The 41,697-nt window shown below is 52.8% G+C and carries 39 protein-coding genes (1 of these 39 running past the window's edge); 17 read left to right on the top strand and 22 right to left on the bottom strand.

Annotation, left to right across the window (positions count from 1 at the left end; all coding sequences use genetic code 11):
- Positions 1-2,093: the 5' portion of a replication endonuclease gene (locus ACLBVC_RS09570; protein ID WP_410149404.1), read on the bottom strand. Its footprint begins 64 nt before the window's first position; 2,093 of the gene's 2,157 nt are visible here — the first part of the coding sequence; the start codon lies at positions 2,091-2,093; its stop codon lies off the left edge, out of view.
- On the opposite strand from ACLBVC_RS09570, the gene ACLBVC_RS09575 reads away from it, so the two are divergent.
- Complete coding sequence (locus ACLBVC_RS09575) at positions 2,036-2,722, top strand: hypothetical protein (protein WP_410149443.1); 687 nt, start codon at positions 2,036-2,038, stop codon at positions 2,720-2,722. The genes ACLBVC_RS09570 and ACLBVC_RS09575 overlap by 58 nt on opposite strands.
- Positions 2,723-2,840: 118 nt before the next feature.
- On the opposite strand, the gene ACLBVC_RS09580 is transcribed toward ACLBVC_RS09575, so the two are convergent.
- The 5 genes from ACLBVC_RS09580 to ACLBVC_RS09600 form a co-directional block, all read right to left on the bottom strand.
- Positions 2,841-3,062: a TraR/DksA C4-type zinc finger protein gene (locus tag ACLBVC_RS09580; protein ID WP_354566953.1), complete on the bottom strand. Its 222-nt coding sequence runs from the start codon at positions 3,060-3,062 to the stop codon at positions 2,841-2,843.
- Positions 3,062-3,244: a DUF2732 family protein gene (locus ACLBVC_RS09585; protein ID WP_410149405.1), complete on the bottom strand. Its 183-nt coding sequence runs from the start codon at positions 3,242-3,244 to the stop codon at positions 3,062-3,064. The genes ACLBVC_RS09580 and ACLBVC_RS09585 overlap by 1 nt, the downstream gene beginning before the upstream one ends.
- A 66-nt stretch (positions 3,245-3,310) precedes the next feature.
- Positions 3,311-3,637 (bottom strand): hypothetical protein, encoded by a 327-nt coding sequence (locus ACLBVC_RS09590; protein ID WP_354566956.1) that lies wholly within the window; start codon positions 3,635-3,637, stop codon positions 3,311-3,313.
- Positions 3,638-3,644: 7 nt separating this feature from the next.
- The gene (locus ACLBVC_RS09595; RefSeq protein ID WP_354566958.1) at positions 3,645-3,809 is read right to left on the bottom strand and encodes a phage filamentation protein Fil family protein; all 165 of its coding nucleotides are present in this window, start codon (positions 3,807-3,809) and stop codon (positions 3,645-3,647) included.
- A gap of 11 nt (positions 3,810-3,820) precedes the next feature.
- A complete protein-coding gene (locus ACLBVC_RS09600; protein ID WP_410149406.1) occupies positions 3,821-4,093 on the bottom strand; it encodes a Cox family DNA-binding protein in 273 nt (90 codons plus the stop codon).
- Positions 4,094-4,207: 114 nt separating this feature from the next.
- Between ACLBVC_RS09600 and ACLBVC_RS09605 the strand changes: the two genes are divergently transcribed.
- Both ACLBVC_RS09605 and ACLBVC_RS09610 read left to right on the top strand, forming a co-directional pair.
- Positions 4,208-4,507: a helix-turn-helix domain-containing protein gene (locus ACLBVC_RS09605; RefSeq protein ID WP_354566961.1), complete on the top strand. Its 300-nt coding sequence runs from the start codon at positions 4,208-4,210 to the stop codon at positions 4,505-4,507.
- 75 nt (positions 4,508-4,582) lie between these two features.
- On the top strand, positions 4,583-5,590 hold the full coding sequence (locus tag ACLBVC_RS09610; protein ID WP_015690409.1) for a phage integrase: 1,008 nt from the start codon (positions 4,583-4,585) through the stop codon (positions 5,588-5,590).
- A 148-nt stretch (positions 5,591-5,738) separates the two neighbouring features.
- Here the strand turns inward: ACLBVC_RS09610 and can are convergent, their stop codons facing one another.
- The gene (gene can / locus ACLBVC_RS09615) at positions 5,739-6,395 is read right to left on the bottom strand and encodes a carbonate dehydratase (RefSeq protein WP_152327650.1); all 657 of its coding nucleotides are present in this window, start codon (positions 6,393-6,395) and stop codon (positions 5,739-5,741) included.
- Positions 6,396-6,528: 133 nt separating this feature from the next.
- Here can and ACLBVC_RS09620 point away from each other — a divergent pair, with 133 nt between their 5' ends.
- Positions 6,529-7,452 (top strand): ABC transporter ATP-binding protein, encoded by a 924-nt coding sequence (locus tag ACLBVC_RS09620; protein WP_410149407.1) that lies wholly within the window; start codon positions 6,529-6,531, stop codon positions 7,450-7,452.
- Complete coding sequence (locus tag ACLBVC_RS09625; RefSeq protein WP_101075220.1) at positions 7,452-8,222, top strand: ABC transporter permease; 771 nt, start codon at positions 7,452-7,454, stop codon at positions 8,220-8,222. Before ACLBVC_RS09620 ends, ACLBVC_RS09625 begins: the two co-directional genes overlap by 1 nt.
- Before the next feature lie 129 nt (positions 8,223-8,351).
- On the opposite strand, the gene panD is transcribed toward ACLBVC_RS09625, so the two are convergent.
- The 3 genes from panD to panB form a co-directional block, all read right to left on the bottom strand.
- Complete coding sequence (gene panD / locus ACLBVC_RS09630; protein ID WP_101075221.1) at positions 8,352-8,732, bottom strand: aspartate 1-decarboxylase; 381 nt, start codon at positions 8,730-8,732, stop codon at positions 8,352-8,354.
- A gap of 106 nt (positions 8,733-8,838) precedes the next feature.
- Entirely contained in the window at positions 8,839-9,693 is an 855-nt protein-coding gene (gene panC / locus ACLBVC_RS09635; RefSeq protein ID WP_410149408.1) for a pantoate--beta-alanine ligase, read from the bottom strand.
- A 14-nt stretch (positions 9,694-9,707) separates the two neighbouring features.
- The gene (gene panB, locus ACLBVC_RS09640; RefSeq protein ID WP_410149409.1) at positions 9,708-10,502 is read right to left on the bottom strand and encodes a 3-methyl-2-oxobutanoate hydroxymethyltransferase; all 795 of its coding nucleotides are present in this window, start codon (positions 10,500-10,502) and stop codon (positions 9,708-9,710) included.
- Positions 10,503-10,660: 158 nt separating this feature from the next.
- On the opposite strand from panB, the gene qseB reads away from it, so the two are divergent.
- Together qseB and qseC are read left to right on the top strand one after the other, a co-directional pair.
- Positions 10,661-11,338 carry a quorum sensing response regulator transcription factor QseB gene (gene qseB / locus ACLBVC_RS09645; RefSeq protein WP_410149410.1) on the top strand — a complete coding sequence of 226 codons (678 nt, stop codon included), beginning with the start codon at positions 10,661-10,663 and terminating at the stop codon, positions 11,336-11,338.
- A gap of 5 nt (positions 11,339-11,343) precedes the next feature.
- Positions 11,344-12,702 (top strand): quorum sensing histidine kinase QseC, encoded by a 1,359-nt coding sequence (qseC, locus tag ACLBVC_RS09650; protein ID WP_410149439.1) that lies wholly within the window; start codon positions 11,344-11,346, stop codon positions 12,700-12,702.
- Between the two features lie 5 nt (positions 12,703-12,707).
- Here qseC and folK read toward each other — a convergent pair whose 3' ends face one another.
- The 6 genes from folK to thpR form a co-directional block, all read right to left on the bottom strand.
- Complete coding sequence (gene folK, locus ACLBVC_RS09655; RefSeq protein WP_410149411.1) at positions 12,708-13,187, bottom strand: 2-amino-4-hydroxy-6-hydroxymethyldihydropteridine diphosphokinase; 480 nt, start codon at positions 13,185-13,187, stop codon at positions 12,708-12,710.
- A complete protein-coding gene (gene pcnB / locus ACLBVC_RS09660) occupies positions 13,184-14,509 on the bottom strand; it encodes a polynucleotide adenylyltransferase PcnB (protein WP_410149440.1) in 1,326 nt (441 codons plus the stop codon). Before pcnB ends, folK begins: the two co-directional genes overlap by 4 nt.
- A 516-nt stretch (positions 14,510-15,025) precedes the next feature.
- Positions 15,026-15,892, bottom strand: a complete 867-nt coding sequence (gene gluQRS, locus ACLBVC_RS09665) for a tRNA glutamyl-Q(34) synthetase GluQRS (protein WP_410149412.1) — start codon at positions 15,890-15,892, stop codon at positions 15,026-15,028.
- A gap of 62 nt (positions 15,893-15,954) precedes the next feature.
- Positions 15,955-16,410 carry an RNA polymerase-binding protein DksA gene (dksA, locus tag ACLBVC_RS09670; RefSeq protein ID WP_095924702.1) on the bottom strand — a complete coding sequence of 152 codons (456 nt, stop codon included), beginning with the start codon at positions 16,408-16,410 and terminating at the stop codon, positions 15,955-15,957.
- 244 nt (positions 16,411-16,654) lie between these two features.
- Complete coding sequence (gene sfsA / locus ACLBVC_RS09675) at positions 16,655-17,374, bottom strand: DNA/RNA nuclease SfsA (RefSeq protein ID WP_410149413.1); 720 nt, start codon at positions 17,372-17,374, stop codon at positions 16,655-16,657.
- 23 nt (positions 17,375-17,397) lie between these two features.
- Complete coding sequence (gene thpR, locus ACLBVC_RS09680) at positions 17,398-17,940, bottom strand: RNA 2',3'-cyclic phosphodiesterase (protein ID WP_410149414.1); 543 nt, start codon at positions 17,938-17,940, stop codon at positions 17,398-17,400.
- A 93-nt stretch (positions 17,941-18,033) separates the two neighbouring features.
- On the opposite strand from thpR, the gene hrpB reads away from it, so the two are divergent.
- The 6 genes from hrpB to fhuB all read left to right on the top strand — a co-directional run bounded on the left by hrpB (position 18,034) and on the right by fhuB (position 29,626).
- Positions 18,034-20,478, top strand: coding sequence for an ATP-dependent helicase HrpB (gene hrpB, locus ACLBVC_RS09685; protein WP_410149441.1), 2,445 nt, complete (start codon positions 18,034-18,036; stop codon positions 20,476-20,478).
- Positions 20,479-20,692: 214 nt separating this feature from the next.
- Complete coding sequence (mrcB, locus tag ACLBVC_RS09690) at positions 20,693-23,323, top strand: bifunctional glycosyl transferase/transpeptidase (RefSeq protein WP_410149415.1); 2,631 nt, start codon at positions 20,693-20,695, stop codon at positions 23,321-23,323.
- A gap of 294 nt (positions 23,324-23,617) precedes the next feature.
- Positions 23,618-25,846 carry a ferrichrome porin FhuA gene (gene fhuA / locus ACLBVC_RS09695; protein WP_410149416.1) on the top strand — a complete coding sequence of 743 codons (2,229 nt, stop codon included), beginning with the start codon at positions 23,618-23,620 and terminating at the stop codon, positions 25,844-25,846.
- Positions 25,847-25,924: 78 nt separating this feature from the next.
- Positions 25,925-26,737 (top strand): Fe3+-hydroxamate ABC transporter ATP-binding protein FhuC, encoded by an 813-nt coding sequence (fhuC, locus tag ACLBVC_RS09700; protein WP_410149417.1) that lies wholly within the window; start codon positions 25,925-25,927, stop codon positions 26,735-26,737.
- Between the two features lies 1 nt (position 26,738).
- Positions 26,739-27,641 (top strand): Fe(3+)-hydroxamate ABC transporter substrate-binding protein FhuD, encoded by a 903-nt coding sequence (gene fhuD, locus ACLBVC_RS09705; protein WP_410149418.1) that lies wholly within the window; start codon positions 26,739-26,741, stop codon positions 27,639-27,641.
- Positions 27,638-29,626, top strand: a complete 1,989-nt coding sequence (gene fhuB, locus ACLBVC_RS09710; protein WP_410149419.1) for a Fe(3+)-hydroxamate ABC transporter permease FhuB — start codon at positions 27,638-27,640, stop codon at positions 29,624-29,626. Before fhuD ends, fhuB begins: the two co-directional genes overlap by 4 nt.
- 84 nt (positions 29,627-29,710) lie before the next feature.
- On the opposite strand, the gene ACLBVC_RS09715 is transcribed toward fhuB, so the two are convergent.
- The 3 genes from ACLBVC_RS09715 to hemL form a co-directional block, all read right to left on the bottom strand.
- Positions 29,711-30,724, bottom strand: coding sequence for a hypothetical protein (locus ACLBVC_RS09715; protein ID WP_410149420.1), 1,014 nt, complete (start codon positions 30,722-30,724; stop codon positions 29,711-29,713).
- Between the two features lie 643 nt (positions 30,725-31,367).
- Positions 31,368-32,354: a hypothetical protein gene (locus ACLBVC_RS09720; protein WP_410149421.1), complete on the bottom strand. Its 987-nt coding sequence runs from the start codon at positions 32,352-32,354 to the stop codon at positions 31,368-31,370.
- A 248-nt stretch (positions 32,355-32,602) separates the two neighbouring features.
- Positions 32,603-33,883: a glutamate-1-semialdehyde 2,1-aminomutase gene (hemL, locus tag ACLBVC_RS09725; protein ID WP_410149422.1), complete on the bottom strand. Its 1,281-nt coding sequence runs from the start codon at positions 33,881-33,883 to the stop codon at positions 32,603-32,605.
- 186 nt (positions 33,884-34,069) lie between these two features.
- On the opposite strand from hemL, the gene clcA reads away from it, so the two are divergent.
- Together clcA and erpA are read left to right on the top strand one after the other, a co-directional pair.
- On the top strand, positions 34,070-35,533 hold the full coding sequence (gene clcA, locus ACLBVC_RS09730) for a H(+)/Cl(-) exchange transporter ClcA (RefSeq protein WP_410149423.1): 1,464 nt from the start codon (positions 34,070-34,072) through the stop codon (positions 35,531-35,533).
- 88 nt (positions 35,534-35,621) lie between these two features.
- Positions 35,622-35,981, top strand: a complete 360-nt coding sequence (gene erpA, locus ACLBVC_RS09735; protein ID WP_369825840.1) for an iron-sulfur cluster insertion protein ErpA — start codon at positions 35,622-35,624, stop codon at positions 35,979-35,981.
- 100 nt (positions 35,982-36,081) lie between these two features.
- On the opposite strand, the gene ACLBVC_RS09740 is transcribed toward erpA, so the two are convergent.
- The 3 genes from ACLBVC_RS09740 to mtnN form a co-directional block, all read right to left on the bottom strand.
- On the bottom strand, positions 36,082-36,327 hold the full coding sequence (locus ACLBVC_RS09740) for a hypothetical protein (RefSeq protein WP_152327667.1): 246 nt from the start codon (positions 36,325-36,327) through the stop codon (positions 36,082-36,084).
- A 348-nt stretch (positions 36,328-36,675) separates the two neighbouring features.
- Positions 36,676-37,482 (bottom strand): vitamin B12 ABC transporter substrate-binding protein BtuF, encoded by an 807-nt coding sequence (gene btuF, locus ACLBVC_RS09745; RefSeq protein ID WP_410149424.1) that lies wholly within the window; start codon positions 37,480-37,482, stop codon positions 36,676-36,678.
- Entirely contained in the window at positions 37,482-38,186 is a 705-nt protein-coding gene (gene mtnN / locus ACLBVC_RS09750; protein ID WP_152327669.1) for a 5'-methylthioadenosine/S-adenosylhomocysteine nucleosidase, read from the bottom strand. Before mtnN ends, btuF begins: the two co-directional genes overlap by 1 nt.
- A 184-nt stretch (positions 38,187-38,370) precedes the next feature.
- On the opposite strand from mtnN, the gene dgt reads away from it, so the two are divergent.
- Both dgt and degP read left to right on the top strand, forming a co-directional pair.
- Positions 38,371-39,885: a dGTPase gene (dgt, locus tag ACLBVC_RS09755; protein ID WP_410149425.1), complete on the top strand. Its 1,515-nt coding sequence runs from the start codon at positions 38,371-38,373 to the stop codon at positions 39,883-39,885.
- A 329-nt stretch (positions 39,886-40,214) separates the two neighbouring features.
- Entirely contained in the window at positions 40,215-41,654 is a 1,440-nt protein-coding gene (degP, locus tag ACLBVC_RS09760; RefSeq protein WP_410149426.1) for a serine endoprotease DegP, read from the top strand.
- The last annotated feature ends 43 nt before the right edge of the window (positions 41,655-41,697 follow it).

Here is a 41,697-nt window from a genome sequence, read left to right on the forward strand (position 1 = left end):
TCTTCTCCCGTCAATCTTGCCGACGGGTCAATATCACGGCCTTTTGTTGGGTCAAAACTTCGCTGTGCTTTGCTGACTCTCGGCGTTTCCTCCCTTATACGCGCCACCATCGCCCTCACGGCGGCTGTGTCTGTCCAGTCAATAACTCGCAGGTTGCCAGAATTAGACGATGTAGGCGAGCTCCCAGCCTGCCTATCACGCAAATTTGTAGCCTGTTTCTTTCCACCTAACCCACAGTTATTGACAGGACTCCGAGGCGCGCCGTGGGCGCTTTTTGAGGTCAAAACCTCAACGTCAACGGCAGAAGAAACGATGCGCCATTGAGTTGTACGGGTTTCATAAACATGGGAGTCGCCAAGGTGAGGCGCAAAAATACCCACAACCTTTTTCACTTCCTCATCGTATGCGTTCAGATCGTTAGCAACGCGGCGGGCTACACGCACAGTCTGATCGTCGCGAGGCACATTAGCGCCTCCCTGGGCTGACATGTACGCCATAAAATCACCGGCATCAGCAGCAGCGCGGACGGCTTCAACTTCTTCGTCAAAGGTTTCAGTCAGACTAATGGATCGGATGCGGCGGCACTCACGGTATGAACCCATGGTAGGCAGGCCGATAGGATGAAATTGAGGGATCCGCCAGGTAGCAGCCCAGGCCGTAACAGCGGCAGCGGAATCTGTCAGCAGCTCGCCGGTTTCGTGGTCGCGCTCGCCTTCCAGTGCGTAACCGTCGATGTTCTTCGCGATGTATTTAGCGATGTAGCCAGCAGCACCTCCTCTGTTCAGGTGCTTACAGTCAAAGCGGTTTTTAGCTGCACCGCGTTCGTCACCGTCTTCTTTCATGGCGTATTTTCGCATGATATCGATCACCCGCTGACGCATGGCAGGCTTGGTGAATAACATCATGTGCCAGTGAGGGGTCGCGTCGTGGTGAGGCTCGACAACGCGCATCCCGTAAACGGACAGGCCGCTATCTTTGAAAGCAGTGCGCATTTTTCTCCAGATCCCGCACAGATAACGCTGCGCATCTTTCGGGGTATAGGCTTCTTTGTCCCAGGCGTGATTGCGCTGAACGCGCTTTTTATCGCCCTTGCCAACCATGCGGGTCGGGTGATATTTGGAAGGCGTTGTGATGGTCAGAAACATCCCGACGTCACCATTTGCGGCAGCATATTTTTCGGTGCCGGCGATAGTGCTCATTAATTCCATGCGGCGGATTTCAGGGTTGGAAATACTCGCCATCACTTTGTCGATCAGACTGAAACGCTCGCCGGTTTCGATGTTCTCCAGATCGCAGCTTTTCAGGTAGTCGAGATTCGACAGGCGTCGCGCACGTACTTCACGGATGGCCTGCTTACTGGCATAGGGGGAAGCGTCGCGGTTAACCTTGCCGATGGCGATCAGCAGAGATTCACGCCAGCGGGTGCGCTGACCTTTGAACTGGCGTAACCACCAGTCCGGATTTACCAGGCGCGACATGGCAGCGATAGCGGAAACGGCATCCAGTTTGTCTTTGCAAAATCTTGTCCAGTACATCGGCGTGACATTAAAAGCCTGTGCCATACCGGCGATTTCGCTGTACAGCTCGCACTGGGTATCACTCTCAAAAAGAATCGAATTATCCCCGTTGTATTGTGCAAGCAGCTGATCACAACGGTCTTCATAGATTTCTTTGAGTTGTCCGGCAATGCCCTGCGCGAACCGCCGCAGCGGTTTATCGCTCATGCTCGGCAGGCTGTGATAAGTGTCTGCCTCAGACATGAATTTCATGGAAGCTTTAACATTCATCGCATGAGCGGCATTGACCGCTTCGACGCGGGGAAGGATGCTGCGACCAAGGGTATACACCAGATATTTATTGGCAGCGTGGATACCCTGGGTTTTCAGCAGATACGCATGACGACCTGTGAAAATTTCCCGCAGGTCGGTAGAGAGGTTTTTTACTCTGATTAAAACAGCTTGCCCCTGATCGTATTCATCACGGGTAAGCGGTTTCGGCCTCAAGTGTGGTTCAACTGGAGGGCGCGGAGCATTCCATGGGTAAGCCCATTCAAAGCTTGGTCTGGTTTCGCAATGATCAGGTGAAAAGCGCATGGTATATTAATGCTCTCGCTGCAAGGATTAGGGAGGTATTGATGTCTCAAAAGGAAATAGCGGTAGTTAACAAAAAACGCTATATCGAAAATGTCACAGCCCAGAGTGGATATGACATTACTGCCAACAGATTTTGTCTCGCATCAGCTCAAGAGTTACTTATTGCTTGCGACGTGATTTTGGCTTGTACAGAAAATCAGATAACAGAGCGCTGGCCTCGACTAAAAGAGCATCGAGACGTTCTTGCAAAGTTTCTGATCCCGCACCTGCCGTCGGAGTGGAAAGATTACGGAGAATGGAAAGTACTAATTCAGAACGCATTAGAAAGCGTGCGCCAACAACGTCTGATGAACCAAAGATTTGAATTTGATGAATGGGCGAGCTGGGAAGAGCAAGAGACAGATATTCATATTTCGGTTCAGTGTTCTCGTCAAACGATTGCGATGTTTTGTTATGACAATCCTCATGTGCTGCATAAGACTTCAATTTTTGCGGTGCCTCAGAAATGGAATGAGTTTGTCGCTTCATTGATTTCGGGCGAAATCCGTCCAGCAAATGTAGATTTGGTAGACTCAACGAAAGCACCTGCGTGTTTAAACGGAGTTCATCCCCGATATGTTCTCCCTTAAATGATATTTTCATATTGTGATTATTAGATTTCATATATTCATATTCCTTTAATATCGTTATAAATGAAGGCGACATTGATTGCGCCAAGTACGAAAAACACGCATATAAATGAGGTCATCACTGACCTCTGTAATTTCTTGCCTTTAGTTCAGCGATAGATTTACACGTTAGGCAAAGTTCCACGCCTGGAAGGGCTGCGCGCCGTACTTCAGGAATAGGGTGATTACAGTCAATGCAAAATAATGTTGATACGCCGCCAACAGGTTGGCGTGCCGCTTTGATCTGTGACTCTAAAATCTGTTCAGCACGTTCCTGCGCCGTATCGATAAGATCAGCCATCAGTGAAGGTCTCCTGCTTCATTTTGAATACGGGATGCCTCGGCACGCAGTGCTTCGGCGGCTTCTTTCCCGCTCAGATCATGCTTATTGATAAAGCAGGCGAGGGCTTCAAGACGTGCAGCGAATACGGCTGCACGATTTAAACGTTCGTCAGAACGTGCTTCGTTGATCATTTCTTCCATTATCCAATCCTGTTTTTGGGCAAAAGAATGCCCGGCGGGTTGAACGTCAATTAAATTTCAGATGTATTAATGTTCTATGTTGAGAACTGAGTCGGTTTCACTAATAAAGGCCGGAAGCGCATTACCAAACTCAATGAGTGAATTAAGTGCTTCAATGACCTTTATTCTTTCACTGTGTGCCAATTCAAAGAAACGCATATTGATATGACGACTTTTCAATCCCGCATGGAAGCAGATCAATTTGCGCATGGTCGGCGTACTTTCATCAAACGTTTCCTGCGCAATATTTTTCTGGCTGGTCAGCATTTTTCGGATCCCGATAATATGCTGATAACAGGCCTCTCTTTTTTCCTTCGGGATACTTTCCGAATAGCTCAATGTTTGCGATTGCATAGACACCTCAACCAAAGAAGCGTTTGTAGAAGGGCTTCCGGCTCGAAACGGTTGAACACATTTGCGGTTTAGCTGGATTCCAGCGTTTGCCACCTGGTAGCTCAATCCAGCCGTGTCCAAAACTGCGGGAAGGGCTTTGTCTTTTCAGCAGTGGTGCAACTGAGATAACCATTTACTCCCTCCTTAACGCGGTACACCCAAGCCTAACCACATCAGCCAACCATCTCGGATCTCTTTAGGACGTTTTTCAAACGCCAATTTCATCCCTGCATTCCAGGCGGGAAGGTAAATCCAGTTTTCAGAGCGTGCTGTAGGATTTTGGGGATTGCGCATTTCTACAACTGGCAATTTTCCCGCCTCAATCATTCCTTTGACTGCTGCGGGCGTTTTGCCGATTACCTTGGCAAATTCCGCATATGGCAGGACATCCGACACACTTACGATTTGTTTACTCATCTGCTAATCTCCTGTTTGGATCTAATCAATTGCTACGTATTGCTTGTAATTGTTTATATCAATATAGGTGATCTTTATTAAGATCTAAACAAATATTATGGAGATCTAAACGAAGTGTCAAGTTCACTCGCAGATAAGCTTATTGTTATGAGAGAGTCCGAGAGACTTAATAGAAGGGAACTGTCTGATTTAATTGATATTCCTTATGGTTCACTTACCTACTATGAAACCGGCAGATCGACACCGCCGACAGATGTTGCCATGAAAATTTTGGCGCATCCAAAGTTCACAAAATACACAATGTGGTTTATGACTGATCAAATTGCACCAGAAGCCGGACAGATCGCGCCGGTTCTCGCACACTTTGGGCAGGGCGAAACAACGTCGTCCCACTCCGACAAAAAGACTGGTTAACGCTACATTTCGATTTTTTACGTTTTATAGAATCACAGAGTCTTTGCAGTACCCACGATTTCGGAGGGCTTCAATATGTCGATTAAGAAGCTCGATGATGGTCGTTATGAAGTGGACATCAGACCGCAGGGGCGCAACGGAAAGCGCTTCCGGCGTAGGTTCGACAAGAAACATGAAGCAGCCGCCTACGAAAAATATGTAGCGGTGAATTATCACGACAAAGAATGGCTATCTAAACCGGCAGACAAGCGGCCGTTATCCGAGTTGATAGAACTGTGGTGGCTCTATCACGGGCAGAACGTGAAACACGGCAAGCTCGACAAAGCCAAACTGGAATTCATCTGCAACCTGATGGATGACCCGTGTTCTTTCCAAATTGATAGCCTGGCTATTACAAAATTTAAGTCTTTGAGATTGGCGAAGGGCGTTAAGGCAACGACGGTAAACCGCAATTTGATGTTGCTGAGTGGTCTGTTTACTTACCTGAACGAAGCAGGTTTATTCCACGCTGAAAATCCGTTGCATGGCGTAACGTTGCTAAAAGGGCAGCTATCATCCATGACTTTTATGTCTGCTGATGAAATTGAGAAGTTGCTGTCTGTTTTGGAAGGGGACAATAAGAGGATTGCGATCCTGAGCCTGAGTACAGGAGGCCGCTGGGGAGAAATAAGCAGTTTGAAGGTTGAGAACGTCATTAATAACCGAGTGACTTTTCTCAATACCAAAAACGGCAAACCCAGAACAGTCCCGATCTCAGACGAGGTATGTAAGGCAGTCAAAAATCAGAAGTCCGGATTACTTTTTCCTGATGCCGATTATTTGACCTTCCGGCTGCTATTGAAATCGGTGAAGCCAGACTTACCGAAAGGGCAATCATTGCATGTGTTGCGACATACGTTTGCGACACATTTCATGATGAACGGCGGGAACATAATCACCCTGCAAAGAATTCTCGGACACGCGAATATCAACCAGACAATGGTCTATGCTCACTTCGCTCCGGACTTCCTGCAGGACGCAATTTCCTTTAATCCACTGAGGGGAAAAGCGGGGCTGGAGTGTCCACATAGTGTCCACACCTAAGCATCTTTATAGGGCTTACAGCTGCTTACAGCATTTATAACTCATTGATTTATAGTGATCGCGTTGTAAGTGCAGGAAAAAAAAATGGTAAAAAAGGCACATTTTTGTGCCTTTTGTTTTTTGATTTTCTGTAGAGTGGGGCGGCTTGTTATTGCGGGTTGCCGTTCAGTAAGGCGGAGACGCCCTGACGGTAGCGCTGTTCCAGTGTTTCGCGGCTGGTGGCGTCGACTTCGAGATTGCGCAGTCGTCCGTCCTGAATGCCATACACCCAGCCGTGCAGGGTGACTTTCTGGCCGCGTTTCCAGGCTGATTGCATCACGGTGGAGTGGCCGAGGTTGTACACTTGTTCCACGACGTTCAGCTCACACAATTTATCGAGACGCTGATTCGGTGACAGTTCGCCCAGCAGGGAGCTGTGTTTGTACCAGATATCCCGGATATGCAATAACCAGTTATTAATCAAACCCAGTTCAGGGTTTTCAACCGCTGCCTGTACGCCACCGCAACCGTAGTGACCGCAAATGATGACGTGTTCCACTTCCAGTACGTCGATAGCATATTGCACAACGGACAGACAGTTGAGATCAGTATGGATAACCAGATTGGCGACGTTACGGTGAACAAACAGTTCGCCCGGTTCAAGCCCGGTCAATTGCTCAGCGGGAACGCGACTGTCGGAGCAACCGATCCACAGAAAACGGGGTTTTTGAGATTGGGAAAGTCGTTCAAAGAAGCCAGGATCCTCGTCGATCATGGTCTTGGACCAGTTGGCATTATTACTGATGAGCTTTTCTATATCATTCATTGAGGTTAATAGCCTGTAACGAGCCAACAGCGATGGAGTAATATAGGGCAATGCTCCGTCTTTTAAAACCGATTCAACATCTCCTTTTACGCATTCCTACAACAGGGTTTTCACAACAAGGTACGCTTCCTTTATGAATTATGCATTGGAACTGGAAAAGTTAACCAAAACTTACGCCGGTGGTGTACAGGCTTTGCGCGGTATCGATCTGCGCGTCGAAGTCGGCGATTTTTATGCCCTGCTGGGGCCAAACGGTGCGGGTAAATCGACGACCATCGGCATCATCAGCTCACTGGTGAACAAAACAGCCGGTAAGGTTCAGGTGTTCGGTTACGACATCGACAAAGACATCGTCAACGCCAAGCGTCAGCTCGGGCTGGTGCCACAGGAATTTAACTTCAACCCGTTTGAAACCGTGATGCAGGTTGTCGTCAACCAGGCCGGTTACTACGGCGTGCCACGTCCGCTGGCGCTTCAGCGTGCCGAAAAATATCTGACCCAGCTGGATCTGTGGGGCAAGCGCAATGAGCGCTCCCGCATGCTTTCCGGCGGCATGAAGCGTCGTCTGATGATTGCCCGTGCGCTGATGCACGAACCGAAACTGCTGATCCTCGACGAACCGACAGCCGGTGTGGATATCGAACTGCGTCGCTCTATGTGGGGTTTCCTGAAAGAGCTGAACGCGCAGGGCACGACCATCATTCTGACCACGCACTATCTGGAAGAAGCCGAAATGCTGTGCCGCAATATCGGCATTATTCAGGGCGGCGAACTGGTGGAAAATACCAGCATGAAAGCGCTGTTATCCAAGCTGAAATCCGAAACCTTTATTCTGGATCTCGGGACGAAAAGCCCGCTGCCGGTGCTGGAAGGCTATCGCAGCCAGCTTACGGATACGTCAACGCTGGAAGTGGAAGTCATGCGCGAACAGGGCCTGAACTCGCTGTTCAGCCAGCTGAGCAAGCAGGGCGTGCAGGTATTGAGTATGCGTAACAAAGCTAACCGTCTGGAAGAGCTGTTTGTCACGCTGGTGAACGGCAGCGGAGAAAAGAAATAATGTCGCAACTGTATTGGATCGCACTTAAAAGTATCTGGATGAAAGAGATCAACCGGTTTGGCCGGATCTGGATCCAAACGCTGGTTCCGCCGGTGATCACCATGACGCTTTATTTCATCATCTTCGGCAACCTGATCGGCTCACAAATCGGCAGCATGCATGGGTTTACTTACATGCAGTTTATCGTGCCGGGCCTGATCATGATGGCGGTGATCACCAACTCCTACGCTAACGTGGCGTCGTCATTTTTCAGCGCCAAGTTCCAGCGCAACATTGAAGAGCTGCTGGTCGCCCCCGTGCCAACGCACGTCGTGATCGCCGGTTATGTCGGCGGTGGCGTGGCGCGCGGTATCTGCGTGGGGATTTTGGTCACCGCGATTTCGCTTTTCTTTGTGCCGCTGGTGATCCATTCCTGGTGGGTTATCGCGCTGACGCTGCTGCTGACCGCGATCCTGTTCTCGCTGGGCGGCCTGTTGAATGCGGTTTTTGCGACCACGTTCGATGACATCAGCCTGATCCCGACTTTTGTGCTGACTCCGCTGACCTATTTGGGCGGCGTGTTCTATTCACTGTCGCTGCTGCCGCCGATCTGGCAGGCGATCTCCAAGCTGAACCCGATCGTCTACATGATCAGCGGTTTCCGCTACGGATTCTTGGGGATCAGTGATGTTCCGCTGATCTTCACGATGAGCGTGCTGGTAGCGTTTATCGCGGTGTTTTATCTGCTGGCTTGGTATCTGATTGAGCGCGGACGCGGTCTGAGAAGTTAATTTTATTGCTCCTTCCCCTCTCACGAGGGGAAGGCTGGGATGGGATGTTGGTTTAACCAGATCAGCATAAACGACTGAGTTAGCCGCTAAACCCCCTCCCATCCTCCCCCTTCGCAGGGGGGCGTTTTATCAAGCCACCTGAACCGGCACGGCTTTCGCGGTGCGTTTCAGCTGGTTTTCACCTTCAAAATAAGCCACTTTCGGTTTGTGCTGGCGGGCATCAGCGTCAGACATCTGCACGTAAGAGCAGATGATCAGCAGATCGCCGACACAGGCGCAACGCGCCGCAGCGCCGTTAACCGAGATAATACGCGAACCACGTTCTGCCGCGATGGCGTAAGTTGAGAAACGCTGACCGTTATCAACGTTATAAATATCAATCGCTTCGTACTCTAAAATGCCTGAAGCATCGAGAAAGTCCTGGTCGATGGCGCAGGAACCTTCATAGTGCAAATCTGCCTGAGTCACGTGAACCCGGTGCAGTTTGCCTTGCAGCATAGTGCGGATCATCACATATACCTTTCTTGCGTAAAAAATCAGGGAACCCGCCGGGCGGAGATAATAAAATTCCGATATTTCCGGCGGCCAACATAGTTGCCGATTTGAGCTGCGCTGTCTACTGCGTCAGATCAACCTCTTGATTATCAATCAGCCGGGCTTTCCCTAACCATGCCGCCATCAGGATCACCGCGGAAGTGCTGTCGACGGACAATTCCTGCAAGGTTTTGGCATCACGAATAAACAACTCATCTGGCGTAAATCCGGCTTCCCGCAGTTGTTGCGCGGTTTCCTGCAACATCTCTTCAACGTGACGCTCGCCCTGGCTCAGACGCTCAGCCAGCGCGTTCATGATTTTGTTGAGCTGTGGGGCGAGTTTACGCTCTTCGGAGGTCAGATAACCATTGCGCGAACTCAGCGCCAGACCGTCTTTGGCGCGCACAATCGGTACGCCAATAATTTCAATGTCATAGCCCATGTCTTCCACCATCGTGCGCAGCAGCGCCAGTTGCTGGAAGTCTTTCTGGCCGAAACAGGCCACCTGAGGCTGCACCAGATTGAACAATTTGCTGACAATCGTCGATACACCACGGAAATGCCCCGGACGGCTCGCGCCTTCCAGAATGGTGGAAATCACCGGTACATCGACCTGCGTCTGCGTTGTCAGGCCTTTCGGATAAACCTCCGCCGGAGACGGGGCAAACACCAGATCCACGCCGCGCTTATTCAGCTTTTCGCAGTCTTCCTGCAAGGTGCGCGGATAACGCTCGAGATCGTCCGGGCGTTCGAACTGCATCGGGTTCACGAAAATACTCACCACCACCACATCGCCGCGGGCTTTCGCTTCTTCCACCAGCGTCATATGGCCTTCGTGCAAATTTCCCATGGTCGGCACCAGGGCAATACGTTTGTTATTCTTACGGAAATCGCGGATCTCGCGACGCAGCAGCGCCACGCTGTCAGTTATCAGCACACTTCTTCTCCCGATTATTTAAAGGAATGCTCTTCGCCCGGATACACGCCCTGCGCGACCTGATCGACATACAAACGCACCGCGCTGCGGATATCGCCCGCTTCTGCGAGGAAGTCTTTGGCAAATTTTGGCGTATGGCCGCCGGTAATGCCGAACGCGTCGTGCATTACCAGAATCTGTCCGTCGGTCACGTTACCGGCGCCGATGCCGATGACCGGGATGCTCAGTTCTTCGGTCACGCGGCGCGCCAGTTCAACGGGCACACATTCCAGTACCAGCAGCTGCGCGCCAGATTCTTCAAGCATCAGCGCATCTTTGATGAGCTGGTTCGCCGCCACTTCGTCGCGGCCCTGCACTTTGTAGCCACCAAAAATGTTCACCGATTGCGGCGTCAGGCCGAGATGACCGCACACCGGCACGGCGCGCTCGGTCAGCATTTTAACCGTATCGCACAGCCAGCTGCCGCCTTCGAGTTTCACCATATTGCCGCCGGCCCGCATCAGGATTGCCGCGCTTGCGAACGCCTGTTCAGGCGTGGCATAACTCATGAACGGAAGGTCTGCCAGCAATAAGGCGTGAGGTGCACCACGGCGCACGCAGCGAGTATGGTAAGCAATTTCCTCAACCGTCACCGGCAGCGTGGAATCCTGCCCCTGAACGACCATCCCGAGAGAGTCACCAATCAGCATGACGTTGATGCCCTGCTCAGCAAACAGCTGTGCAAAACTGGCGTCATACGCGGTAATGGTCGCAAATTTATGTTTTTCCTGCTTCCATTGGCGAAGCTGGCTGAGCGTTGTTGGTTTCATGAACACTTTCCTTTGAATAATTCATCGGATGAATATGATGCCAGTATTCTACTGTATGAGCCGAAATGCAGACAGCAAGATCAGCAACGGACTCGATGATCCAGGTCTTAAGAAGTGATTAAGAAGCTTCGCCTATAATGAAAAAAACGGAGGGAACCATGCGAATTCTATTGGTTGAAGACGACAAAATGATTGGCGACGGCATCAAAGCCGGGCTGACAAAATTGGGGTTTACGCTCGACTGGTTTACCGACGGGCTGACCGGCAAAGCCGCACTCGACAGCGCGCCGTACGATGCGGTGATCCTCGATTTAAGCCTGCCGGGAATCGACGGCATGGAGTTGCTGCGTGAATGGCGCAAGTCCGGTCGCGACACGCCGGTGCTGATCCTCACGGCGCGCGATGCGCTTGAACAGCGCGTCGGCGGGTTGCAGGCCGGGGCGGATGATTATCTGTGTAAGCCGTTTGCGCTGGTGGAAGTGGCTGCGCGTTTGCAGGCGCTGATCCGCCGCCGTCATGGCGTGGTTACGCCAAAAGTGACGCACGGCGCAGTGGAATTTGATCCGGCTGCCCGCAGCGTAATGCTTAATGGCGAAACCGTGACGCTCACGCCGCGTGAAGTCGCGGTGCTGGAGCTGTTTCTCAATAACAAAGGCCGCGTTCTAGCGCGCACCCTGATTCAGGAAAAACTGTACAACTGGGACGATGAGGTCAGCAGCAACGCGGTTGAAGTGCATATTCACCATCTTCGCAGCAAACTCGGCAAAAGCTTCATCCGTACCGTTCACGGCGTGGGTTATACGCTCGGCGATGCGCTGTCCGGGGAGAGTGCGTGAAGGAGCTGAAAAACCTGAGTCTGCGCCTCCGTCTGATCCTGCTATTTACTGTGCTGGCGCTGCTGACGTGGCTGATTGCCAGCGGCGTGGCGTGGCACCAGACCCGCAAACACATCAACGAGGTGTTTGATACCCAACAGATGTTATTCGCTAAACGTCTGGCCGCCACCGGTCTGGGCGACCGCCTGAATATGCAAAAAGACGCTGAGCTGCCCGATACCAAAAAGATGGTGCGCAAAGGTTCACGCGGCCATACCGATGACGATGCGCTGACGTTTGCCATTTTCAATCAGCAGGGCGACATGCTGCTCAACGACGGCGAAAACGGCAAACGTATCCGCTTCGACGGCAATACGCAGGGCTTTAAAGATGACGAGCTTAAAGGCGACCACGACGACTGGCGTATGGTGTGGCTGACGTCGCCGGACGGTCAATACCGCGTAGCCGTCGGGCAGGAAAACGATTACCGCAATGATATGGCCTGGAGTTTAGTCAGCGGCCAACTGACGCCGTGGCTGGCTTCGCTGCCGGTATTGCTGCTGGCGCTGATTGTGATGGTGACGCTTGAGCTTCGCCCGCTGCGCCGCGTGGCAGAAGGGTTGCGCCAGCGATCGCCGGAAGATGCGACGCCGATTGTCACGGATCGTTTACCCGGCGAAGTGTTGCCGCTGGCGAACGCGTTGAATTCTCTGTTTGACCGCACCAGTGAAATGCTGGTTCGCGAACGGCGGTTTACCTCCGATGCCGCGCACGAATTACGCAGCCCGCTGGCGGCATTGCGCGTGCAAACCGAAGTGGTGCAGCTGTCCGGTGACGACACCGAAATGCGCGAACATGCGCTGGAAAACCTGACCACCAGTATCGATCGCGCCACGCGGCTGGTGGATCAGTTGCTGACGCTGTCGAGGCTGGAAAGTTTTTCAGAACCTGAAGAACTGGAGATTATCGACTGGCCTTCGCTGCTGGCACAAAATCTGGCCGAGCAGGATTACCGTGCGCACAGCAAAGGCATCGAATTACGTTTTGAAGAGCAGGGCACACCACCACAAATGCGCGGGCAATCGCTTTTGCTTTCGCTGATGGTGCGTAATCTGCTGGATAACGCTATTCGTTATTCTCCGGCGGGGACCACAGTCTCGGTCACCCTGAATGCGCAGGGATTAAAAGTAGAGGATCAGGGACAGGGGATCACTGAAGATCATCTGGCGCGGCTGGGCGAGCGTTTTTACCGGCCACCAGGCCAGGAGCAAACCGGCAGCGGCCTGGGGATTTCGATCGTACAGAGGATCGCACAGTTGCATCACTTACGTGTGGTTTACAGGAACAAAGCAGAAAGTGGATTAGAAGTGCGGGTAAGTCGCTGAGCGGCTTACCATTTTGTCAGGCCATTTAGCTGAACGCGGGCCAGTATGCTTTGCAGCGTTTCGCCATCCGGGAACATCAGATCCGGAGCCAGATCCGCCAGCGGATACAGCATAAACTCGCGGTTCTTCATGTCGTAATGCGGCACAGTTAAACGCTCCGTATCGATCACCCGATCGCCATACATCAGCATATCCAGATCCAATGTCCGCGGGCCCCAACGTTCGGCTTTACGGACACGTCCCTGATTTTGCTCGATGGCTTGTGTGCAATCGAGCAGTTCTTCCGGCGGCAACAGCGTATCGAGCGACACGACGGCGTTCAGATAATCAGGCTGATCCTGCGGCCCCAGCGGTTTACTGCGGTAAAACGGAGAGACAGCTACAAAGCGGGTGCGCGGCAAATGCGCCAGCGCCTCCAGCGCGCAATTTACCTGGTCGAGAGGCCGTGAGAGATTGCTTCCCAGAGCCAGGTAAACGCGGATCATTGACCGCCGTCCTTGCGGGGAGCGCGTTTGCGCGGACGACGTGTACGCGTGCGGCGCGCAGGCGTTGCGTCGTCACCGAGCGTGCCGAGCATCGATTTCTGCGAGGCCGGTGTGGCTTCCTGGAATTCACCCCACCACTGCGCCAGACTTTGCAGTTCGCGATGCTGTTCAACTTCAGCGCGCAGAACCAGTAAATCGTAAGCGGCGCGGAACTTAGGATGTTCCATCAGCTTATGCGCACGCTTGCCCTGACGGCGGGACAGACGCAACTGCAATGCCCAGATGTCACGCACCAGCGTGGTAATACGTTTAGGAATGGCCAGCGTGCGACATTGTTCGTCAAGCACGTCGTTCATGGCCAGTGCGAAGGCGTCGTAATACGTCAGACCGCCTTCCTGCGCCAGTTTCTGAGCATGTTCAATCACCGGATACCACAACATTGCCGCGAACAAGAACGCCGGATTGACGCGCTGATCGTTCCGCAAACGGTAGTCGGTATTTTTCAGAACCTGCAACAGAATATGTTCCATCGGGCTGTCGCCATGCTCAGTAAACTGGCGGGCAATCAGCGGGAACAACGGCTGGAACAGCTGGTATTCACACAGCTTTTTGTACGTGGCATATCCGTAGCCGGCCTGCAACAATTTCAGCGATTCTTCGAACAGACGCGCAGGTGGAATTTCCTGTAGCAGGGTCGCCAGACGTGGGATCGGCTCGGCGGTTTCCGGGCTGATTTTCATGTCAAGTTTTGCAGCGAAACGCACCGCACGCAACATACGCACCGGGTCTTCGCGGTAGCGGGTTTCCGGATCACCAATCAGGCGAATGATGCCGTTTTCCAGGTCACGCAGGCCGCCGGTGTAATCGCGGACGGTGAAATCAGCCACGCCGTAATACAGGCTATTGATAGTGAAGTCGCGGCGTTGGGCATCGTCTTCAATCGTGCCAAAGATGTTGTCGCGCAGCAGCATGCCATTCTGGGCTTGCTGGGAAACGTTTTTATCGTCGGTTTCTTCGTACTGTTCGTGGTGACCACGGAATGTGGCGACCTCGATGATTTCCGGGCCAAACATTACGTGGGCCAAACGGAAACGGCGGCCAACCAGACGGCAGTTACGGAAAAGTTTGCGCACCTGATCCGGCGTTGCATTGGTCGTGATATCGAAATCTTTTGGCTTTTTATCCAGGAGTAAATCACGCACGCCACCGCCCACCAGGAAGGCTTCATAGCCAGACTTATTCAGGCGGTACAGGACTTTCAGGGCGTTTTCGCTGATGTCGCGACGGGAAATATTGTGATCATCACGGGGAATGATGGTCATCGCACGGGTTTCGCCCGCGTAATCAAATGACGGGCGTGGCTTCTGGACGTGCTCGGTACGAGGAGCGCGCTGTTCGCTGCGGTTGTCGGTACGTTCACCGCGATTGTCGTTACGTTCGCCACGCGGCTGATAAGGCGCAGAGCGACGGTTGTTGTTATTACGACGGTCGCCCCGGTTTGCGTTGTCATCCCGACGGCCACGGTTTTCGCGGCGTTGCTCGTTGTCACGACGTTCAGGATGGTTTGCCTTCACAGTGTTTTCAGCCACAGGAGACGGATCGCGACGGGAATTGTCCTCACGATTAACTTCTCCATGAAGTGCGGCTTCGTCATGAACAGCCTTTTCTTCACGAATGACTTTATCTTCACGGACCAGCACCTTACGGCAAAAATTGGCTACTCGGGTAAAAATGGTACACCTCGATAGTGACTGAAAAAATTGGCGTGACGCAAAAACAGCGGCTAATCATAGCTCACGATAGCCTCTTTGAGAATGCCGATGTCAGTTCAGCGGTGATTAAGCGCCCTGACGCGGTATCTCAGAGGGCGTCCAGTGCGTTGTCGCCCAGCGTAATAATAAAGGCAAAGTGTAATCCTGCCAGTTTTCCGGCAGCGTTTGGCCTAAAAATTTCAGTGCGTTAATGATAACTGGTCGCGGATCGCCTTCAGGCAGCGCCGGTGCATGATTTTGTTTGGAAAGCTTGTCGCCATTTTCATTCAATGCCAGTGGCAAATGCAGATATCCCGGTTGCGGATACCCCAGATGCCGGTAGAGCGAAATCTGGCGCACGGTCGGCTCGATAAGATCGGCTCCGCGCACAATATGATTTATGCCTTGAAAATGGTCATCGACGACCACCGCCAGATTGTAGGCAAACAGCCCGTCGCGACGGCGGATAATAAAATCTTCTTCGGCCAGCTGACAATCAGCCTGCAAATGCCCCTGAAAATCATCATCAAAACCATAAACCGGTAAGGTCTGATGCAGACGAATTGCCGCGTTTTCTGCGCCTAAATTCAGGTCACGACAGTGACCGTCGTAGATGCCGCCGGTTTGCGCTATGCGCTGGCGGGTACAGGTGCAGTAATAGCTTTTACGTTCCTGAAACAGCCTGTCCAGCACTTCGCGGTAGGCATCATGACGTTTGGATTGCCAGACGACGTCGCGGTCCCATTCCAGACCATAGCGTTCGAGCGTGGCCAGAATGCGGTCTGCGGAACCGGGAATTTCACGTGGCGGATCGATATCATCAATGCGAACCAGCCACTGGCCCTTTTGGGCGCGGGCATGCAGATAACTGCCGAGTGCGGCAATCAGCGAACCAAAATGGAGTTCACCGGAAGGTGAAGGCGCGAAACGGCCCGTGTATTGATTTTCTGGCATAAGAATGGGGTCGTGCTTTTAAAGGGAACGCGGTGCATGACGCACCGCGTGGAACCCGGGACTTAGCCAGCCATCTGCTTTTCGCGGATTTCTGCCAGAGTCTTACAGTCGATACACAAGTCAGCAGTCGGACGTGCTTCAAGACGGCGGATGCCAATCTCAACGCCACAGGAATCGCAATAACCGAAATCCTCGTCTTCCACTTTTTTCAGTGTTTTTTCAATCTTTTTGATCAGCTTACGTTCACGGTCACGGTTACGCAGTTCGAGGCTGAATTCTTCTTCCTGAGCGGCACGGTCGACCGGATCAGGGAAGTTTGCAGCTTCATCCTGCATGTGTGTAACGGTACGATCTACTTCATCCCTGAGCTGATTGCGCCATGCTTCAAGAATCTTTTTGAAGTGAGCCAGCTGAGCGTCGTTCATGTACTCTTCGCCCGGCTTCTCTTGATACGGCTGCACCCCAGCGATAGCGAGAATGCTCAAGGACGACGTCTTACGGGTTTGGCCTTCTTGCATGATGCTTCTCCTACATAACACGCACTATGTTCATCCACCTTAACGTTTACAGATTTTCTGCAAATGAACGGCTTCGAACATTTCGATCCCCAACGGGGGAAAAAATCAGGCCGCTATAAATAACAGAAGGCAACGAGGTTGGCAATTATTCCTGACAGGTGCTTGACAAGCCTGTGAGGAAAAGCGTATTCGCGACCTGTATTTATGCCGCCGACGGCTAATAACAGGGTTATCCGAACTGGGTTTATCCGTTTAATGATTTCGTGACCAGCGGTAATCGTTCTGTGAGGCGGATACCCTCAGCAGAAAGTGCGGCACCGTAGCACATCACTTCTACACCTTTTTTCTGAACCTGCGTCAGTAATTCTGTGTAACGGGGATCAATATGGTGTGCAGCAGACACGCTTTCAATGCCTGAATGTAAAACAGCGAAGAAAAGTACCGCTCGCTGCCCCTGTTCTGCCATCGACTGTAACTCGCGCAAATGCTTCTGGCCGCGCAGCGTGACTGCATCCGGGAAGAATCCCTGACCTTCGTGCAGCAGCGTGACAGATTTCACTTCAATATAGCAGTCAGGTTGATTTTCTGCCTGTAACATCAAGTCTATACGGCTATTTTCGGTGCCGTATTTTACTTCTGCCGATAAATTACTGTAACCGGATAATTCCGGTATGCGACCGGCTTCTATTGCCTCGCGCGCCAGCTGATTTGCCCGCAGTGTATTCACGCAAATCCAGTGATGTTGCTGCGTTTCGGTCAGTTCCCAGCTGTGGGCATATTTACGTTTGGCGTTATCAGACGTGGAATACCAGACGGTATCCCCCGGCGTGGCGCAGCCGGTCATTGCGCCGGTGTTAGCGCAGTGCAGCGTGAGTTCACGGCCATCGGGGGTGATCACGTCAGCGAGAAAACGTTTGTAACGTTTGATCAGGGTCGCGGGTTGAAGCGCTGGCTCGAAATGCATGAGAGTTTCCGTATAAAAGAGGTTCAGGTGGCCGGAGTTTCAGCCAGAGGCCAGCTTTGCAGACAGCGGTAACGGGTACGCCCGCGTTCGTAAGTCGATTCGTACAGACTGAATGCTTCGGCGTCCAGCCGCCAGTTGGGCGTGGCGGGCGGAATGGCTACCGGCCGCGTGGCGCTGCGGTACAACGACACGTGCGGATGAAACGGCAGCGCACTTTGGTGGCAGCCGTTGCGCGCGGCGTGAGAACGCAGCACCGAAGCCAGTTGCAGCAGCGCGTTGGGCGCGCGTTTCGTGCCAATCCAGACTACGCCGGAACCCGGCCAGTGACCGATATCGTCCAGGCACAGGCTGAATTTCTGTGCCTGAATACGTCCGGCAATGCGGGTCAGCGCGTCGGCTTTGAGTTCACTGATTTCACCCAGAAACGCCAGAGTAATGTGCAGGTTTGCCGCCGTGACGGGGCGGCCGGTGTCTTGCGGAAAATGATCGGCACGCCATTTAATGACCTGCTTTTGTAACTTTGCAGGTAACGCTAAGGCGAAAAACAGGCGGCGCTCGACAGACATATTCATTCCTGGTTGAAAAAATCACGACATACCGGATCTGGCGCTAAATGCTACAATGCCCGCCGTTTAAAGTTAACTCTCATGGAGCATTCATTGTCTTCTTTGCCGGTCAGCGCCGTACTTGAACCGCTTTTAATCGCACTTAAGCAGGCACCGCAAGTGTTACTGCTCGCGCCGACCGGTGCCGGTAAATCGACCTGGCTGCCGTTGCAGTTACTCAAACAGGGTAATCTGCCGGGGAAAATCCTGTTGCTGGAACCGCGTCGTCTGGCGGCAAAAAATGTCGCTTTCCGTCTGGCGCAGCAGCTGGGCGAAACGCCGGGGCAAACCGTCGGTTACCGTATGCGCGCCGAAAGCAAAACCAGCGCGGCGACGCGGCTTGAAGTCGTGACCGAAGGCATTCTCACCCGCATGGTGCAGGCAGATCCTGAACTGACCGGCGTTTCGCTGGTGATCCTCGATGAATTCCATGAGCGCAGTTTGCAGGCTGATCTGGCTCTGGCGCTGTTGCTCGACGTACAAAATGCGCTGCGCGATGATCTGAAACTGCTGATTATGTCCGCGACGCTCGATAATCTACGTTTATCGCCGCTGCTGCCCGACGCACCGGTGATCGTCTCCGAAGGCCGCAGTTTTCCGGTTGACCGGCAGTATCTTTCCCTCGCCACCCACGAAAGGCTGGACGAAGGCGTAGCCCGCGTGGTCAGCCGCCTGATGAGTGAAAATCACGGCTCGATGCTGCTGTTTTTACCCGGCGTTACTGAAATTACCCGCGTGCAAAATCTGCTTTCGGGCAAGGTGGCAGAAGAGGTCGATCTCTGTCCGTTGTACGGTGCGCTGTCTTTAGAACAGCAGCAAAAAGCCATTCAGCCTTCACCCGCCGGGCGTCGCAAAATCGTGCTGGCGACCAATATTGCGGAAACCAGCCTGACCATTGAAGGCATCCGGCTGGTGGTCGACAGCGGTCTGGAACGCAGCGCACAGTTTGACCCGCGCAGCGGCCTGACGCGGCTGATCACTCAGCGTATCAGTCAGGCGTCCATGACCCAGCGCGCAGGCCGCGCAGGGCGTCTGGAGCCTGGATTGTGCTGGCATCTGTTCAGCAAAGAGCAGGCGGAACGCGCAAGTGCGCAGGCCGAAGCGGAAATTCTGCAAAGCGATCTGAGCAGTTTCTGGCTGGAGTTGTTGCAGTGGGGTTGTCAGGATCCGGCGCAGCTTCAGTGGCTCGACGCACCACCCGCGGCGGCGTTGTCGGCGGCAAAACACCTTTTATATCAGCTTGGTGCGACCGACGTGCAGGGCAAACTTACCGCTACCGGGCAGCGTATGGCGCAACTCGGCTGTGAGCCCCGGCTGGCGGCGATGTTGATTTCTGCGGCGCAGCAAAGCCCGGATGCGCTGGCGACGGCAACGCTGCTGGCGGCCATGCTCGAAGAACCGCCGCGCGGCGGACTGCCGGATATTGATTACTGGTTCAGCCGTCCACAGGGCAATTGGCAGCGCCGCGCAAAACAGCTGGTGCAGCGCACCGGGGGGAAAAGCGGCGATGCCGATGCGTCTCTCGCGCCGTGGCTACTGGCGCGCGCATTCAGCGACCGTATCGCCCAGCGACGCGGCGAAGATGGCCGTTATCTGCTGGCGAACGGGCTGGGTGCGTCTTTGCCGCAGGACGACGGGTTAACCCGCGCGCCGTGGCTGGTCGCGCCGCAATTATTACAGGGCAACAACAGCCCGGATGCCCGAATATTGCTGGCGATTTCGCTGGATATCACACAACTGCCTGCGCGGCTGCCGGACGTCGTAAAAGAGCAGACAGCGGTTGAATGGGATGAAGAGAAGGGCACGCTGCGCGCGTGGCGGCGCTGGCAAGTCGGGCGTCTGGTGCTGAAGGCGAATCCTTTGGCGAAACCGGAAGATGCCGAGCTGCAACAGGCGTTGATCGACTGGATCCGCACACAAGGTTTGCAGGCGCTGACCTGGTCGGTGGCCGCCGAACAATTGCGGTTGCGCCTCACCTGTGCGGCCAAATGGCTGCCGGAAGCTGACTGGCCAGCAATGGATGACGACTCCCTGCTCGGCGGGCTGGAAAGCTGGTTACAGCCTTCTTTACAGGGTGTGCGTTCCTTAAAATCGCTGCAACAGGTTGATCTGCATGATGCCTTATTAAGGCTTTGTGACTGGCAACAGCGTCAGCGTCTTGACGCCGCTTTACCGACGCATTACACCGTCCCGACTGGCAGTCGCCTGCCGATCCGCTATCATGCAGACCAGCCACCGGCGCTTTCGGTGCGGATGCAGGAAATGTTTGGCGAGGAACGCAGCCCGGTAGTGGCTGAAGGGCGTGTAAACGTGGTGCTGGAATTACTGTCTCCGGCGCAGCGACCCTTGCAAATCACCGCCGATCTCGCGGCGTTCTGGCAGGGTTCGTACCGCGAAGTGCAGAAAGAAATGAAAGGGCGTTACCCGAAACACCCGTGGCCGGATAACCCGGCGGAGGCCGCGCCAACACGGCGAACCAAGAAGTATTCCGCGCAATAAGCGTGGCGACGAAATTGTTCAGGAAAGGTCGTTTTTTTTCAGACCTTTCTTCTGGAAGTTAACCAAAGCCGGGCACAGAGTAAGCGCCTTGCAGCCCGCGTTGCGGGTTAAAAAAGTATCCGTTTGAATCAACTATGAAAATGACTCCGCTAAACAGAATCATTATGCAGAATAACTTTATGACGAACACAGCAGTACGTGGGGAGAATGACTGATGTCTGGCGATGATCGCGAGCCTATTGGCCGTAAAGGTAAACCCGCGCGGCGTAAGCCTGCGCGGACTCGTCCGGTTCGCCGCAGCCGTCGGGATGACGACTACGACGAATATGAAGAAGAGGAACTCGATGACGAGTATGAGGATGAAGATGATTACGAAGAAGAACGGGGATCGCGCATGAGCCGCAAATCACCGCCGCGCAAAGCGAAAAAAGGCGGCAAGAAGAGCCTGAAACGCCGTATTTTCTGGCTGCTGGTCAAGCTGTTCATCGTCTTTGCCATTCTGCTGGGCATTTACGCGGTCTATCTGAACCGTGAAATCCACAGCCGCATCGACGGCGGTAAAGTCTGGCAATTGCCGGCGGCCGTCTATGGTCGTCAGGTGAACCTTGAGCCTGATATGTCTATCAGTAAAGCTGAAATGGTCGGTCTGCTGGAAGGCACGCAATATCGCGAAGTGACGCGCATCACCCGTCCGGGCGAATTTACCGTTCACGCGAATTACATTGATCTACTGCGCCGTCCGTTTGATTTCCCGGAAGGCAAAGAAGGGCAGGTTAACGCGCGTCTGATGTTTGATGGCAACAGCCTGTCAGAAATTAAAAATCTGGATAATCAGCGTGATTTCGGGCTGTTCCGTCTGGATCCGCGTCTGATCACCATGTTGCAGGCGTCCAATGCTAACGGCGAACAGCGTCTGTTCGTGCCGCGTTCTGGCTTCCCGGACTTGCTGGTTGATACCTTGCTGGCAACGGAAGACCGCCATTTCTACGAGCACGACGGGATTAACTTCTATTCCATCGGTCGTGCGGTGGTGGCAAACCTGACAGCCGGTCATGCGGTGCAGGGCGGTTCTACGCTGACCCAGCAGTTGGTCAAAAACCTGTTCCTGACCAACGAACGCTCGCTGAGCCGTAAGGCGCGTGAAGCCGTGATGGCGGTCTTGCTCGACGCCGATTACAGCAAAGATCGCATACTTGAGCTGTATCTGAACGAAGTGTATCTCGGCCAGAGTGGTTCCGATCAGATCCGCGGTTTCCCGCTGGCGAGCCTGTACTACTTTGGACGTCCGGTGAACGAACTGAGCCTCGATCAGCAGGCATTACTGGTCGGTATGGTGAAAGGCGCATCGCTGTACAACCCGTGGCGTAACCCGGCGATGGCGTTGCAACGTCGCAATCTGGTGCTGCGTTTGCTGGTCGATCAGAAAGTTATCGATCAGGAATTGTATGACATGCTGAGCGCGCGTCCGCTAGGCGTACAGCCAAAAGGCGGGGTGATTTCACCGCAGCCTGCGTTCATGCAGATGGTGCGTCAGGAATTGCAGGCCAAGCTGGGCGATAAAGTTCAGGACATGTCCGGGGTGAAAATTTTCACCACGCTGGATCCGATTTCTCAGGATGCGGCGGAAAAAGCGGTTGAGGAAGGCATTCCGTTACTTCGCAAGAAAAGCGGCCTGAACGACATTGAAACCGCGATGGTGATTGTTGACCGTTATACCGGTGAAGTGCGTGCGATGGTCGGCGGGGCGGAAACGCAGTTTGCCGGTTTCAACCGCGCCATGCAGGCGCGCCGCCAGGTCGGTTCTCTGGCTAAACCGGCGACCTATCTGACTGCGCTGTCGCAGCCGGATAAATACCGCCTGAACACCATTCTTGCCGACCAGCCGCTGAACCTGAAACTGGCGAACGGCCAGATCTGGTCACCGAAAAACGATGACCATCAGTTCCGTGGTCAGGTTCTGCTGGTGGATGCGCTGGCGCGTTCCATGAACGTTCCGACGGTTAACCTCGGGATGGCGGTCGGCCTCGACAACATCACCAAAACGCTGATTGATTTGGGGATCCCGAAAGAATCCCTGAACCAGACGCCGTCGATGCTGCTGGGTGCGATTGCACTGACGCCGATGGAAGTGGCGCAGGAATACCAGACCATTGCCAGCGGCGGTAACAAAGCGCCGTTGTCGGCAGTGCGTTCGGTGATTGCGGAAGATGGCACAGTCTTGTACCAGAGCTTCCCGCAGGCGGTGCGTGTGATCCCTTCTCAGGCCGCTTATCTGACATTGTACGCCATGCAGCAGGTGGTGCAGGAAGGGACATCGCGCGCGCTGGCGAACAAATTCCCGAAACTGCATCTGGCCGCGAAAACCGGGACATCGAACGAACTGCGTGACAGCTGGTTTGCCGGTATCGACGGCAATCAGGTGGCGATCACCTGGGTTGGCCGCGATAACAACGGCCCGTCTAAGCTGTGGGGTTCTACCGGTGCGCTGGTTCTGTATGGCCGCTATCTGGAAAATGGCACGCCTCAGCCTCTGGATCTGCAAATGCCTGAAGGCATCAGCCCGATGAATATCGACAGCGCGGGTAACTTTGTGTGTGGCGGCGGGGGCGGCATGCTGGGCGGTGGCACCGTGCGTTCCATTCCGGTGTGGACGGATTCACCGGATGCTATGTGCCAGGCTTCTGTTTCTGCCGTTCAGCAGCAGCAACAACAACAGCAGATCCAGCAGCAACAGCAGCAACAACAACAACAGCCTCAGGGACAGCAACCTCAGGCGCAGGACGAGAAGAAAGACAGCAACGGTGTTGCAGGTTGGATCAAGGACATGTTCGGTTCCGGCCAGTAACAAATTGTTGATTTCAGAAACATTAAAGGGCGCGATGAGAATCGCGCCCTTTTTAATTGTTATTCTTAACTCAAATTCACCTGTCGTGTTTTACATTCCCGCCAGGTCTTTCACAACTCATTCCGTATAATTCATAGGCGTTTTTACCCATGTTTAACATGGGGATACTTTTTATTCATTCAGCCAATCTATGAGTCAAATAGGCTTGCAGAGCCCCGCGCAATGCGCATATTATGCGACGGTCATAATAATAATTATCGTTTACATTCCCATTACCACTCCAGAGATAATGCAATGGCTTCTCAATGCTCGCTTTTAAACCCAGTCCAAAAAGGCGTATTTAAGCGTCGGACGCTCGCGTTAACCATTACCGCCGTTCTGGGCTCCACCGCGTTTTACGCAGGTGCGGCAACCACAGCAACCGCAAAAGAAGACACGATTAATGTTACCAGTTCGGCGTCTGCGCAAGCCGGGCAGGAATCAGCATGGGGCCCTGCGGCGACCATCGCGGCAAAACACAGTGCGACCGGGACTAAAACCGATACGCCATTGGTGAAAACCCCGCAGTCCATTTCCGTGGTGACTCGTGAAGAAATGGACATGAAACAGCCTGTGACGGTGAAAGAAGCGCTGGGTTATACGCCGGGTGTCTTCGCCAGCCGTGGCAGCTCTAACACTATCGATGCGATGGCAATCCGTGGCTTCACCTCTGTGAATACCAACCAGTATCTCGACGGTATCAAACTTCAGGGTGATAACTATTCTGAAGTGTCGATGGATCCGTACATGCTTGAGCGTGTTGAACTGCTGCGCGGGCCGTCTTCCGTTTTGTACGGTAAAAGCAACCCGGGCGGCGTGGTCAGCATGGTCAGCAAGCGCCCGACCACTGAACCGCTGAAAGAAGTGCAGTTCAAAATGGGTACAGACAATCTGTACCAGACCGGGTTTGATTTCAGCGATGCCATCGACGATGCGGGCGTGTATTCCTACCGTCTGACCGGCGTCGCGCGCAGTCAGGATGCGCAGCAGGAAATGGCAAAAGAGAAACGCTATTCGATTGCGCCGTCTTTCTCATGGCGTCCTGATGATAAAACTGATTTCACCTTCCTGAGCAATTTCCAGAACGATCCGGATGCGGGTTACTACGGATGGTTGCCACGTGAAGGCACCGTTGTGCCGTATTACGACGCCAACGGTAAAGCGCATAAATTGCCGACAGATTTCAACGAAGGTGAAGCGGGTAACCGCATGTCCCGCAACCAGAAAATGGTCGGTTACAGCTTCGCACATCAGTTTGATGATACCTGGACGGTGCGCCAGAACTTGCGTTACACCAAACTCGATACCGAATATAAATCTGTTTACGGCTTTGGTTATCTTGGTAACGGCAATATCACGCGCAGCTACGTTCAGTCCAAAGAGAAGCTGGCAAACTTTGATGTTGATACGCAGGCTCAGGCCAAATTCGGTACTGGTGATGTTGATCACACCCTGTTGGCAGGCGTCGATTACATGCGTATGCGTAACGATATTGACGCGGATTACGGCAGCGCAAGTAATCTGAATCTGGCGAATCCGCAATATGGTAACGGCAACGTTTCACTGTACTTCCCGTATATACTCCTCAATCGTCAGGAACAAACGGGTCTGTACGTGCAGGATCAGGCGGAATGGAATAAGTGGATCCTGACCCTTGGCGGTCGTTACGACTTTGCGAAAAGCTCAACCTTTACCCGTACTACTAACAGCGCGTCGCAGATCAACGATGAGCAGTTCACCTGGCGTGGCGGTCTGAACTACCTGTTCGACAACGGTATTTCTCCGTACTTCAGCTACAGCGAATCCTTTGAACCGACTGCCGGAGCGACCAAAGAAGGGAAACCGTTCGATCCTTCAATGGGCAAACAGTACGAAGCCGGGATCAAATACATTCCGAACGATCGTCCGATCAGCCTGACCGCAGCGGTATACCAGCTGACAAAAGACAAAAACCTGACGGCCAATCCTGCTGATGGCGCCTTTAGCGTTCAGTCTGGTGAAATACGTTCGCGTGGTGTGGAACTCGAAGCCAAAGCCGCGATTAACGCCAACATCAACGTGACGGCGTCCTACACCTACACAGATGCAAAATACACGCATGACACCAATTTCGAAGGCAAGCGTCCTGTTGAAGTGCCGGCCAATATGGCCTCACTCTGGGCAGATTACACCTTCCATGAAACGGCGCTTAGCGGCCTGACTGTCGGCTCCGGTGTGCGTTATGTTGGTGCCAGCTCCAGCTTTTACACAACGAACGGTGTGAATAAGGACAAAGCGAATGAAGCATTCAATGTCTCTTCTTACACACTGGTGGACGCCACAGTGAAATACGATCTGGGCCGTTTTGGCCTGCCGGGTTCTTCCGTGGGCGTGAACATCAACAACTTGCTGGATCGTGAGTACGTTGCCAGTTGCTACCGCGATTACGCCTGTTACTGGGGTTCAGATCGCCAGGTTGTGGCAACAGCAACCTTCCGTTTCTAAAAGTTTTAAGCCATTAAATCCGGGCACGCTGGTCGTGCCCGTTTCCTGTTTACTTCCAGACGTCACGTAGAAAATCTTATGCCTGATAACAACGTACACCCGTCTTCATCGCTGCCTGACAGCGTCTTTCGCCTGCAAGAAGTCAGCTTTTCAGTGCCGGGGCGAACGTTGCTCGCACCGCTGTCGCTGACCTTCCCGCTGGGGAAAGTGTGCGGGCTGATTGGCCATAACGGCTCCGGGAAATCAACGTTGTTAAAAATGCTGGGGCGGCATCAACCGGCGACGTCCGGAACGATTTACCTGAACGAAACGCAGCTGGCCCGGTGGGACAGCAAAGCGTTTGCGCGTCAGGTGGCGTATCTGCCGCAGCAACTTCCGGCCGCAGAAGGCATGACGGTGCAGGAACTGGTGGCGATCGGCCGCTATCCGTGGCACGGCGCGCTGGGGCGTTTTAAACATCAGGACAAAGAAAAAGTCGAAGAAGCGATTGCGCTGGTGGGCCTGAAACCCTTCGCCCAGCGTCTGGTTGACAGCCTCTCCGGCGGCGAGCGTCAGCGCGCATGGCTGGCGATGATGGTCGCACAGGACAGCCGTTGCCTGTTGCTCGACGAACCGACTTCCGCGCTGGATATCGCGCATCAGAAAGATGTGCTGGCGCTGATCCAGCGCCTGAGCCGTGAGAAAGGCTTAACCGTGATCGCTGTATTGCATGACCTGAATATGGCAGCGCGCTATTGCGATGAGCTCATGGCATTGCGCGGCGGCGAGATGATCGCGCAGGGCGCGCCGGAAGACATGATGCGCGGTGATGTTCTCGAACAAATTTATGGTATTCCGATGGGCATTCTTCCGCATCCTGCGGGCGGTGCGCCGGTGAGCTTCGTTTACTGATATGTCTGATATTCAACGTTATTCAGGGCTGACGCGTCGCCGGGTTTTACAGATGATGGCGCTGTCCCCGTTACTGACTTCCCTGCCAGCGCTGTCTGCCTCGCGCCCTGATCTGAGCCGCATTGTTACCCTCGAATGGTTACCTACCGAGCTGCTGATTGCGCTCGGCGTGATGCCGCTGGCGATTGCTGATATTCCCAATTACAACCTGTGGGTGGCGGAACCGCCGCTGGCGCCCGGTGTAATCGATGTCGGCCAGCGCACCGAGCCCAACATGGAGCTTATCCAGCAACTGAAACCTTCTTTGTTACTGATAACACAAGGTTATGGCCCGGACACCCAACAGCTGGAAACCATCGCGCCAGTGCTGGGTGTGAAAGCCAATGACGGCAGCGCAAAGCCGATGCAGCTGGCGATCAAATCGCTGCATAAACTGGCGGATACGCTCGGGTTGCAGGATCGCGCCGAACAGCATTTGCAGGTTTATAACGACGCCATTGCGAAAACGCGTGAGCTGATGAAACCGGTCGCGCAGCAACCGGTTCTGCTGATGACCTTTATCGATCCGCGCCACGTTCTGGTGTTTGGTCAGGGCAGCATGTTCCATGAAATCATGGGCGATGTCGGGCTGACCAACGCGTGGGGCGGCGAAGGCAGTTTCTGGGGCAGCGTGTCGGTAGGCGTTGAGCGCCTGACCCGCATTAAAAATGCCCGCGTGCTGTGCTTTGATCACGGCAGCGCTGACATCATGGACGCGGTTGCCAAAACGCCGCTGTGGAAATCGATGCCTTTCGTCCGTTCAAATCAGTTCAGCGTTGTCCCCGCCGTCTGGTTCTACGGCGCAACGTTCAGCGCCATGCATTTCTGTAAAATCCTGAACAGTACACTGGGGAAACCGGTATGAACCGCCGCTCACTCAGCGTTTCGCTGATCCTTCTTTTGATACTGGCGCTGGCGGCCGGTGCGCTCAGTATTTACAACCTGCACCAGCAATTGCCTTATCATTTATGGCGCGGCGCGCTCTGGCAGCCGGACATCGACGATGTTCAGCAGATGCTTTTCCATTACAGCTCACTGCCGCGTATCGCCGTCGCGCTGCTGGCCGGTGCCGGTCTGGGGCTGGCCGGTTTGTTGTTCCAGCAGGTATTACGTAATCCGCTGGCCGAACCCGCGACGCTGGGGGTTTCGGCGGGCGCGCAGCTCGGTCTGACGATCGCCACACTCTGGGCGCTGCCGGGCGGCATGATCACGCAGCAGTTTGCCGCGATGATTGGCGCTGTCGTCATCGGCGGGCTGGTGTTCGGGATCGCCTGGGGAAAACGCATGTCGCCGGTGACGCTGATCCTCGCCGGTCTGGTACTCGGCCTTTACTGCGGCGCGGTGAATGGCCTGCTCGGGATCTTCAACTATCAGAGCCTGCAAAGCCTGTATATGTGGAGCAGCGGTTCGCTGACGCAGCAGGACTGGGACGTCGCAACGTTTTTACTTCCGCGTGTGATTATCGTCTGGCTGCTGGCGTTCCTGTTACAGCGCCCGATGACGCTGCTCGGGCTGGATGACGGCGTCGCGAAAAACCTCGGTCTGGGGCTGTCGGCGGCGCGTCTGGCGGTGCTGGCGCTGGCGATCCTGATGAGTGCGCAGCTGGTCAACGCCGTCGGGATTATCGGTTTTATCGGCCTGTTTGCGCCGCTTCTGGCGAAAATGCTCGGCGCACGTCGCCTGACTGCCCGTCTGGTGATGGCTCCGCTGATTGGCGCATTGCTGCTGTGGTTCACCGATCAGGTGATGCAGTACGTGACGCAAATCTGGATGGAAATCCCGACCGGTGCCGCGACCGCGTTAGTCGGTGCGCCGCTGCTGCTTTGGCTGCTGCCGCGTCTGCGAAACAGCATGACGCCGCCGCCGATGAATCAGGGCGACAATGTGTCCAACGAACGTCACCATCTGGTGCGTTGGATTGCGCTGGCTTTACTGGTGCTTCTCGCCGGTCTGGTGGTAACGCTGATGGTCGGTCGCAATGCGACAGGCTGGAACTGGGCAACGGGCGGTGATCTACAGGCGTTATTGCCGTGGCGGTTACCGCGCGTGCTGGCAGCGCTGGCGGCGGGAGTTATGCTGGCGTCTTCCGGCGTACTGATCCAGAAACTGACCGGTAACGCGATGGCGAGCCCGGAAGTGCTGGGGATCAGCTCCGGTGCGGCGACCGGCGTCGTGGTGATGATGTTTATCGTTCCCGGTGATGCGTTTGTGTGGCTGCTGCCTGCGGGCAGTGCCGGTGCGGCGTTAACGTTACTGGTGATTATGGCCGCCTCCGGCCTGCGCAGTTTCTCGGCGGAACGGATGTTGCTGACCGGCATTGCGCTGAGTACCGCTTTCACTACGCTGATGACGCTGCTGCTGGCCAGCGGCGATCCGCGTATGGGCGGTTTGCTGACCTGGCTTTCCGGTTCGACCTATTCAGTGACTGCGCCGATGGCGTGGCGAACGCTGGCGCTGGCCGCCGTGCTGATGGTCATCGTGCCGTTCTGCCGCCGCTGGATAAACATCTTGCCGCTCGGCAGCGTGACCGCGAAATCTGTCGGGCTGGCGCTGACGCCAACGCGTGTGGCGATCCTGCTGCTGGCCGCCGTGATGACGGCTGCCGCAACGCTGACCGTCGGGCCGCTGAGTTTTGTCGGGCTGATGGCACCGCATATGGCGCGCATGATGGGATTCCGCCGCGCCGTTCCGCAGTGGATGGTGGCGAGTATTCTCGGCGGTCTGCTTATGGTCTTCGCCGACTGGTGTGGTCGTATGGTGATCTTTCCGAACCAGATCCCTGCAGGTTTGCTCGCGACCTTTATCGGCGCGCCGTACTTTATCTATCTGCTGAGAAAGCAGGCGAGTTAAGGTGTTTTGCCAATAGAAAAGGGGCCAGATTGCCCCTTTTTGCTGTGGGGATAAAGAATTCAATTTTCACTTATCAGTGAACGTTTAAATTACTACGACGAATTTTCCATCAATCAGAGAAAATATCGGCGCGAAGCTTATTGAATATGCCTCACCATCTTCGTTATAAAAATACGTTAACGGGGAGTACGTGGGGATAGATTTATTATACAATTGAACCATTCTGCCTTTATTCATGACCCGGACAGCATAGTCCTCCCAGTTTATTTTTCCAATTTTGGCCTTGCCATTTTCAATCTCATCTTTCGTGAATTGTGATTCCAAAATATCATCTTCGTTATCCCCCATTGTCCTTGACCATGCATCAAGTGAAATTTTGTATAATTTTTTAATTTTAGATCTGTCCTGGTCATTTATTGCCTCAGCAAATTCTGAATAGGCCATTTGTAATTTCTGAATCTGTTCCTCTGATCCTGTGAATGGAGTAGCATTGACCCAAGCCCATGTTGGGAGTCCATGAACCTTAATTTTTCTTGTGAACTGGAATATCTCCATTCCTTTCGGGAATCTATAAGTCTTATAAGATTTGGCCCTGATATGTCCGATTTCTGATTGTTCTGCCAGAATTTTATTGTAGTTTAAATATTTTTTATCGTCTTCATTTTCATTGGTAATGAGTGACTGAGGGATTCCCTCTTTATCTATTGAGATGTTTATTGAAGTGATTATTGTTTCTTTTTGGTTTTCGAATTTTATGACATCCAATTTACAACTTGCTTCCGGTTTGAATGTTGCACGTGTCTTATTGTCGATGTCTTCTTGAGAAAACCAGGCCAGAGCACCGATTTCAAGAGTAACATCATTCTCGCCATTTTCTAACATAAGCAATGAGTTTGTACTGGATGAACCCATACCTCTACCCTGCATTGAAGATGTACGATTATCTGAGCTGACGACGTCGTTGGTCTTAATGGTGCAAAATGCATACTTAATATCGAACACGCTACGAATTTTAAAAGGGATTTCATTAGCAAGAACATTTGTCATTGTAATACTTCCTGTTAATATGGTTAACGCTATTTTGTAGAATAATCTCATGTCATCCTCAGTGATTTTTACAGTTGGTGGATTCCGTTGTAACCGTAAGGCTTATCATCTTTTTTATTGTTATTTGGATTAGATCCCATTGCCCAGGGTTCTGCGTGAACAGGTACTGTTATCGTGGGTTGTGGAACAGAATGAACCTTCCCGTATAAGTTTATTCTTAAAGGCGAGTCACTTGCTTTTAGCGGAGCCGCTAATAGCCATTCTTTTTTTATTTTTTCTCCTGCCTGTTGTTCTTCTTTATCACCTCTTTAAGCCCTAAAATCTGCTACAAACTCGAAATAGCCCTTTATTCCATCATGATATCCAGCCAAATCAAGCCCGTCATCATGTTGATCCAGTTCGAACCCTGCCGCGGTAGCAAGTTTTCCGGACGTATTAAGTGCTATGTCAGCCCAAAACACTTCCATCTTAAATGCGGCACTGATGACGCCTTCCAGGCCTAATTTAAGCTGATTACCTTTGAGAATATTAAAAGACCACTCATTTTCTTTTTTACTGTAAGCTGCACCAATATTGATATTTACGCCTGGTGAAAATTGAAGGTAACAATCTACACTGGCTCCTCTTTTTTTAAGGTAATCCCGACACTTTCCAACCAGTGTTTCAATCTTACAGTACGCACAAATAAATTGAATTATATCAAATTTAATGAGCCGGATAAAAATGGGCTGCCGTATAACCCCATGTAATGATAAGGGCCTTGTTGAGTGTCTATATATTGATAGGCATAGGAAACACCTAATTTCACAGGTTCTATTTTCATACTGAATAGACTATACCCCCTCGTATTTCCCGGGTTGTCAGGATCAGGGGTGAAAAATTTATTAATATTATCAACCAACGTATCGACTCTCTTTAACTGTTCGAGTGATTTAACTGTTTTGATTTTTTTAACTGATTGGGCATATTTTTCTGAGTATTCAGTGTCGGCAATTTTGACTCCGAAATCGACGGTAATTGCTGTTTTTCGTGTTAACTCAAACTGATCGGTATGATACTTCCACCCATCCCTTAGTTTATTGCTATTTTTAGGTTTGGTATCATCCATCGCCATTCGGGATTTGATTTGTTCATCGCGGCGCTCTTTGGTCGTTCTTTCCCTAATTGACGATACGATTTCATAACTCAAACCTACGGTGAAGCGCATTTCAACAGTAGGGTAAACATCAATGTTTATGTGGTTGGCCGTCTCCCAGCATCCCTTCGTCTTAACTATATAATGTGCCGGTTTATCGTATAAATCAGCGGGTGATGTTATAGTGCTTAAGTAATCCCACGGTGAATGTAGAATATCTATTATATCTTCATCATTGTCTTTATTTTTGTAATGTAAAACGACAGTGTTGGGACTGCTGTCTGATTTCAACGGCGTCGACGTGTTCTCATCAACATTGTTCAGCGTCGATTCCGGACAACCATTTTTTTGGCATTTGCTAATAATGGTGAGGGTTCCTTCGCATCCTGTTCCTTTATCCAACAGGTCAAATTTAACCGGTGATTCTACTGGCCAGATGTGATTTTCTTTGGCCTTAGGAAAATCTGCTTCAATCTTATGCAGGCAGGGATCTGGCATTCCGCATTCTGCGCAGGCCTTACCGGCTGTGGATGAGGGAGCTGACATAGTGTTATTCCTTTAACTAACGATGAAATGATTTATTTGAAAGTGATATCCACTCGAGATCATATTAAACATTTATTAATGATTTTTTTTGAAGTATCAGCGGAATGTAATGCTATATCAGAGAATTGAGTGGGATGTACGTCGCAAATAATTAATGATGAAGCAGGCGTTAAATAAGATTATATAAAATTCGATATTGCAGAGAAAAGGGGCCAGTCGGCCCCTTTGTGATTTGTAGCAGACACGGCTTAAAGCTTCGCGAAACAGCGGCGCGCGGCATTGATGGTGCGCTGAATGTCTTCCTGCGTATGCGCCAGAGACATAAAGCCGGCTTCGAACGCGGAAGGTGCCAGATAAATGCCTTCTTCGAGCATCATGTGGAAGAATTTCTTAAAACGTTCAACGTCGCATTTCATCACGTCCTGATAGCCGGTGACGGTTTTTGCATCGGTAAAGAACAGGCCAAACATGCCACCGACGTGGTTCACCACGAACGGAATGTTCTCCTCTGCTGCGGCTTCACGTAAACCTTCCGCCAGCTGCGTGGTGCGTTCGGTCAGAGTCTGATGAACGCCCGGTTGCGCCACCTGCGTCAGGCAGGCAATACCGGCGGCCATCGCAATCGGGTTACCGGAAAGCGTACCCGCCTGATACACCGGGCCGGTTGGCGCCAGCGCTTCCATCACGTCACGGCGTCCGCCAAATGCGCCCACCGGCATACCGCCGCCGATGATTTTGCCCAGACAGGTCAGGTCAGGCGTCACGTCGTAATAATCCTGAGCACCGCCCAGCGCGACGCGGAAACCCGTCATCACTTCGTCGATAATCAGCAGTGCGCCGAACTCATCGCAAATCGCACGCAGACCCGGCAGGAATTCCGGCAGTGGCGGCACGCAGTTCATGTTGCCCGCGACCGGCTCAACGATGATACAGGCGATATCGTCCGGGAACTGTTCAAACGCCGCGCGGACAGAATCCAGATCGTTATAGGTACAGGTCAGGGTATGTTTGGCGAAATCAGCGGGCACGCCCGGCGAGTTTGGCTGGCCGAGAGTCAGCGCGCCGGAACCGGCTTTCACCAGCAGGCAGTCGGCGTGGCCGTGGTAGCAACCTTCGAATTTGACGATTTTATCGCGATGCGTGAAGCCGCGCGCCAGACGGATGGCGCTCATGGTCGCTTCCGTACCGGAGTTCACCATGCGAACCATGTCCATGCTTGGCACCAGTTCGGTGACCAGCTCAGCCATTTTCACTTCCATTTCAGTCGGTGCGCCAAAGCTCAGACCGCGTTGTGCCGCTTCGATGACCGCGTTGCGGATTTCCGGATTGTTGTGACCGAGGACCATCGGGCCCCACGAGCCGACATAGTCGATATAGGCTTTGCCATCGGCATCAAACAGGAACGCGCCGTCTGCGCGTGCAATGAATAAGGGGACGCCGCCGACGCCGGAGAAGGCACGTACCGGCGAGTTAACACCGCCCGGGATTAGCGCTTGCGCCTGCGTGAACAGACTTTCTGACTTACTCATTATTCGGCTCCTGAATTGCTGGGTTCTGTATGTAATAAGAATGTTGATGCGTCCATTCTAGAGAAGTGAGCGGCGTTATCAAACCGTAAACCGTGCGGCATATTGTTGCAGATCCTGTCAGGCGGGCATTTTGTATGATTAAATCCATCAATATTTCCTAACTCTTTCCGAATCACCTTTCCTGCCATGAATGAATCAGAGACTGAAATGTTAGAACGACCGCCCTTGCGCGGGCCACGTAAACGCAGCGAGATCCTGCGTATCTTTCTGCGCCGCGATAAAACGCCGGTGACGATTTTGATGGTCGCGGCGGTGGTTGGCACTGTCGCCGGGCTGCTCGGCGTGGCGTTTGAAAAAGCGGTGAACTGGGTGATGCATCTGCGCCTAACCGGTCTGGGCATTTTCAGCGATTACTGGATCCTGCTGTGGCCGCTGACCTTTGTGGTTTCCGCCGCGTTGGCGATGTTTGGCTATTACCTGGTACGGCGTTTTGCCCCGGAAGCGGGCGGCTCCGGCATTCCTGAAATTGAAGGTGCGCTGGAAGAATTACGGCCCGTTCGCTGGTGGCGCGTTATCCCGGTGAAGTTTTTTGGCGGGATGGGCACACTCGGCGCGGGTATGGTGTTGGGCAGGGAAGGGCCGACCGTGCAGATGGGCGCGAACGTCGGGAAAATGATGGTGGATATCTTCCGGCTGCGCAGCGCCGAAGCGCGCCATTCTTTACTGGCAACCGGCGCGGCGGCGGGGCTTTCGGCCGCTTTCAACGCACCGCTGGCGGGGATCCTGTTCATTCTCGAAGAGATGCGCCTGCAATTTCGCTACAGCCTGATTTCCATCAAAGCCGTGTTTATCGGCGTGATTATGTCGAGCATTGTCTTTCGCATTTTCAACGGTGATGGTGCGGTAATTGAAGTCGGGAAGCTGGCGAACGCACCGCTCAATACATTGTGGCTGTATCTGGTGTTAGGGATGGTTTTTGGCGTAGTAGGCGTCAGCTTTAACGCGCTGATTTTCCGTACACAGGATATGTTCGCGCGCATTCACGGCGGCAGTCTGAAGAAAATCCTGATTATCGGCGGCGTTCTGGGGGGCTTCTGTGGATTGATCGGGTTGGTTCAGCCAGAAGCGGCAGGCGGCGGTTTTGCGCTGATCCCGCTGGCGGCAGCAGGGAAATACAGCCTGCTGATGCTGCTGTTTATCTTTGTCATTCGCGTCGCGACCACGTTACTGTGCTTCGCCTCCGGTGCGCCGGGTGGGATTTTCGCGCCGATGTTAGCACTGGGTACTCTGCTGGGCACCGCATTCGGCACCGCGGCGATGTACTTTTTCCCGCAATACGGTATTGAGCCGGCGACCTTTGCGATTGCCGGAATGGGCGCATTATTTGCGGGCAGCGTACGTGCGCCGCTCACCGGGATTGTGCTGGTACTGGAAATGACCGATAACTATCAGCTCATTTTGCCGATGATTATCACCTGCCTCGGCGCAACGCTGCTGGCGCAGTTTTTGGGTGGTAAGCCCTTGTATTCCGCCATTCTGACCCGCACCCTGCAACGACAGGAACGAGAGAGTGCCGAAAAAGCGGAAGCAGTATCTGAGACTAAAGGCACCATTAGTCAGGACAGCGCGACCAAAACACCCCATACTTGAAGCATTAACTCAGGTATAAGATAATGAGTACATTATTCAGACAGTCAATCCGGCGGCCTGAACAAATGCGGATTGGGAGCGAGAGATTATGAGCGAAGCATTGTTGAATGAAACTGCTGCGTTGCCGTTACAGTTTACTGAAAACGCAGCGAAGAAGGTAAAGAACCTGATTTCTGATGAAGAAAACCCGAATCTGAAACTGCGTGTTTATATCACCGGTGGTGGTTGCAGCGGTTTCCAGTACGGTTTTACCTTTGATGATAAAATCAACGACGGCGACATGACCATTGAGAAATCAGGCGTGGCGCTGGTGGTCGATCCAATGAGTCTGCAATATCTGGTTGGCGGCTCCGTGGATTACACCGAAGGTCTGGAAGGTTCACGTTTCGTGGTGACGAACCCAAACGCCAAGACGACATGTGGTTGCGGCTCATCATTTAGTATTTAACTGATTTGCTCAATCCCAAAAAAAGCCCGTTTGCTGATGCAGACGGGCTTTTTTAATGGTTGATGGCGGACGCTGAGGTAAGTAAGCATTCACATGCAACTTACCATTCCACGGTTACTAGTTTGGAATCAGTGCTGATGCCCGGAACGGAAGCGAGCATCATTTCGCTGATGTGCGGCTGCATCATCGTGCGGCTGGCGCACGTAACGGACGTGCCGGAGTGCGCCACATCAACTTTGCAGGTCGGTAAAATGGTCAGGCTGATGTGGATCTCGCCACTTGTCATGCCCGCGACCGCGACCAACGGGCTCAAAGCCAGCAGCACGCTGAGTAGGAGTACTTTCATTAATATTTTTTCCTGCTGGTGTAATCACAATAAAAACAGCCGGGGGCTGAGAAGGTTATCGGTAATGTTTTCGCGGCCTTTAATCCAAAATTCTTATGATTTGGATGCCAGCCATGCCTTTTAGTGACGTTATTTTTAACGTTCTGGCGTGACTTGTATTATTTCGTTTGTACAACAAAGAGATAATGTTCAAGCGGGGAAAGTGCACGAACCGGATAATTCTACGACAGGCATATTACCAGATGACAGGGCTGCATTGTTGATTTTGGTTAATAAAGGAACAATTCGGAAAAGTGCGACAGCGTACAGATTTTGGCAGGAAGACGCTTTGTTAGTAAGCATTCACCTTTAAGGCAAGCCAGAAAGCTGAGGGCAGAGCTGCTGTGCGGCCAGCAAAATACGTGGCCCCGCGCGGCTGAACCAGTCCGGTTCGAGTGCGATAACCTGCGTATTGAGCAGGGAATGCCAGTAGCTTTCAATGATCGCTTTTTGCGATTTTCCTCCCGATATAACAATAACCTGTGGCTGACGGCTTAAAACCTGCTCCCGGCTGACCTGTGGCCACGGAACACGGCTGTTGGCGAAAACGTTTTTTGCGCCACAGACTTCCAGCACTTCACTTTGCATTGTTGCTGATGAGGCGGTAAACAGCGGCTGAGTGCCGAACTGGATAAATGCCGGGACCGGCTTTTCGCGGTGATACTTCTGCTTCAGCGCCTGCCATTGCTGGCGAAAATCACGGGCTGCCTGCTGAGCTTTTTCGGGGGCCGGGCTGAAGCCTGCCAGTTGTTCCAGCGCCTTTGCCACATCTTGTGCATTCTGCGGATCGAGATAAATGACCCTGATGCCCAGAGACGTGAGCTGATCAAGCGGACGCTGCGGATTACCGCCTCGCCAGGCGAGCACCAGATCCGGTTTCAGCGTCACAATGCGCTCGACATTGATTCCCTGCCAGTTCGCAACCTGCTCAAGCTTGCTGGCCTGCGGCGGGAAGTCGGAGTAAGCACTAACTCCGACCAGCTGATCGCCCATGCCCGCAGCAAATGCCAGTTCTGTCAGATTAGGCGCGAGACTGATCACCCGCTGCGCCGGTGCCGCCGTCGCTATCAGAGGCAGCGACAGGCAAATCAGCATAAGACAGAACCGGCGCATCATCACTCTTCGGAAGCAGCCAGTGCTTTCAGCATGGCATCAACCATCAGCGTGGATTGCTGTGCAGCAACCACCAGGAACTCTTCAAAGCTCAGGTGAGATTCGGTGTCTGCAACGTCAGAAATGGCACGCACAACCACGAAAGGAGTGTCGAAAAGATGGCAAACATGGCCGACTGCGGCAGCTTCCATTTCCACGGCAGCGACGTTCGGGAAGGTGGCACGAATGCGGGCCAGAGGCGCTGCACCGTTGATGAATGCGTCACCGCTGCACACCAGACCGCGCACGGCGTTCAGGTCCAACTCGCGGATACACGTTTCAGCCAGTTCGATCAGGAAAGGTGCTGCCACGAAAGCCGCCGGGCAACCCGCCATCTGACCCGGCTCATAACCAAATGCAGTCACATCCGCGTCGTGGTAGCGAACTTCATCGGAAACCACGATATCGCCGACTTTCAGCGTTTTCGCCAGACCACCAGCAGAACCGGTATTGATCACCACATCCGGGCGGCAATGTTCCAGCAGCAGCGTCGTACCCATCGCCGCAGACACTTTACCGATGCCTGATTTCAGCAGCGCGACGTCCACACCGTTCAGCTGACCGGTATAGATTTCGCAGCCAGCACGCTCGATAGTCTGACGGTTGATGATTTTGTCGCGCAGCAGGGTCACTTCCTGCTCCATTGCGCCAATAATGCCTACTTTCATATGAATACTCGCAGATTGGGGTGAAATGAACCGCAGCAGGTGCGGAATTGACGGTTTAATAACGAAAACAATGTGCGATAGTCTATCATGGCTAAAGGGAAGAGATAATGCGTTTGGGCCGTGGGTTTTGTTACGTAAAACTCAGGCCGGCCGGGCGCGTGAGTGGCTGAAGAGGTGGGAAATCATGTCCGGGATCGATTTTAAAGCGAAATTCAATTTTCAGCGCCCGTTTAGCGCCCCGATTGAGGCGCGGGATGCGTACGATGTCGTCCGGCAGTTTGAGAGCGACCGCGGACGTATTATCAATTCTGCTGCCATCCGTCGCCTGCAACAAAAAACACAAGTCTTCCCGCTGGAGAAAAATGCCGCCGTCCGCAGTCGCCTGACGCATTCCCTCGAAGTTCAGCAGGTTGGCCGCCACATTGCCAAAGAAATCCTGCACCGCCTGCGCCGTCAGGGCAAACTCGAGGTTTACGGGCTGGACGATGTAACCGATCCGTTCGAAAGCGTGGTTGAAATGGCCTGCCTGATGCACGACATCGGCAATCCGCCTTTCGGGCATTTTGGCGAGTCGGCGATTAATAACTGGTTCAAAAAACGCATGGATATCGAAAGCTGTGGCGAAATTCCGCCGGAAACCGATTCCTGCCTGGTGGCCTGTTTGCGGCTTGCGCCGGACGAAGCGGAACTAAATCAGCTGCGCAGTAAAATCCGTTATGACCTCAGCAATTTTGAAGGCAACGCGCAGGCCATTCGCCTGGTGTTTACGTTGCTCAAACTCAATCTGACCTACAGCCAGACCGCCTGCATCCTGAAATATACCCGTCCGGCGTACTCAATGAACCGCCTGCCTTCGCACGATTATCTGATGAAAAAACCCGGTTTTTATCTGGCTGAAGAAAGGTTCATCAAAGAGCTGCGCAGCGAACTCGGATTAGGAGAGTTCAACCGTTTCCCGCTGACCTACATTATGGAAGCGGCAGACGATATTTCTTACTGCATCGCTGATCTGGAAGATGCGGTTGAGAAAAACATTTTCAGCGTCGAAGAACTCTATAAATATCTGACGCGTGAATGGGGAGACATTGAGAAGAATGACATCTTCGATAAAGTGGTTCGCACTGCGTATGAAAAAATGGATAAAGCGAAAACATTCCGTAATCCGGTGGATTATTTCTTTATGGAACTTCGCGTTCAGACGGTTAAACAGCTGGTGCCTCACGCGGCGCGCAGATTCATTGACAATATAGAAGATGTTTATCAGGGAACCTTTAATCACGCGCTGCTCGAAGATGAAAGCCAGGCGAACCGTTTGTTAGAAATTTATAAATCTGTCGCATTCAAACAGGTATTCAACCACCCTGAAGTCGAGGAGCTGGAATTACAGGGTTATCGGGTGATCAGCGGATTGCTGGATATTTACAGCCCGTTGCTGGATATGCCATTGTCAGATTTTAGCCGGCTGGTTGAGGAGGATACGCACAGGAAATATCCTATAGAAACCCGTCTGTTGCATAAGATTTCTGCCAAACACCGGCTGGCCTATAACAATGCCGTCGTGGCGCTCGAAGGCGCAGGTGATTCGGAATTTTCAGCTCAGGAGTTCTATTACCGGGCGAGAATGATTCAGGATTATATCAGCGGTATGACCGACCTTTACGCGTACGATGAATATAGACGTCTAATGGCTGCTGAATAATTTACCTGTCATACTTCGCATTGCAGATGCGTTAGCTGCATTCAGTCGCACAAATCACTGACTACTGTCAGCTCATCGGGACTCCTTCAATTGCCGCCTTCATGCAATACGAATTATTTAGGGTAAACGTTAAGGGTTAAATTTAAACGTCTTTAATTTTCTTTACGGAACTGTCTGAAAAAGCGTCATTTGTAAATGCTGACAATACTTTTTTACCATTGTCAGTATGACGCTAATGAACTTCACGTTATTAATATCCTCTCAGTATCACGACTACCAAGCAACGCGACTATTTTGGTTGCCACAATAATTTTAAGAGATCCTGAAAAATGAAAAAATCGACTTTATTCCTCAGCGCTTTAGCGTTAAGTGTTGGTATGGCAATGGCCCCGGTTTCATCTGCACTGGCTGCCGAAACCGCATCTTCAAGCACCACACAGCTGCCAAGCCTGGCACCGATGCTGGAAAAAGTGATGCCGTCAGTGGTAAGTGTGAACGTTGAAGGCAGCGCGCCGGTGAAAACGCCGCGCATGGGCCAGCAGTTCCAGCAATTCTTTGGTCAGAACTCTCCCCTGTGTCAGGACGGTTCGCCGTTCCAGGGCTCCCCGGTTTGTCAGGGCGGCGGTCAGGACGGACAACCGGCACCTGAACAGAAAGAAGATTTCCGCGCGCTGGGTTCCGGCGTGATTATTGATGCGGATAAAGGTTATGTTGTGACCAACAACCACGTTGTTGATAACGCGACAAAAATCAGCGTACAGCTCAACGATGGCCGTAAGTTCGATGCGAAAGTGATCGGTAAAGATCCACGTTCTGACATCGCGGTCATTCAGCTGCAAAACGCCAAAAACCTGACCGCGATTAAAATCGCCGATTCTGAGCAACTGCGCGTGGGTGACTACACCGTGGCGATCGGTAACCCGTATGGTTTAGGTGAAACCGTGACATCCGGGATCGTTTCTGCGCTGGGACGTTCCGGCCTGAACATCGAAAACTATGAAAACTTCATCCAGACGGATGCGGCGATCAACCGCGGTAACTCCGGCGGTGCGCTGGTTAACCTGAACGGTGAACTGATTGGTCTGAACACCGCGATCCTGGCACCGGACGGCGGCAACATCGGTATCGGTTTTGCGATCCCAAGTAACATGGTGAAAAACCTGTCCAAACAGATGATCGAATTTGGCCAGGTGAAACGTGGCGAACTTGGCATCATGGGCACCGAGCTGAACTCCGAGCTGGCGAAAGCGATGAAAGTGGACGCACAGCGCGGCGCATTCATCAGCCAGGTCATGCCGAAATCTGCCGCAGAAAAAGCGGGCATCAAAGCGGGCGACGTTATCCTGAGCATGAATGGCAAGCCAATCAGCAGCTTCGCGTCGTTCCGTGCGGATATCGGCACCATGCCAATCGGCACCAAAGTGACGCTGGGCCTGCTGCGTGACGGTAAACCGATGAACGTTGACGTGACCATTGAGCAAAGCACCCAGACACCTAAAGTTGAATCCGGCAACATTTTCACCGGCATTGAAGGTGCTGAGCTGAGCAATGGCACCGCGGGCGACCAGAAAGGTGTGAAAGTGGACGAAGTGAAACCGGGTTCAAAAGCCGCGAGCATTGGCCTGAAAAAAGGCGACGTGATTCTGGGTGTGAACCAGCAGAAAGTCGCTAACTTAGGTGAACTGCGTAAAATTCTGGATACCAAGCCGTCTGTACTGGCGCTGGATATTCAGCGTGGTGACTCTTCAATCTATCTGCTGGCGCAATAATCCGCAGGCAGTACTCACAAGGCACGCTCCGGCGTGCCTTTTT

Source organism: Rahnella selenatireducens (assembly GCF_046449555.1).
GTDB classification, from domain to species: Bacteria; Pseudomonadota; Gammaproteobacteria; order Enterobacterales; family Enterobacteriaceae; genus Rahnella; species Rahnella selenatireducens.

Coding starts and splice junctions, on each gene's coding strand:
- ACLBVC_RS09575 (WP_410149443.1), top strand. CDS start 2,036: ATGGGTAAGCCCATTCAAAGCTTGGTCTGGTTTCGCAATGATCAGGTG.
- ACLBVC_RS09580 (WP_354566953.1), bottom strand. CDS start 3,062: ATGGCTGATCTTATCGATACGGCGCAGGAACGTGCTGAACAGATTTTA.
- ACLBVC_RS09585 (WP_410149405.1), bottom strand. CDS start 3,244: ATGGAAGAAATGATCAACGAAGCACGTTCTGACGAACGTTTAAATCGT.
- ACLBVC_RS09590 (WP_354566956.1), bottom strand. CDS start 3,637: ATGCAATCGCAAACATTGAGCTATTCGGAAAGTATCCCGAAGGAAAAA.
- ACLBVC_RS09595 (WP_354566958.1), bottom strand. CDS start 3,809: ATGGTTATCTCAGTTGCACCACTGCTGAAAAGACAAAGCCCTTCCCGC.
- ACLBVC_RS09600 (WP_410149406.1), bottom strand. CDS start 4,093: ATGAGTAAACAAATCGTAAGTGTGTCGGATGTCCTGCCATATGCGGAA.
- ACLBVC_RS09610 (WP_015690409.1), top strand. CDS start 4,583: ATGTCGATTAAGAAGCTCGATGATGGTCGTTATGAAGTGGACATCAGA.
- can (WP_152327650.1), bottom strand. CDS start 6,395: ATGAATGATATAGAAAAGCTCATCAGTAATAATGCCAACTGGTCCAAG.
- ACLBVC_RS09620 (WP_410149407.1), top strand. CDS start 6,529: ATGAATTATGCATTGGAACTGGAAAAGTTAACCAAAACTTACGCCGGT.
- ACLBVC_RS09625 (WP_101075220.1), top strand. CDS start 7,452: ATGTCGCAACTGTATTGGATCGCACTTAAAAGTATCTGGATGAAAGAG.
- panD (WP_101075221.1), bottom strand. CDS start 8,732: ATGATCCGCACTATGCTGCAAGGCAAACTGCACCGGGTTCACGTGACT.
- panB (WP_410149409.1), bottom strand. CDS start 10,502: ATGAAACCAACAACGCTCAGCCAGCTTCGCCAATGGAAGCAGGAAAAA.
- qseB (WP_410149410.1), top strand. CDS start 10,661: ATGCGAATTCTATTGGTTGAAGACGACAAAATGATTGGCGACGGCATC.
- folK (WP_410149411.1), bottom strand. CDS start 13,187: ATGATCCGCGTTTACCTGGCTCTGGGAAGCAATCTCTCACGGCCTCTC.
- pcnB (WP_410149440.1), bottom strand. CDS start 14,509: ATGACCATCATTCCCCGTGATGATCACAATATTTCCCGTCGCGACATC.
- gluQRS (WP_410149412.1), bottom strand. CDS start 15,892: ATGCCAGAAAATCAATACACGGGCCGTTTCGCGCCTTCACCTTCCGGT.
- dksA (WP_095924702.1), bottom strand. CDS start 16,410: ATGCAAGAAGGCCAAACCCGTAAGACGTCGTCCTTGAGCATTCTCGCT.
- sfsA (WP_410149413.1), bottom strand. CDS start 17,374: ATGCATTTCGAGCCAGCGCTTCAACCCGCGACCCTGATCAAACGTTAC.
- thpR (WP_410149414.1), bottom strand. CDS start 17,940: ATGTCTGTCGAGCGCCGCCTGTTTTTCGCCTTAGCGTTACCTGCAAAG.
- mrcB (WP_410149415.1), top strand. CDS start 20,693: ATGTCTGGCGATGATCGCGAGCCTATTGGCCGTAAAGGTAAACCCGCG.
- fhuA (WP_410149416.1), top strand. CDS start 23,618: ATGGCTTCTCAATGCTCGCTTTTAAACCCAGTCCAAAAAGGCGTATTT.
- fhuC (WP_410149417.1), top strand. CDS start 25,925: ATGCCTGATAACAACGTACACCCGTCTTCATCGCTGCCTGACAGCGTC.
- fhuD (WP_410149418.1), top strand. CDS start 26,739: ATGTCTGATATTCAACGTTATTCAGGGCTGACGCGTCGCCGGGTTTTA.
- fhuB (WP_410149419.1), top strand. CDS start 27,638: ATGAACCGCCGCTCACTCAGCGTTTCGCTGATCCTTCTTTTGATACTG.
- ACLBVC_RS09715 (WP_410149420.1), bottom strand. CDS start 30,724: ATGAGATTATTCTACAAAATAGCGTTAACCATATTAACAGGAAGTATT.
- ACLBVC_RS09720 (WP_410149421.1), bottom strand. CDS start 32,354: ATGTCAGCTCCCTCATCCACAGCCGGTAAGGCCTGCGCAGAATGCGGA.
- hemL (WP_410149422.1), bottom strand. CDS start 33,883: ATGAGTAAGTCAGAAAGTCTGTTCACGCAGGCGCAAGCGCTAATCCCG.
- clcA (WP_410149423.1), top strand. CDS start 34,070: ATGAATGAATCAGAGACTGAAATGTTAGAACGACCGCCCTTGCGCGGG.
- erpA (WP_369825840.1), top strand. CDS start 35,622: ATGAGCGAAGCATTGTTGAATGAAACTGCTGCGTTGCCGTTACAGTTT.
- ACLBVC_RS09740 (WP_152327667.1), bottom strand. CDS start 36,327: ATGAAAGTACTCCTACTCAGCGTGCTGCTGGCTTTGAGCCCGTTGGTC.
- btuF (WP_410149424.1), bottom strand. CDS start 37,482: ATGATGCGCCGGTTCTGTCTTATGCTGATTTGCCTGTCGCTGCCTCTG.
- mtnN (WP_152327669.1), bottom strand. CDS start 38,186: ATGAAAGTAGGCATTATTGGCGCAATGGAGCAGGAAGTGACCCTGCTG.
- dgt (WP_410149425.1), top strand. CDS start 38,371: ATGTCCGGGATCGATTTTAAAGCGAAATTCAATTTTCAGCGCCCGTTT.
- degP (WP_410149426.1), top strand. CDS start 40,215: ATGAAAAAATCGACTTTATTCCTCAGCGCTTTAGCGTTAAGTGTTGGT.